The following is a 55,886-nucleotide window of genomic DNA, read 5'->3' as shown; positions in this document are numbered from 1 at the left end:
TCGGCGCTCATGGTGCTGAAAGCGGCGCTGCTGCTGATCGCCACCGTTTGGCTTGCAGTGGTCGTCGGCAAATATATCGATGAGCGCGTCCGGATATCCGAAGAGCTGACGCCCTCGATCCGCGTCCTCGTCGGCAAGGTCGCGAAGATCGGCCTCGTGCTGGTGGCGGGTGCCATCGCTCTGTCTTCCGTCGGCCTCGACCTGACGGCTCTGACGATCTTCTCCGGCGCCGTCGGCGTCGGCCTGGCTTTCGGGCTGCAAAAGGTCGTTTCGAATTTCGTCTCCGGCATGATCATCCTTCTCGACAAGTCGATCAAGCCGGGCGACACCATTTCGCTCGAAGGCACCTTCGGCTGGGTACGCGAATTGCGGGCGCGGTTCGTCTCGGTGGTGACGCGCGACGGCCGCGAATTCCTGATCCCGAACGAAGACTTCATCACCCAAAGGGTCATCAACTGGTCGTTCAGCGACAACCTCGTGCGGCTCGATGTGAATTTCGGGGTCTCTTACGACGCCGATCCGCACAAGGTCAGCGAACTGGCGATAGCGGCCGCCATGAGCGTCGGCCGGGTCGAGGCGGACCGGCGGCCGGTCTGCTGGCTCACGGAGTTCGGCGACTCCTCGCTCGACTTCGTCCTGCGCTTCTGGATCCACGACCCGCAGCAAGGCCTGACCAACGTGCGCGGCAAGGTGCTGCTGGCGCTGTGGGACACCTTTAGGGAAAACGGCATAAGCATCCCCTATCCGCATCGCGAGATCATCATGAAGCCGGATGGGCGGGTTGGGAGATCACGCGGGCGCTGAGGGGCGGCAGCTTCGGCGCGGCGCGCCCTTTCGTCCGTGCATCCAACACCGCTTATTGCCTTCAAGACTTGGCTCCAATGCTGTATCCAGCCCCGAATTCAAGGAGCCCTTCGATGACCTCACATCTCGACATCCCAGACGCCAGTATGGCTGTCGACGACGCCAGCATGGCTGCCGATGACGAGCGCGCCCACGAGGACGCCGCGTGGCAGGACGATGTTCGCGCGGGCGTGCGGCATGTGCGCGATCTCGCCTCCCTGCCGCTCTCGCCGGCCGAGCGCGCTGCGGCGCAGGCCGCGGCCACGCGCCACAAGGTGCGCATCCCCAAAGCCTATCTCGACCTGATCGACTGGAGCGACCCCGCCGATCCCATACGGGCGCAGGTCATCCCGTCGCCGGAGGAATTGGCCGAGCAGGAAGGCGAGTTCGACGATCCGATCGCCGACCACGCCTTCAGTCCGGTGCCGCGATTGACGCATCGCCATGCCGACCGGGTTCTGCTGTTCCCGACCTATCAATGCGCCGTCTATTGCCGGTTCTGCTTTCGCAAGGAATCGCTGACCTCGATCGGCCGCGGCTATACGCGCGAGGCGCTGGAACCGGCCTTCGCCTATATCGAGGCGCATCCGGAAATCCGCGAGGTGATCCTGACTGGCGGCGACCCGCTGTCGCTGCCGGACAAGGCACTGGCGGAAATCCGCGCCCGCATAGAGGCCATCCCGCACGTGCGGCTCTTGCGCATCCACACGCGCGTGCCCGTCGCTCTACCGTCGCGCATTACGGCAGGGCTGGTTCAGGCCTTGCAGGGCCGGCTGATGGTCACGGTCGTCACCCATTTCAACCACGCGCGGGAGATCACGCCGGCGGCCGAAGCGGCCTGCCGTACGTTGCGGCAAGGCGGCTTCGTGCTGCTCAACCAGAGCGTTCTCCTGAAAGGCGTGAACGATACGGTCGAGGTGCTGGAGGAACTGTGCCGGGAGCTGATGTACCGCCTCGGCGTCAAACCCTATTACCTGCACCACGGCGACCTCGCGCGCGGCATGGCGCATCGGCGCACCACTATTCACCAGGGTCAGGCGCTAGCCAGCGCCCTGCGCGCCCGCCTGTCGGGCATCTGCAATCCCGTCTATGTCCTGGACCTGCCGGACGGCGGCGGCAAGGTGCCGCTGGGGCCGTGCCATGTCGAGGCGCGGGACGGGGAGACCTGGCGGATACGGGGGCAGGATGGCGAGGTGAGGGCGTATACGGAGGTTGTTGGGCATCCCTGAAAGCCTGGGACCGTGCGAAGCGGGTCGCGCAGCGACCGGGAGATGTCAACATAAATATTGACATTCTAGATCGCTCTGTATACATATACATTGACGATTTGATGAGTAACGTCAATATATGAGTTTACAATGAGCGTCAAACAGGCTGTTCGTGAGCAGTACCAGGCGACGGTGAACCTCGCCCGGGGCGGCAATATTCATATCCCTCCGGAAGGTTGGATTCGCACGGTGCGCAAGGCGCTCGGCATGTCTGGCGCGCAGCTTGCGCGGCGGATGGGGGTTACGCGCGCCCGCATCGCGCAGGCGGAACGGGCCGAGCTCGATGGCGGCGTCACGCTGAAGTCCATGCAGGCCGCCGCCGAAGCCATGGGCTGCCGTTTCGTCTACGCCTTCGTGCCACCCGACGACATCGAGACTATCATCCTCGCGCAGGCTCGAAAAAAGGCGAGGGCGACCGTCGGCGCGGCAAGCAGACACATGGCGCTGGAGGACCAGGCCGTATCGGACAGCCGGACGGAGCAGGAAATATTGCGCCTCATGCGCGAGCTTATGTACGAAATGCCGCCCGATTTCTGGCAGGACAAGTGACGTCAGGCATGGCGGTCAGGCTCGACTATCCGGAAGGCGCGACGCCTCTCGATCCGAACGAGCTTGGCGGGCTGAAGCACAGGCACGTCACCACCCAAGGCGAATTGGACGAGCTGGAGCAGGCGAACATCGCATCCGGACTGCGCTGGCTGGCCAGGATGCGGCGCAGAGATATCCTCACCGACGACTTTGCGATTGAGCTGCACCGCCGCCTCTTCGGTGAGGTCTGGAGTTGGGCCGGCAGCTTCAGGAAGACAGGCAAGAACATCGGCGTCGATCCAGCCCACATCGGCATCGAATTGCGCGCCGTGATGGACGACGCGCGCTACTGGGCGGACCATGGAACCTATCGGCCTGTCGAGATGGCGGTACGCCTTCACCACCGCCTCGTATTGGTCCATCCCTTTGCCAACGGCAATGGCCGCCACGCCCGCATCATGGCCGACATCGTGCTGGACGGGATCTACGGGGCCGGCCCCATAAACTGGACAGCCGGCGCGGACCTTCAGAGAATGAACCAGCGCCGCGCGGCCTATATCGCGGCCCTCAAGGCCGCTGACAATCACGACATTGGCCCGTTGCTGGCCTTTGCCGAGGCGCCAGAATAGGCGGCTTCGTGCTGCTCCACCAGGGCGTTCTCCTGAAAGGCGTCAACGACACGCCGAGCCACCTTGTATGGAGCTTTCGTTGTCAAGGGTGTATTCAACATCGCATCCCTTTGTTCGACGGTTGAGCGACCATCCCTCCGTCTCGACCTGCTCTCTGGCGGAGCGCCGCGCGCAGAGCCTGTCCAGGATGCCACTTGCGGCACCGGCACAACCGGCGCGGAGCGTCCTGGACAGGGTCGAGCACGGCGCTATCGTTGCCCGTGAAGGGGACGTCATGACTGGCCTCGCGGTTGGATCATCGATGGTATCGGTCAAGCGGCACCGGGCCGATCGGCGGATTGTACAGCGCAAGGGCGATCTGAGGGGGACCTGCCAGCGTGACGCCAGGGCGCCACAACCTTGTATTCGGGCGGATCGCAGGGATCCGGACCATGATGCAGTCATTCGCATCGGCGGCAAGGCTCCTCGGAGGCGGTTCCCAATCTCTCCCGCGTGCATGGATGTCATGCCATAGGGGGCTACGGGTCACCGCCGCCTCGGATCATCCTGGCATTGCTCCGTCTCAATGGACGGATGGATGCCGGACCTTTTTGTGTCGTGTGCTCCTTAACTGGTTTTCATCCGATCGTTCATGCCGCAGGGCGCAGGATGGCGCCGTCCGGCACTTCGCCGGCGCTCACATAGCGCCACAGCGCGATCAGCAGCTTGCGTGCCAGGGCCACGATCATGGTCTTGCGCACGTTGCGCTGGGCGCCGGCGGTGCGCTCCTGGAACCACTGCGCCAGCGCACTGCCCTTCTGGAACATCAGCCAGCGCCAGGCCAGCTGGATCATGCCGCGCCGCACCCGCGCATTGCCGGCCCGCGCCAGCCCTTTCTCGCGCCGCTTGCCGCCGCTCTCGTCCGGTGCTCCGGTCAGCCCGGCATAACGCGCCACCGCGCGGCGATCGCGCAGATGGCGCGACAGGATCTCATGCACCAGCATGTCGGCCGTCTCGATGCCGAGGCCCATCATCCTGGCCAGCATCAGCACCATGGGATGCGGGCCATCCTGCGGCGTCTGCTTCAGCCGCTCCAGGCGCATCTTCTCGATCTCCTTAAGCTGCTCCTTGATGAGCCGCAGCCGCGCCATGTCGCGGTGCAGCTCGGCCAGCGTGTTGGGCGGCAGCGGCACCCCTTCCGCGCCGCGCAGCTCTTCCAGCCGCTCCGCCGCCTTCTTCAGCTTCACATTGAAGCCGCGGATGCCAAAGCGCACCAGCGTCGCCTTCATCCGGCTGATCAGGCTGGTGCGCTCGCCCACCAGCGTCTCGTGCTCGCGGTTGGCGCGCCGCGCGTCCTCCTCCTCGATCGTCGGGATCGCCACCATGCCGCAGTGCTTCGCCTCACCGCGCAACCAGCCCACAAACGACCGCTTCAGCAACTGCGTGTCGAGCCGGTCCGACTTCGCCCGCCGGTGCTCGCGCGACACCGGGATGCTGGTCGGATGGATCACATAGGTTTCGATCCCTTGCGCCAGAAGCAACCGCGCCAGCCAGAAGCCGTCGCGGCCAGCCTCGAACGCCACCGCGATCCGCGCGATCGCCTTGCCGGCCTTGGCCGCTTCGTCCCGCCAGCGATACAGCAGTTTCAACAGTGCCACAGGATCGGCACCCTGCTTCTTCAACGGCTCGCGCGTAAGGCCGGGAACCAGCCCGGCCACCAGCCAGCTCGACGCGCTCAGTTCAATCACCGCGACCAGCGTGCTATCCTGATCGAAGGCGACGAGGGACTTGCTCAGATCATTCTGTTGCATGGGGCACTCCATTCGAGTTTCACAGCAACGATGGTGCCACAACCCTCGCCGCCGCCCCATAGCTTCTCTCCCCCACGTTCGTGGGGGCGAGGAACCCAGGTTCTGCGAGAGAAGCCTGCCCTCGGCGACATCCGCAACGTTTCACCCTTGTCCGCCTGGGTCGACTACGCCCAAGCCCCGCGCCTGTCCGAGTGCCTAGCACGCCGGGCTCACGTTGGAACCGGATCCAATGCCTCGCATTTTAGAGATGACGGGGCAAAGGAGCGCAAGGTGAAAGCTTTAGTGGCGGTACTTGGCGGCTTCGGGCTGACACTCGCCGTATTTGCCAGCGGACTGGCCTTCGCCACCTGGCTTCTTACCGCCAAGCCGGTACGCCAGGTCGCCCCGGCCTCCAGCGTCGCCGAGCTGTGGACAAGGGAACCGCGGCAGGTGAACCCTGCATCGCAGCGCCTTGAGCGCCTTCCCGCCCGCCCGGTTGATCGCAGCTCGAAACCTGCCGATACCGCAGCTTGGGCGCCCGACACCACCGTTACCGGCTCTATCCAGCCGCCGGCGGACGAGCAGCAGGCGGTGCCTGCCGCCCATGTGGAATGGTGCGCAAGCCATTACCGCTCCTACAGGCCAGACGACGACCACTACACATCCTACAGCGGACAACAGCGCCCCTGCGTCTCGCCCTACTTCCAGGCCGGTGCGACCGGGCGCACCTCGCCGCTCCCCGCCGACGACGCCAGCTATGTCGAGGCGAACGACGCGTGGCCAATGGATGGCGACGTCGCGTCGGATGAAACCGGCGGCGCCTGGGGTTCGCCCGACCACGTGCAATATTGCTTCAGCCGCTACCGCTCGTATCGGCCGGAAGACAACAGCTACCAGCCTTACTCCGGCGGCCCGCGCAGGCAGTGTGAATAGGGAAGCGCTGGTCAGCGCGTGCTGGACCTGCCGGACGGCGCCGACTTCGTGACGTTGGAGCGACCCACCAAGGCGGTGGTCGCCATGCCGAAGCCCTAGACTGTTGTCGCGAGGGTAGGGTGATAGCGTGGCAGTGGAAGATGGGTGGAGATGTGAGTAGCTGTATTCGCCCTGATTAGCGACTGTCTTTGTTCAAGCCACGACATGCAGAGAAATGGGATATCCGTGAACGGCCACCCATTCCGGTCATCGCCTCATTCCACCTGAAGGTCGCGAAAAGGGTGCGAACCCGGCTTCACACAAACGCCCATCGTCTCAGCGTTTAAAGGTTTGGCGATCTCCTCGAGACGTTCGCAGGGCGCGTTTCCCGATGCGGCCGGCTTTGCAATGCGCTACACTCCCAGACCGCCGCGTCCGCGACGACGGCACCGCCTGCTGGGGTGATGATTGGTCGCCCCCTGAAGGAGTTTCGCCCATGAAGCGCAGAATGGCCGCCCTGATGGTAGGCGATATCGTCGGCTATTCCGGAATGATGGAGCGAGCCGAGGAGCAAACCGCCGAACGCTTGGCCAGCTGTCAGGCCCTCATTTCGGAAAAGGTCGATCTGCTCGACGGCCGGGTTTTCAAGACGACGGGCGACGGGGCCCTCGCCGAATTTCCGAGCGCCGTAAACGCCGTGCGCAGTGCATTCGAGATCCGCGGCGCGCTTGCAGGCGCACGAGAGCCCGACACCGAACCTTTCAGGATGCGGTTCGGTCTCCATATCGCGGATGTCATGGTGCAGGGCGATGATCTGGTCGGAGACGGCGTCAACCTCGCGGCGCGCATACAGGCGGCAGCCGAACCAGACTCGATCTATGTGAGCGGTGCGCTCTTCGATCATGTCCGCCGCAATTCTGCGTTCATATTCGACGATATGGGCGAGCGGGCGTTCAAGAACATTACGGAATCGGTGCACCTCTATCGGGTCCGCGGCGAGATCGGAGCGCATCGGCTGCAGTCGGCGCCGACGCAACTGGTCATCACGACGGAACGGCGGCCGGCATCGGTCGCGGTGCTCCCTTTCCGGGTATCGGGCGACGACGAGAACCAGCGCTATCTCGCCGAGGGCCTCACCGAGGAGCTTATTGTCGAACTGGGGCGGTTTCGGCGTCTTTCGGTCAGTTCGCGCAGTGCGAGCTTCGCGGTTGCGGACGCCCACCCGGATCCGGTGAGGGTCGGCGAGGCTCTGGGCGTTCGATATGTGCTTGAGGGACAGGTGCGCAAGATCGGAGAGCGGGTTTCGATCAGCCTCACGCTGTCGGAAACCGACCAGGGGACGGTGGTCTGGAGCGACAAGATCCAGCGTCCATTCGAGGAAATCCTCGCTTTGGTTGATGGAACCGTCGCGAGGATCGCCGCGACGGTATCCGGACGGATGGAGGACGCAGCCATGGTGGCGGCGCGCCGAAAGCCGCCAGAAAACATGACCGCCTTCGACTGCCTCTTGCGCGGGCTCGATCATCACCGCCTGGGCGGCGTCACCGACGACAATGCCCGCCAGGCCGTCGGCTGGCTTTCAAAGGCGATCGAGGCCGATCCGCACTACGCGGCCGCCTATGCGTGGAGGGTCTGCGCAGCGTCAGGGTTGCCGGGTTTCGACCCCGAGCAAGGTCGACGGGACATTTGCCGCGCGCTCGAGCTTGACCCCTGCGATGCCGAGGCAAACCGGATCATGGGCGCGTTTGAACTTATGGATGGCAACTTCGACGAGGCCCTGGCGCACAGCCGCAGAGCAATGGAATTGAACCCGACGGATGCCTACATCAAGGCAAGATGCGCCGCGGTCTTTACCTCTGTGGGCGAAGCAGAGCGTTCATTGTCCTTGCTCGACGAAGCCGAGATGCTCGACCCGTTCCTTCCTGTGTGGTGCGTCGAGGAACGGGGCGTGGCTCTTTATGCGCTGGGCCGCTATGCCGAGGCTATTGAATCCCTCTGCAAACTCACGTTTCAGACCACTCGATCGCGCCTCTATCGGGCGGCCGCGCTCTTGGCGCTCGATCGATCCGACGAAGCCGGCCGGATGGTCAGGGAAGCTGTCGGCGGCGAGGCAGCTCTAACGGCCTCCAACTTCACCAGCCGCGAGTGTTACCGCGATCCTGAGAAGGCTCGGGAGCTTGGCCGCTTGCTAAGGGAAGCAGGTTTGCCGCCATAAGATCGGTGGCGACGGTCTGCCGCTAACGACAACCCGTTCAGCACACACACTGTCGAAGTCTGCAACGGGTCGACTCCGGTCGTTTGCGATCGAAAAGGGAATGGCCGCTCATGACGCAAAGCCGATCTTCGAACGGCACGATTCACAATTAAACACGCGTCCCGCTACCGTCATCTCTGAGCGTTTAGCGTCGCCCGGCGCCGGCCCTCCATCGCATCCAGCCGCTCCTGCAGATGCCCATTCAGCACGATCATCTCCTTCAGCGCCTTCACCGCATCGCCCTTGTGCTGGGCAATGAATTTGTCGGCGATCGCCTGCAGGGTGGCCTCCTGGCGGCTGTCCAGCGTCACAATGTGATCCATGGTGGTGACCTCCAAATGGTTCATTAGGCTATAGTGAACAAATAGGGAACAAAAATGTCAAGGGCGAATTGACTCGGCGAGGAATGCCTTCCTATTTGTCAGCAGGTGGGCGGTTGCTCGCAAACTGAGGAGAGCCGCGATGGGCAGACGAAACAGCCGCTATGATCGCTTGTTCGCGCGCGACGCGGAGGCGATCATCAGCGATGCGCTGCGCCTGCGCGGAACAGTGCTTTCGGCGCAGCTGCACCTGAAAGCAAATGGCGAACTGTTCTGGCAGCTGAGCGGGCTGGTCGACAAGCTGCATGCCGTGATGGCCAGCGTGGCGGAGAAGGAGCCCGATTTCCGCGCGGCCGGGCTTGGCCTGTTGCCGCTGCCCGAGGATTATTCCAGCCGGAAATGAGCCATGGCCGGGCCGATGGACAGCGTTGGACGTGCCGCGAAGTCCAATATGCTGCTGATCGTCGAGTGCGGCCACTGCTACCATGTCGGCCGCTTCAGGGCGAATGATGTCGCTCAGGTGGTGGGCTGGAATAAGCCGCTGGAAGCCATCAGGTTCAGGTGCAAACGATGCAGCCGAAAGGACACTACCGTCCGCACCCAATTCATCGACCAGGACCGGCCACTGAAGGGCTACATCTGGACGCTTCAGAAATTCAAAGTCTAGAACAGCGAGCCTTGCGCCGGCGCCTGCGGCGGAAACTTGATCTGCGTCGCCGGCTTCTCGACGATCACCAGCGCGTCGTCCGGTGCCGTTCGTTGCAGGTGCCTCGCCTCCGACCACGGCGCGGTCAGCCAGGTCTCGGTTTCCTCCGGCGTGGTCAGGATGACGGGCATGGCCTTCTCGTGGATCGGCGCGATCAGGGCGTTCGGCTTGGTGGTCAGAAAACCGTAGAGCTCGAAGTCGCCGGGGCCGTCCTTGACCTTGCGAACGCCTTGCCAACGCGTCCACAGGCCGGCGAAGAAGAAAAGCGGCCGCTCCTCGTTCAGCGCGAACCAGTAGTTCCTCTGGATACCGGTATCCGGATCCTTGTCGCCGGGCGTCGGGCTGGGCTCGGCGAAGCTGGTGAGCGGCACGACGCAGCGGTTCTCGACGCCGAGATATTGCTGCCAATGGCCGTATTGCGGGTTGCGGATGTTGGTGGTGCCGTAGTCGGCCTTGCCCTTCACCCGCTCAATCGGCGTCGGCATGCCCCACAGCAGATTGGCCAGTTCGCGCGTCCCGTCCGGCGCGTTGCGCACCACCGGGCCGGGCTGGTTGGGGTAGATGTCGATGGAGGGCTCGAGATTGCCAAGGATGTCGCGCAAGGCGCGGGTCCACTGGCGGATGGCCTCCTGCGACGTCGTGATGTTGTAGAGGTTGCACATGTCGAGCCCCAGCGATGTTCAGGCATCTTGTGGGAAAAGGCAGGCAATTTCCAGCGCTGTCCGGCTGGCTGCTGACACGGCCGGGCCTGTCAGTAATGACGTTTCCGAATGTTGCGAACACCCCTCCATTAACCTTTCGTTAACCATGCCTGGCCTAGCGTTTAACCACTCAGTAAGGATTCGCCGCCAGTGACCTTTGCCGCCCCCCTCGAGGCCAAATCCATTCGCTTTCGTGCCCGCTCGTTCGTCGCCTTCACGCTGACGCCGGAGGCGCCGCTTTCGGAGTGGCTGGAGAGCCTCGATCGCTGGATCGGCAATTCGCCGGGCTATTTTGCCGGCCGGCCGGTGGTGCTCAATCTCAACATATTGAAGCCCGATATCGGCGGGATCGAAACGCTGGTCGCCGAGCTTGGCCTGCGCGGCATCCGCATCTATGCCATCGAGCTCGATGGAACCACGGCGCTTGCGCCCAATCTGCCGCCGGTGCTGATCGGCGCCAAGGAGGCTACCGCCGGGCTGCTCATGCAGGCCGACGGCAAGGGCAGGCCGGAAGAGGCAAGCAGGCCAGAAGAGACGGGCAAGCCCGAAGAGGCGGGCAGGGCGGAACCGGGCAAGCAGCCAGAAGACAGGCCGCCGGAAGCGCCGGCCACGCTTATGGTCAAGACGCCGATCCGCTCGGGCCAGTCGGTCTTCCACGCGCATGGCGATGTCATCGTGCTGGGCTCCGTCGCCTCCGGGTCCGAGATCGTCGCCGCCGGCTCCATCCACGTCTACGGCACGCTGCGCGGGCGCGCTTCGGCCGGCGTGCTCGGCCATTCGGCGGCGCGCATCTTCTGCCGCAAAAACGAGGCCGAGCTTTTGTCGGTCGACGGCTGGTATTGCACCGCCGAGGAGATGGAGCCGTCCTTGCGTGGAAAAGCGGTCCAGGCCTTTCTCGAAAAAGACACGCTGCGCATCGCGCCGTTCAACTGACAACAGCCGCTCAACAACAATAATGGAGGCATATTCATGGGCAAGGTAGTGGTGGTCACCTCGGGCAAGGGGGGCGTCGGCAAGACGACCTCGACGGCCGCCCTTGGCGCCGCGGTAGCGAGAACCGGCAAGAAGGTGGCCCTGGTCGACTTCGACGTCGGCTTGAGGAACCTCGACCTGATCATGGGCGCCGAGCGGCGGGTGGTGTTCGACCTGGTCAACGTCATCCAGGGAACGGCCAAGCTGTCGCAGGCGCTGATCCGCGACAAGCGGGTCGAGACGCTGTTCCTGCTGCCGGCCTCGCAGACGCGCGACAAGGATGCGCTGACCGAGGAGGGCGTCGGCGAGGTGATCGATAAGCTGCGTTCGGTGTTCGACTATGTCTTCTGCGACAGCCCGGCCGGCATCGAGCGCGGCGCGCAGCTCGCGATGCGCTTTGCCGACGAGGCGGTCATCGTCACCAACCCGGAAGTCAGCTCGGTGCGCGATTCCGATCGCATCATCGGCCTGCTCGACGCCAGGACCGTAAAGGCCGAGCAGGGCGAGCAGATCGCCAAGCATGTGCTGGTGACCCGCTACGACGCGGCGCGCGCGGCGCGCGGCGAAATGCTCTCGATCGACGACGTGCTGGAGATCCTGTCGACGCCGCTGCTCGGCATCATTCCCGAGAGCCAGGACGTGCTCAAGGCCTCCAACCTCGGCTCGCCGGTGACGCTCAGCGATCCCACCAATTCCGCCGCCCGCGCCTATATCGAGGCGGCCAAACGGCTCGAGGGCGAAGAGCTGCCGGTGGTCGTGCCGTTCGAGCGCAAGGGCTTTCTCGACCGGCTTTTTGGAAGGAGGGCAGCATGAACCTGTTCGACCTCTTCAAGCGGCGCGGCAGCGCGCCGGTGGCGCGCGAGCGGCTGCAGGTGCTGCTCGCCTATGAGCGCCGCAACCGCAGCCAGCCCGATCTCGTCTCGGTGCTGCGCGAGGAGATCATGGCCGTCATCGCCAAACATGTGCAGATCGACCAGGATTATCTGCAGGTCTCGATGGATCGCGGCGAGACGATGTCGACGCTGGAGATCGACATCCAGATCCCCAACAAGAGCGCAAGGCCATTGGCCATGTCGGCCTGAACTCGCAAGGCTCGGGTTTCTCGCCCCCGCTGCGATCCTTCGCGCCCCCCTCTGTCCTGCCGGACATCTCCCCCACGAGGGGGGAGATCGGCAGCTTCGGCGCCTCGCGCCCTCTTGCACCGTTGCAGATTGGCGAAAGCCGGCGAGACATCCGATCTCCCCCCTCGTGGGGGAGATGCCGTGTTTTTTGGTAAAGAGGGCAGGCCAGAGGGGGGCGCTGTCCCGCCGGCATCTCCAAGGCTGTCGCCTGAGCTGCAACCGCTGTCAGAGGGCCGGTCTTTGCTTGCCGCCACCACTACCGCAGCCACCACCAAAGCCCACCCAGCACCGCCACCACCCCCGCGATCGACAGCCCGAGCATGATGTACGATCCCTTGATGACGTCGCGGATCACCTTCTTGACGCTTTCCCGGTCATTGAGATTCGGGAACGGCTCCTGCGGTTCCGCCACGCCGAGAAAACGGCACAGCGGCCCCCAGCCTTCGGTCACCGTGAACACCAGAAGCTTTTCCGGCGGCACGGCTGCCTTCACCTCCTCGGTGTAAGCGTTGTAGCGCGCGATCGCCCGCTCGCGGTCGTCCATCACGCCGGCCAGCACACGGCCCCAGATCAGCTTGCGCGACATGTCGCCGAATTTTCGGCCGAACGGCGTCAGCCACTCCAGGATCTTGAACTGCCAGACATTCTCGGTGAAGTAGATCGTGTCGATCGTGCTGTCGTACCAGCCTTCGGCGCCGCGCGGGTGAAGCGTCAGCAGCACCTTGGCATCAGGGTATTCGGCCAGCAGTTCCCTCCACACGCAGCAGCCGGGATTGTCGACCGTCGCGGTGTAGTTGGCAAACACCCGTTTCCAGTCGTGCCGTGTTCCCGGCGGGCTGTTCGCCACCTTGCGCCAGAAGTCGAGATGGCCCTTGTTGGCCTTGTTGAGGATCACTTCCTGCATGTGATAGCAGGGAAAGCCGAGCCTGTTCAGCGCGGCAAAGGTCGACCACGTGCCCGTCCGCCCGAATCCCGCGCCGATTACCTTGAGCGCCATGCCATCCCCCCATTTCTCCCGTGGACTGATATTCTTATTTTATGTCAGCCCGCGACGCCTACGTTGCGCCCGGCGCGCCCGGCGCGCAACAAATTTCCATCGCGTCTTTCTGGCCGCGGGCTTTCGATGTGATGGCCGATGCTGGCGCGCGTGCGCTGGGCTGTGACAAGCCTCGACCGACGATTTCGGGCATCAAGTCAATAGGTGACCGTGACCACCACGGTGTCAGTGTAGGTGCCTGGGGACGGCGTCGATTGCGCCGGCACGCGGCCATAGACCGGCAGGTTCTGCGTCGCGCCCGCGCCGGTGCCTGCAACGGTGTCGGCGCCGATGGTTCCACCCCAGGGCTGACTGCGCGCGGCATCCTTGTAGAGGCCGTAGGTCACGGCCTGGCCGCCGAGCGTCATGCGCCGTGCCGTCGGACTGGTGCCGCTTAGCCCGTTGTTCAAGCCGACATTGTAGGTGGTGCCCGGGGTGCAGGTAACGTCGATGCCGCCGGCCGCATCGGCTGCCGCGTCGAGCACCCCGTGGCTGCCGAAATCGATGTTCTGCGCTGTCACGTTGCAGTTGTTGACGACGTTGGCCTGCGCCGTGAAGCTGGGCTGGGTCGGGTTCTGCGTGACTGAGCCGCAGGCGGGAGCAGTCAGCAGGTAAGTGGTCCAGTTGAAGTTCACCTGGCTCCCGGAGAAGGTCGATGTGTAGAGGTCAGCCGTCGCGCTTTGCTGGCTGCCGAAGACGCGCGCATAGATCGTCCGCGTCGCCATCGCGGTGGTGAGCGGCAAGGCGGTCAGGTTCACGGCCACCGGACTGCCAAGGTCAGGCTGCTCTCGCGAGCCCCACGGCGTGGTGCGCGCCGCCTCCTGGTAGAAATTGTAGTTCAGGGCCGCATTGGTGGCATTGCGCATGTGGCGGATGCCGGACGTGGCGCCGCCCGTTCCGGCGTTGAGGTTCAGGCAGACGCGGAAATTCAGGCCGGTCAGCCCTGCGTTGCAGCTGATATTGACGGTCGCCGTTGTATCGGCCGCAGCGCCGGACAAGGTGTCGACACTGCCGAAGTTGGCATTGGAGACGCTGAAGGAACAGCTCTGGGCTTGCGCCTGCGCGGACACAAGCAGGAAGCAGGCCAGCAGGATCAGACGTGGCATGACTTCCTCATTCAACTGGCTCATTCAACTGGCTCATTCGATTGGACGGCAGACCGCATTGGGGATCGCCACCTGCTCGCCCTCGCGCGGTTCGAAATCAAACTCGGCTGCGCAGCGGCCGCGGGTCGGCTGATCCACCACGATGCGGTTTTGCGGACCGAGTCCCGTAATGTAGGCCTGCCCCTCATAGCCCACGACAAAGCCTTCCGAGTCTCCTTCTTCCACCTGTCCGGCCGCACCTGTCTCCAGGAATTCGCCGCTCTCGTCGCGGAGCGTGACAAGCGCGTTCTGGGCACCGGCCTCGACATCGAACTTGACCACGGTGCCGCTGCGGTCAGCCGGAACGGTGACCTCGCGGGTGCCGGCGACCGTTGCATCGACCGGCAGGTTCGTTGGGTCGATGGTGATCTGGTTCGGCTCGTAGGAGCGCAGATCCGGCACCAGGAGCTTGCCCCTGCGGTTGGTGCGGCCGGCCGGCCGGTTCTCATATTGAACGTCAATATCGGGAACACCGGCGTCGACAACGGTGAAGGCGTCATCGATGCGGTTGGAAAAGAAAACGTCGCGGCCGGCGAAGACGACGGAACCATCTGCCTGGGCCGTTGCGCGAAATTGATCTTCGTATTGCTGGACACCGGCCTCGAAGCGGGCAAAAGGCGCGCGATAGCTGACGGATGCCGCACGGTCCCTGTAAGCGCCTTCCGTGTCGCGGAGCCGCCAGCCGACGCTGCCGATCTCGGCGTTTTCCGACTTGACCAGGTCCGCCGTCACCGCCGTCCCATCGGAATCGGAGGAAACGCCCGCCGAAGCATAGATATCGTTGCCGAGCGGGATCGAAATCCCGGCGAACGCGCCGAACGAATCCTCGTCCTCGAGGTCCGTGAAGGCGGTTGCAAAAAATGATGCGCCGTTGCCGAAGGGGCGGTTGAGGGAGAGCCCGAGGATCCGGGATTTTTCACCTTCGGCCGTCTTGAGCTGCGTGTAGCTGAAATTGAGCGACGATGGGTCGAACTTCAGGGGCACCGAGACGGAAACCTGGTCGAGCACGCGCGGCGGCGCGGCGCTGTGGAAGTCATCGTCGGGCAACAGCGGCGGCAGAGGATCGACGGTTACCGCGGCAATGTCGTTGTAGTCTCCGAACGTGCGCTGCGTTCGCGCAAAAAAATGAATGTCCCAAAGCTGAAGCTCGATACCGCCCGCCACCTGAAACCCCGTCTGCCCGCCGTAGCTGCTCGCGGCAGCGGCGAATGATCCCACTCCGTATTGGCCGAGCCCGAACACCGCTCCCGCACCGCCGTTCACAAGGCCGCCGCCGCCTTCGGCATGGCCCTCGAAGGTCAGCCAGTCGGTCAATCCGTAGCGAAGCGTGCCCGAGGCCATGAAGCGCCCGTCATAGTCGCCGGATTCGACGCCGTAGAACCGGCGGGCAAAGCCTGCTTCGGCCGAATAGTCCCAAAACCCCGACGCCAATAGGTCGGATGACGCGAAAAAGGGCGTTTCGGAAACCGTCTCGCGTCCGAGAGCGTCGCGCACCACGACACGCGCCGTTCCGCTTCCCGTCACCACCGGCAGATTGGTGATCTGGAACGGGCCGGTCGGAACCTGCTGCGACAGGCGCCGGGCATTGTTGACATAGATATCGACCGTCGACGGAACGGCCGCGGAGCCGGAGAGCTCGGGCAGAGGCATTGTCACAAGGTCCGGCCTCAGGCCGAAGTTGCGCTGGATCTGCACCCCGCCCAGGCGTGTTGGCCGGGTCCAGCTCAACCCGCCCGTAATGACGTCGCCGGCGCGGAACGTGGTCAGCCATTTGGGGCTCGAATAGGACCACGTCGTGTCGAGTCGGGTCGAGCCATAGGGTTCGTCCGGCGAACTGCTGGCAATGTAGGAGCTTGCCAGGACGCCGAACGGACTGAATACACGGCCTTCGAACCATCCCGATGCGCCTTCGAAGGCCCACATGTCATCGACGCCGTCACCTCCGGTGCTGGCGAACAGCGTGTAGTTCATGAGCGCGCCGAGGCTGCTTTGAGGGTCCGCGGTGGGTGTTTCGTCCCGATCTCGCTCATGGGCATCGATGACGCGCGCGGAACGCGCGTCATATTCGACGGTGAAATGGATGGTCTGGGCGGTCTCGTCGAATTCGGCGGAAACGCGGGGAAGCTTGGCTATATCGACCAACCCATCCGGTCGGATGGCTTCTTCGTCGGGTTTGATGCCGACATTGCGCAACTGGTCCGGTTCGATTGCCAGGGTTCCATCGGCATCCTGCCGAAACGCCGCAATCAGGTCGGTCGACGTGCCGTTGATGAACACCTCCAGTTGAAGGTCGCGAGAGGCGCTGACGGGTGTTGCCGCTGCACCGACGCCTGCTGCCGACGGGATCGATTCAGCGAAGACTTTTGAGCCGTGCAGCGCGACGAGCCCAATCGACATCAAAAATGAAGCACTAGCCGCCCGTAAGGCGTGCGGTAGCATCAAAACGTCCTGCTTCGCTGTCCGCTGAGATCGCCACCGAACCACCGGACAGCCGGCCGCGGCCGGTGGCCGGCACAAACCACTTCGCAGTAGAGTTCCCGAGTGCATAGCCGACCAGCCCCTCGCGGCGCGCAACGGCCTTACCGCCGCTGCTCAAGGCGAGGTTCGATATCTTGAGCCGCATCGATCCCCGGTTGCGGACGGTCACGAGATAACCACCGCGCCTTTGCTGGACGCTCCACGACGGAGACGCCCCGGAGGCGTCGGTCGTGGCGAAGAAAACGGGTATGGAATGGCGCACCACCAGAACGACCGTTCCAGCGACGCGGCGGGACGGGTCCGGCAGTTCGTCGACGACCAGCCGGTAGCTCTCTTCCCCGTTGACGGGCCGTTTCGAGGTTCGGACAATCCGGACCAGATTTTCGCCCCCGGGTCGAAGCGTCGTGATCGGCGGACTGGCGACCACATCGTTTGTCGCCTCATAGGTGTCCTCCCCGTTTTGCTGGGTCCAGCGTAAGACACGGACCTGCACATTGATCGGTCGGCGCGCGTCGTTCCAAATTCGGATCGTGGACGCCGCCGTCGGCGCCCTGAGGTCGAGCACGACGGGTGCGACGCGCAGCGACGCGGCTTGCGAAGAGCCGGCAAATTCAAGGATGGCTGCAAGACATGCGACTATGAGGGCGAGTGACCGCATTTCCCCTCTCTCCCTGGTGTGGCGTGACCTTAATAGGTCAAGGTCACCGTGATGACGTCGGCATAGGTGCCGGCGGTAGGGGTGTCCTGCGTTGGCACCTGACCATAGACGCTATAGGTTTGCTCGGCGCCGGTGCCTGTGCCCGCTACGGTGTCGGTTCCGATCGTGTCGCCCCAAACATCGGTATGACCTGTATCGGTATAGAGGGAATAGGTCACCGTTTCCGAATTCGGCCCGGTCATCAACCGATCAGCAACGGTGGCGCCAGTACCTTGTCCGGTATCGAGCCCAATGTCGTAATCCGTTCCATTGGTGCACTGAACGGCGATGGCGCTCGATGCCGCGACCGCGGTGTCGATCACGCCCGACGAGCCGAAATTCAGATCGGTCGCCGAATTGATCTGACATTCGGCGCTGATCGTGATCTGGACGTTGAACTGGGTGGTGTCTGTCTGAGCAAGAGCCGGGGGTACGAGCAGCGCTGAAGCGGCTAAAGAACCGGCAAGGCAGAGAAGGTGATGTCGCATGCATCCTCCATTCAAAATGCCGGAGAAGACGCGCGGGCGGACCGCCTAAACCGGCGAATCACCCACCCACATTTCATCTGTACCACACACGCGCGCGTTGCGAAGCCCTTATTCGGCCATTGTTTCGCCTTTTTTGGCGCTGTCGCGAAGAGGTACCACGTCTTCTGGCGGTGATCCCAGCAGGGTGTCTCTCGGTGAATTTTTCTTCGATCGCTGTATGAGGGCTCGCCCGAAGGTGCGGTTGACCATGCTCCATACGCCGCTACCTCAGCCACCACCACAATCCGCCAAGCACCACAGCCCTTGAGCACCGCGTCATTCCCTCGGGCCTCATTCCTTCCTGGAGTGATATTCTTTTTCAGCACGCAGGGCTTGCGTTGCGCCCGGGCCTCTCGGCGCGCAACAAATTTCCATCGCGCCTTTCCGCAGTAGCCCCTCTTTTTGAGCGGGCCAGCGCAGCCGGGAGTCGCTCAATCAGAAGGTGCATTAAGCACGCGTATACCTCTAATCCATTTGGCACTTGCGCAACCATCAAAAGGGTGAAACCGTTGGTGTGGGGTAAATGGGTAGGGAAGTCGTCTCGGCTGTCATCAGTTCCGGGACGGCCGAGAAGAAGATGAATTTTCCACAGTTCCTGGTGGGAATGACCACCGCGTCATCCATCGTGGCGCTCTCGACTTTTTTGACAACGGGTTCGATCTGGACGGCGCTGGCCTGGACGATCCTTAGCTTGATCGTCCTGCAGATCGGATATTTCGTGCTCGTCATCCGGCTGATCTATGGAGCCGGGGTGGAAGACGCAGAGACAAGTCCGCGGTCCGTGAGTGCTGTTCGGCCAGGGCGTCGAGGCGGTGTCCGGCCCAGATCATGATCATCGGTCAAGCCGGACATGTTCGGTTCTGGGAATGTGCATTGGACGTTCCGTTATTTTAGCCAACTAATATATACCCCCGCTGCATAAGCTTGGAATTAGGCAGCGCGGAAGCCTGCCTGCGGCTTGTGCAATCCCGACGCCGGACGATGGAAAGCCCCTCTGCCTCGATCGGGCTCCAAGGCGCCGGCTTGCGTTCCGATCTCGCGGCAATCGTGGCGCTCGTGCACCAGGCTTGACGGGCCCGCGGGGCGGGAAGGGCGGGCACGAGGTCGGCCCGAAATCGCCGATTGTGCGACCTGGCCGGAGCGAGACGAGTGCTCGTCACTCCGACCAAATGAAGAGGGGGGTCCATCGAATGAAGAGGGGCCGATCGGATGAACAGGCCGATCAAATGAAGGCCATGGCGATCGACGATTCCGGATCGCCGCGCCGCCGGCTGGTCTTCGCGAGGCTGACATTCGATGGACCGAGCGGTCTTTCGCTTCGAGAATTGCCGGCCATGCCACAGGTGTGTTTCTTCCTACCGCTCCGGCTTGGTGCTAACCCTATAGCGCTTAGCACTGGACCTGCCGGACAATGCCGGGGATCAACTTAGACCATCGGGTGGCGACACGTGCCGATATGCCGGCGCTGGCTGTACTGATGAATGCAGCCATCGGCGAACTTCAGAAGTCTTTCCTCAGGCAGGAACAGATTGCCTCGAGCAGAGCAATCATGGGGCTGGATACGCAGCTCATCGACGATGGAACCTATTTTGTCGTGGAGCAGAATGGCGTCTTGGCAGGCTGCGGTGGATGGAGTCGGCGGGCAACCCTCTATGGAGGCGACCGTTCACCTGGGCGCGATGCGGCGCTGCTCGACCCCGCGCACGACGCCGCCCGCGTGCGTGCCATGTATACGAATCCAAGCTTCACCCGCCGAGGGGTAGGACGCCTGATTCTCACGCTCTGCGAGGATGCCGCCCGCGCCGAGGGCTTCACCCATGTCGAGCTCATGGCTACGATGGCCGGCGAACTCCTCTATCGAGCCTGCGGCTATCAAGTGGTCGAGGACGTCGTCGACGCCAGAGGCGGAGCGGAGGTGCCGCTATTGCGGATGAGGAAGGCGTTGTGAACGATCGTCAGGTGCGGATGGCGATGCGGCGCAAATCCTCGAGCCGTCTGAACATGCGCTCCCCGGAAGCGTAGGCGCCGGAACCCCTCCGGCGCCACGCGTCATCCGCTCAGCTCACTCCGCCGCCAGCTTGTCCTGCGTCTTGGTGTCGAAGTCGCTGGCGTCGTGGCGCTCGTGCAGCTGCATCGCGGGTTCGCCGAAGGCGCGGTTGACCATGCGCCCGCGCTGCACCGCTGGCCGTGCGTCGATCGCGTCGGCCCAGCGCTGCACGTGTCTGTATTCCTGCACCGACAGGAACTCGCCGGCGTCGTTATACATGCGGCCCTTGGCCAGCCCGCCATACCAGGGCCACACGGCCATGTCGGCAATGGTGTAGGCGTCGCCGCCGAGATATTCGCTTGTCGCCAGGCGCCGGTCGAGCACGTCCATCTGGCGCTTGGTTTCCATGGCGAAGCGGTCGATGGCATATTCGATCTTTTCCGGCGCGTAGGCGTAAAAATGGCCGAAGCCGCCGCCGAGGTAGGGCGCCGAGCCCACCTGCCAGAACAGCCATGACAGGGTTTCCGCGCGCGCCGGCTGCTCAGTCGGCAGGAATTCACCGAATTTTTCGGCCAGATGCACCAGGATCGAGCCGGATTCGAAGATCCGGATCGGCTTTGGTCCGCTGCGGTCCATCAGCGCCGGGATCTTGGAGTTGGGATTGACCTCGACGAAGCCGCTGCCGAACTGGTCGCCGTCGTTGATCCTGATCAGCCAGGCGTCGTATTCGGCGCCTTTATGGCCGAGCGCCAGCAGCTCCTCCAGCATGATCGTCACCTTGACGCCGTTCGGCGTCGCCAGCGAATAGAGCTGCAGCGGATGCTTGCCGACCGGCAGTTCCTTGTCATGCGTCGGGCCCGATACCGGGCGGTTGATGCTGGCGAAGGTGCCGCCATTTGCCTTGTTCCAGGTCCAGACTTTCGGCGGTGTGTATTGGTTCATTTCGGGAGGCCTCTTGATGTGAGCGGGAGGGTCTTGGGGAGGATCAGCTTGCGCGATAGCGGCGAGGGTTTGCATGGGACAGGATCATTTATAGCTACGGGTCGTGCGGGGTACAGGTAGTGCGGGCCGCAGAAAGTTCAACTTGTGTTGAACTATCGTCGATGTCGGCGCTGCCTCGGCCCTTGCGCCTCGTCAGGTGCGCCATACCTATAGAAGACATCGGGCCTTTGGCGCCGCTCATGAATTTGCAGGATTGAAAGCATGACCATCGATACGATTTTGCGGTCCATCGTGGCGGTGCGCGCCTCGATCCCCGACGACGCCTTCACCGCGAACGCGCTGGGTACGAGCCGGGAAGGCAGCGGCGTGGTCATTCGCGACGACGGGCTGGTGCTCACCATCGGCTATCTCATCACCGAGGCGGAGGAAGTCTGGCTGACCGATCACAACGGGCACGTCGTTCCCGCGCACGCGCTCGCCTACGACCAGGAATCGGGCTTCGGCCTGGTGCAGGCGCTGGCTCCGCTCGGCCTGCCCGCGATGGCTTTCGGCGACGCGGCCAAGGCAATGGCCGGCGACCCCGTGGTGCTCGCCGACGGCATCGGCCAATCGGTCAGGGCGCACATCGTCACCAAGCAGGAATTCGCCGGCTATTGGGAGTATCTGCTGGACGAGGCGATCTTCACCGCGCCGGCCCATCCGTCATGGGGCGGCGCGGCCCTCATCGGACAGGACGGCAGGCTGCTCGGCATCGGCTCGCTGCGCCTGCAGATGAGCCGCGCCGGCGAGGTCGCCGACATCAACATGGTGGTGCCGATCGACCTTCTGCCGCCTATCCTCGACGACCTCCTGACGCGCGGCCAGGTCGCCAGGCGGCCGCGCCCGTGGCTCGGCGCCTTCTCCGCCGAGAGCAATGGCGAGGTCGTGGTGATGAGCGTCGCCGAAGGCAGCCCAGCCGCCGAAGCCGGCCTGCGCCAGGGCGACATCATCTCGGATGTGCGCGACGGCGAAGTCGACGGACTGGCCGATTTCTACCGCAAGCTGTGGCAGAATCCGGCGGGCGCCGAGATCCCGTTGCGGGTGGTGCGCGACGGCCGCGAGACCTGGCTGCGGGTGAAGTCGGCCGACCGCAACAGCTTTCTCAAGAAACCGCAGCTGCAGTGAGGCTCCTCCTTCCCCTTGTGGGAGAAGGGGGGTGCCTCACTCCCCGCAGGCGCTGAAGCCGGTTCCGGGGTTCCACTCCGCGAACGGGATGATCTTGCCTTCGACCGAGACGATCTTCTGCTCGGTGGTGCCGTCCGGCCGCTTCCTGCTGCTTTCGCCCTTGCCGGTCAAAACATTGTAGTTGCAGTCGCTTGCGACATTGTGCTCAAGATAATCGTGATAGTCATAGGCAAAGCCGGCGACGATGAAGGCGTCGTTGCGGTATGCGAGCGTCAGAGTCTGGTTGGTCCGTTTGCTGCCGACCGGCATTGCCGGCAAGTATAGCTTGATCGAGCCGTTCGGCAGCGCGGTCAGCTCCGGCTCGGTGTCGGAGGCCTCGTAGCCCGGCCGGTCGTAGCCGTTCCACTCGCCGGTGATCTGCTCTCGCACGATGCCCGCAGGCCGCAGAAAGTTATGCTCGCGGTCCCTGAGAAAGAAATGGATGTCCATGGGTTCGCTGGGCTCGGTCTCGACGATCATCGCCAGATCGGTGGCGCCGTCGCCGTTCCAGTCGCCGGTGGCCGCCGTGATGATCTTCTGGGTTTCGATCGGTTCCGCCAGGGCAGCGGTTGGCGCCAGCATCAAGCCGAACAGCATCGCTCGCATGGCAACATCCCCCAGTTTGAAGCCCGCCGTTCGCGATGGCCGGGTCTGCCGGATTCCTACAGTACGACGGGAAGAACCGCCATGGGCGCCGCGGGACAGCACCCTCCTCTGTCCTGCCGGACAGAGGGGGCGGACTGGCAGCTACAGCCATCTGTTGACGCTTCCCCGCCGTTGCTTCATCCAGGCGGATGGCGGGGGCGCAGAGGGAGGAACGATGACTGAGACATCCGATCGGCGGGCGCTCGGCGTTATCCGCGCAAAAAGGCAGGCCCGCTGATGGCGCCGGTCGAGGTCGACCCCGCCAAGGTGCGCGAGTTCTGCGATGCCGAAAGCTTCTACACATGGCTCGGCAAGCACCACGACCGGGAAAACGAGGTCTGGATCAAGATTCACAAGGTCGGTTCGGGGCTGCCGTCGATCACGCCCAAGGAGGCCATCGACGTCGTGCTGTGCTGGGGCTGGATCGATGCCGTGCGCAAGGGGCTCGACGACACGAGCTACCTGCAGCGCTACACGCCGCGCGGCAGGAAGAGCATCTGGAGCCAGATCAATGTAGACAACGTCGCCCGGCTGATCGAGGAGGGCCGGATGACCGGGCACGGACTTAAACAGGTCGATGCGGCGAAGGCCGACGGCCGCTGGGCGCGCGCCTATGGAAGCGGCAAGGATATGAAGATCCCAGGGGATTTGCAGGCGGCAATAGACGCCGAGCCCAGGGCCAAGGCGATGCTGGCAACGCTCAGCGCGCAGAGCCGTTTCGCGCTCGCCTTCCGCACCCACAACATGAAGACCGAGGCCGGCCGCAGGAAGAAGATCGCGGCGTTCGTCGAGATGCTGAAGCGCGGCGAAACGATCTACCCGCAGGGCAAGAAGTGAGGCTTTGCGGGTGACGCCGTCGCGGCCATCGCTGCTATGGCGGATCCGACGTCGTTCGTACGCTCAAGATCCGACGATGAACGCGGCGCCGTTGCCTGCCGCTGGCCTTGAAACCACGTTCGGCTCCTCCATCTAGTTCGCCATAGCGCGCAACTTTCGAAACGAGGAAGCGCCAGGAGTTGCTGGCCTCCGACAAACCAGAATAGCCGCCGTCCGTTTTTTTGGGCGGCGCCGACAATCGAGCGTCTTCCTCATCGTTGTCAGACGAAGGGAGATCGAAATGGCAAAGGTCGTTTGCGTCCTCTATGACGATCCGGTCGACGGTTACCCGTCAAATTATGCCCGGGACGGGCTGCCGAAGCTCGACCGCTATCCCGGCGGCCAGACACTTCCCAAGCCGAAGGCCATCGACTTCGAACCGGGGGTCCTGCTCGGCAGCGTGTCGGGCGAGCTCGGCCTGAGGCCATTTCTCGAAAGCGCCGGGCACAGCCTAGTCGTGACCGCGGACAAGGACGGTCCCGACAGCACTTTCGAACGCGAACTCGGTGACGCCGAAATCGTCATCTCGCAGCCGTTCTGGCCAGCATATCTGACCAGGGAACGAATAGCCAAGGCAAACAAATTGAAGCTTGCGATCACCGCCGGCATCGGCTCCGACCATGTCGATCTGCAGGCCGCGATGGACCGCGGCATCACCGTCGCCGAGGTGACCTACTGCAACTCGATCAGCGTGTCCGAGCATGTGGTGATGATGATCCTGGCGCTGGTGCGAAACTATATCCCCTCCTACCAATGGGTCATCAAGGGCGGCTGGAACATCGCCGACTGTGTCGCGCGCTCCTACGATGTCGAGGGGATGCAGATCGGAACCGTCGGCGCCGGCCGGATTGGCAGCGCGGTGCTGCGCCGGCTGCGGCCGTTCGACGTCAAGCTGCACTACACCGACCGCCACCGCCTGCCCGAGACGGTCGAGAAGGACCTTGGCGTAACCTTCCACTCAGACGCGGCATCGATGGTCGGCATCTGCGACGTGGTGACGATTAACGCACCTCTGCATCCGGAGACGGAGAACCTGTTCGACGAGGCGATGATCGCCAGGATGAAACGCGGCGCCTACCTGGTGAATACGGCGCGCGGCAAGATCTGCAATCGCGACGCCGTCGCCCGCGCGCTGGAGAGTGGCCAGCTCGCGGGCTATGCCGGCGACGTCTGGTTCCCGCAGCCGGCCCCCAAGGACCATCCGTGGCGATCGATGCCGCATCACGGCATGACGCCGCATATTTCGGGATCGTCGCTTTCCGCCCAAGCGCGCTACGCGGCAGGCACGCGCGAAATCCTGGAATGCTGGTTCGAAGGCCGGCCGATCCGCGAGGACTATCTGATCGTCGATGGCGGCAAGCTGGCCGGCGCCGGCGCTCATTCCTATAGCGCGGGCGACGCCACAAGCGGTTCGGAAGAAGCGGCGCGCTTCAGGGCCAAGGCGTGATCCAGCAAGGCCTGATCCAGGCGGGATCAGGCCTGTCACAGGGTCGAACGCGGCAGTTCGCGGGGTATCGTGTCGGCGATGGGTCAGATGGCCTCCGCATCCCTCGTTGCAGTGACCGGCCGGGGCCAAAGGGACTGTCATCGGTGAAGCAATTGCCCGTCGTGATGCTCTTATGGGGCCCTTCGCTCGCTCATTGGTGCAGTAACGATTTCTTCTTTGCTTTGCCGCACATTTGCCGCGGCAAAGCAGGCAAGGCCAGGGCATGGCTGAGAAGAAGAATCGCGACGGAGAGTTCTGGGAGCTTGCGCTCGAACGCGCGCATCTTGGCGTGTGGGACTGGGATCTGCGTAGCGGAGACTGTTTTTACTCGGCAATGTGGTCGCAAATGCTCGGCTATGGCGAGGGCGAGCTTGTCAAGACAAGCGATCTCTGGCTGCAGCTGACGCATCCCGACGATCGCGAACGGGCGATGGCCAGCGGCGAACGCCACATTGCCGGCCTGACCAATTCGATCGAGACCGAGCTCAGGCTGAAGCACAAATCCGGCCATTGGGTATGGGTTCTCGATCGCGGCGGGGTGGTCGAGCGCGACGCGGAAGGCAAGGCCGTCCGGCTGATGGGCGTCCAGACCGACATCACCAAGCAGAAGCAAGCCGAACACGAGCTCGAACAGGTGAATGTGCGCTTTCGCCTGGCGTTGGCGGCCAGCGGCACCGGTATCTGGCATCACGATCTGGCGACACGCAAAAGCTACTGGGACGAGCGCACCAGGGAGATCTTCGGGCTTGTCGCCGATACCGACGAGGTGCCGCACGACCTCTGGCACAGTTATCTGCATCCGGACGACAAGGACGACGCCGAGCGGGTCCACATGGCGCCGTTGCAAACGCAAAAGGTCGTCGCCGTGCAATACCGGATCGTCAAGCGGGACGGCGAGGTCCGGCACGTCGAATCGCTGCTGCGCTTCATCGCCGACGCTCAATCGTCAGGCCAGATCCTGGGCACGGTGCGCGACGTCACCGAGGCGAAGCAACGCGAGCAGGAGCTTGCCCACGCGGCCCATTACGACGCGCTGACCGGTCTTTTGAACCGCGCCGCATTCGACCGGTTGCTGGCCAAGCATATCGCAACGGCACGCCCGCTTGCGGTCTTCTACGTCGATCTCGACTACTTCAAGGCCTTGAACGATTTCGCCGGCCACGCCGCCGGCGACCTCGCGCTGAAAAGCGTCGCCGAGGGCATTTCGAGCTGTCTGCCGCCGTCGGCGCATGCCGCGCGGCTCGGCGGCGACGAGTTCGCGCTGCTGGCGCCCGATTGCGACGCACGCCAAGCCGAGGAGCTGGCCGGCGCCGTTCTCGCGGCGGTTCGCGACGCCGAACCCGGCTCGGCGGCTACGTCGCGCAAGCTCGCGGCCAGTATCGGCATCGCCCATGTCGCCGACCGGAACATCACGGTGGCCGACGCACTCGCCTGCGCCGACGACGCCTGCTATGCGGCCAAGGCCGCCGGGCGCAACCGCTTCGCGGTGTTTTCCCCCGAGACGGCATCCGGTTCCGGCGGCCTCAATGCGGCGCGGCTGGCGGCCGACACCGTCGATGCCATGGAAGACGGAAGGCTGAAACTGTTCGGCCAGGAAATCCATCGGCTCGGAAAACCCTGGGAGGAGAGCCGCCATGTGGAGGTTCTGGCGCGGCTGGTCGGACGCAACGGCCGGCTGATCCCGCCGGGCGAGTTCATCCCGGCGGCGGAACGGTTTGGCATTGCCTCGCGGCTCGATCGCTGGATCATCAGGACGGCGCTTTCGTTTCATGGTCCGGCGCTGAAGTCAGGGGCGCTCACGCTCGGCTTCAACCTGTCGGCGCAGACGCTGAGCGACCCGCAGCTCTGGGATTTCGTCGACGCCGTCATCGATGGGACCGGGGCGCCGCATTCCGGCATCGGCTTCGAGATCACGGAAACCGCCGCGGTCACCAATTTCACTGCTGCCGAACAGTTCGTCCGCAAGGCGCGCGAGCGGCGCTGCCGCGTTAGCCTTGACGATTTCGGGGCGGGAATGAGCTCGTTCGAATATCTCCGGCGCTTTCCCGTCGATGCGATCAAGATCGACGGTTCCTTCATCGAGCATATCGCGCAAAGCCGCTTCGATCGCGAGATCGTCTCGGCCATATCCGGCATCGCCAGAAGCCTCGGCTGCTCCGTGGTGGCGGAGAAGATCGAAGAGCAGGATGCGCTCGACGTCCTGAGGGATATGGGCGTTGCCTTCGGCCAGGGGTTTCTGCTGCACCAGCCGGAGCCGCTGGAAGCGATCGTGACGCGGGCGAGCGCGCAAGCCGCTTCGCCGGTGGGATGGCAAGCGTAGCATTCGCCGGCCGGATGCGCTGCAAAGACGGCCAGCGATCAGTCACGCGCACGATCGGATTGCGTCAGTTCCAGCGCTCGCGCGAGCTGGTCAGGGCTTTCCCGGCGGGCGATACCGAATTGACTGCGCCTTACCAAGGGCTTGCATCGTCTCTTCGACGCTTAGGAGAACGGTGGTCTCGTACGAGCTGAGTGCTCCTCCCGCACCGATGGCAAGCGCGACAGATGCCATCGAAACGTTGTCTGGCGCCTCCCACAGATTCCAGCCATCGTGCTCTCCGAAGGCGTACCAGAACCCGTGCAGCTTCCCCCCCACCGACTCGATGTAGGTGCGAGCCGCCTCGCGTCTATCCTCGGGGTTTTCGATCAGGCGCGCCCAAGTCTCGGGCGTATAGCTGAAACGTGAGAGATACATGGGCATGGTTCGCCTCCAGGGCTGCCGATCCCAGCGGCTCGGCGTCAAGGGATCGAGAGGGAACTGGCGCCGAGCCTGACCGGCTTGGGTAGTTCACTGGCTGACGAAATATGCGCTTAAGCTAAAGTGATCGCAACAGCTATAAATCCGGGCTCCGAGATCGAGCCGGCGGGCCGTTGCCTTGACGCCCCTTGCGCAACTAGCTCTTCCGCTCACCGCCGGATGACGTCGTCGTGCTCGCCCAACCCTGGGCCTCGCGCATGATCTTCAACGCTTCGTCCCGCGTCAGCCCGCATTTCCGGGCAAAGTAGGTCGCCTCATAGGCTTCCGCCGCGGAGACCGCGGAAATGCCGGACGGTTCCGGTTTTGATTTCTTCTTGGCCATGCCGGCTCGTCGACTGTGAATCGATTAGTCAGCTAATGTAGCATCTTTGTTTGGCAAGGCAAATTCCCGGTCCCGCGGGCAAACGGCGAGTGGGCAGGGTGAGCGACATCTGCCTGTGATCCGAAGCTCCTCGGCGGTTCGGAGCGCCAGCCACCTCGGGCTCGCGCTGGCGGCATCAGGAGGCCCGGCTCTGTCGGCTATCGGTCAAGCCTGTCTCGGAGCCTGTCTCGTTCAGAAGGTTGCAGAGCGAAACCGCCTCGTCGCGACACAGGCCGATCAGCGCAAGCGCCGAAAACTGGGCCGGCTGATCGATCCTGGTGTCCCAGACCATCCACCGGCCGCTTGGCTCCATGACACATTCAAAGCGCAATGCACGGTCCGACATCCGGCCTCCCCAACGAATCTTCGCCGGACTGGTAGCGTCTCGGAGTAAACGAGGTGTTGCGTTGTTGAAACCTGACGTTGAATCCGGTCGATGGCAATAGCAGGCCGAAAACAGGCGGCATGGTCATGCCGGCCGGACGGTCCGGATCAGGCCGCATGGCAGCGTTCACAGGTTCACTGTGAGGCGGGCCACGGCACCGATCGGCCCCTTGGAATGCGAGGTTCCTTTGGTCCGCGACGCCGCCGGATGCGGATCAGGCGTTGCGGCTCGCCATATGCGCGTCGAGCTTCTTCCTCGAAGGCCCGTACCGCTTGATGATGGTCGCGGCCTCGCTCGGCGGTATGCCGTATTTTTTCGCAAAAGCCGCAACTTCGTAAGGCTCCTCGCTGGAAACCAGCTTGCGATCTTGCTTGGTCTTGGATTTGTCGTCGGCCATGTCGTCCTCCGTCACTTCTGGTCGTTATAGGGTTCTCTAGTCCGCCCGACCATCCTTGCCGATCGCCCGGCGCGGGCGATGCTGGTTCCCGCTCATGGGCTCGAACCACGATTCACGCCTTCAAAGGGCTTATAGTCAATCCAGCTACGTCCAGCCTTATCCAACGAAAGCCCGGAAACCCTTGGCTTTTGTGCATCTGCGTTCGCGCTTGTATATCCATGTTCACGTACGTATATTGGACAAACAGTTGGACAAGGGAGCACGGCAATGGCCAAGCGAGTACGTGATACGCATCTGGAAAGCAGGACAGCACGCGACAAATTGAAGGCGCGCGGCAAGCCCTACTTCAAGGCCATCGGCGCCGGGCTGCATGTCGGCTATCGGAAGGGTAAGAACGCCGGCGTCTGGGTCGCACGGATGTACACCGGCGACCAGAACTACCTCGTGCAGAAGATTGGCATCGCCGACGACGCTCGCGACGCAGACGGCGTGGCGATCCTCGATTTCTGGCAGGCACAGAACGCGGCGCGGGCGTTCGCTGCCGCCGTCGAGACGCCGCCGGCCGAGGCGCCGCTCACCGTCGCCGACGTCGTGACCGCATACGTTGCAGAGCGTGACGACCGCGACACCCGCCGCAGAGGGCGTGCGGTTCGCTCCGACGCAAGCCGGCGGTTGCATCGATACGTCCTGGGGCAGGGCAAGCGGGGTCGCTCGGAAGCCGTCCCGGCCGCGCCGCTGGCGGGCATAGCCATGGCCAAGCTGACTGACGACGACCTCAAGGCATGGCGCGCTGGCCTGCCTGCTACGCTCAAGGAGACGACCAAGCAACGGCTGGTGAACGATCTGAAGGCCGCGCTGCACAGCGAACGCAAACACTTGCCGGCTGCGCTGATCGTTAATGCGCCGTTGCGCTCCAAAGTCGATGCCGATGAAAGCACCGATGTCGCGCGGGAAAACCAGATTTTGACCGACAGCCAGGTCGTGCGGCTGCTCGTGGCGGCGCGGGAGGTCGACGACGAGTTCGGCTGGGACGGCGACCTCTATCGGTTGGTGCTGGTGGTGAACGCCACGGGCGCACGTTTCAGCCAAGTTAGCAGAATGCGGGTACGCGACGCCCAGCTGAAGGAAGGGCGGTTGATGGTGCCGTCCAGTCGCAAGGGGAAAGGCAAAAGCGGCAGCATCGCCGTGCCCGTCGAAGCTGCCGTGATCGACGCTTTGCGCCCGATCGTGACAGGCCGAGCCCCCGACACACCGCTGCTGGAGCGCTGGCAGTATCGGCAGCCTTCCGGCGGCATCAAATGGGAGCGGGCCGGGCGTGGCCCGTGGCAGACGTCGTCAGATGTTGCGCAGGCGTGGAATGCGATCAGGGAGCGGGCCGGCATGCCCGCTGTGATCATGTACAGCCTGCGCCACAGTTCGATCGTGCGCGGCATCAGGGCCAACCTGCCCATCAGGCTGGTCGCGGCGCTGCACGACACTTCGGTCGCCATGATCGAGCGCCATTATGGCCGGTGGATCGTGGACGGGCTGGAAGACATGGCGCGCAAAGCTGTCGTGTCGCTGGTGCCGGCGCAGGACGACGCGAATGTCGTGCAGATCAGATCGACCAAGAGGGTAAGCCCATGAACGACCAGAACAGATCATCTCCCTTCAGGCCAGGCGAGCGCGCCGAAGTTGAACCCGAGACACCGAGGTCATCAAGCGGTCTGGGGCCAGTTAGTTGCGTGGTTTTATGCCGCGTGCTCCATCTATCTCATCAGGCCCGTGGTCTACCCCTATTACCGGTACTACCATCACTGGCATTCCCACCGGTTGGACGGCTGGACAGGGGTCTTTGCGCTGGTGCTCATCACGGTGCGCGCGCTATGGGCACTGCGCCGGCTACTACTCGAGGGCGCTCTTAACGCGGCTGCGGCGTGCTTGCGCGCGGCGCGGAGCATCGGTCGCGAAGTGCGGCGCCGGGCCCGGCAATACCGAACCATAGTATATAGACCGAGGGCCGCTTGTCGCGGCCCTTCTTTTTACCTCCGTGTAGCTGATTGGTCCACAGTTTGGCGTGTATTAGGCCAGAGAGGGACCCGCAAATTCTCCAGACACGTTGATACATGACCAGCCACATGGCTGGACAGTCGCCTAAACGAAACCGTCCATTGCCACAGAAGGAAGACCAACATGAAAACGACAGCGAACGACAAGCCGACCGCATTCGAGACCGCCGCTCCGCAGGCTAAGCGCCCTTTGCTGGACTCGGAAGTCCGGCAGCGCATAAAGGACCAGGTGAGGGAGCATATGGACCAGGTGGAGGAGCAGTGGGACCAGCAGATGGCCGCGTTCAGAGCCAGAATTAGAGCTGCGGTCAGGCGCGAAATCCAGGTAGAGCTAAACGATAAGTGGCTTGACGCCCTGGCAGATGGCGGCGAGTGCCCCGGCCTCGACGTTTTACGCGATTTCATCGATCGGTTGAACTGGCCCGACGATATGCGCGTCGCCGTGGCGCGCTCCCTCGACCGGCTCGGGGAAGTCTAAAATCTCGCTTATGGTACTTGGCATGGTACCTGCCAAGTACCCTTAAGTGATTGATATAAAACAACCTCTTGATACTACAACGCGGTTAGCTATCTCTACCACAGTCCAACTAATTCGGAGGAAATAAACCAGCACAAAAGGAAGCAGTAAAAAATGGACACCGTTCTCAAAGAAGCGCTCGAACATGCCATGAAGACGACGCCCAGCGACATCGACAGCTTTTGCCGGCGCTACGGTTTCAGCCGCAGCAGCTATTACGTCATGAGGGATAAAGGATACGGCCCGCGCGAACTTGTCATCGGCAGGCTCGTGCGCATTACCGCCGAGGCCGAAGCCGAATGGCTCCACGAGCGCGAAGCCGCAGCGGAGAGGCGTCGCGCCCTACGCGAAGCCACACCGTCGGCGCGTCGCGCATCACGAACAGCCGCTTAGCCGAAAAAGAAACGCCGTCACGGGAGACCGCAACGGCGTGGAGAGAGAGAAGGTGCGCTAGTTCGGTAGGAAATAAATCCTAAAGCCGATATAAGCCTAACTCTCTGCCACGGCAAGCTCCTCTTTCGTGACGGCCCGACAAAGGCCTGTCCAATGAGCATCATCATCTCCCATACCACTTTGATCGCCGGCGCCGAATGGCTGTTGGCCTTCCTGCTCGGCTACCTGATCACGTCATGGGTGCGGTCATGACCGACCCACGCGACATCATAGCGGCATGGGAACGGCGCTACCCGCTGGCGTTCAGCCATAAGGATCGCAAGCCGCTCAAGATCGGCATCCGCGAAGATCTGCTCGCCGCCGGCCACGACGCCGTCGAGGTGGCCGTCGGGATCGGCTGGTATATCCGGTCGTCGAACTACCGGCGTAGGCAGGTGGCCGGCGCGGCTCGGCTCGACCTCGACGGCAAGCCGGCCGGTGTCGTCACTGAGAAAGAGGCCGCGCACGCCGCAGCAGCGCTCGAGGCTGTCAAGAAGGCAGCTCAGAAGCGATCGGCGCCTCCGGCTGCTGCTCCGGCACTTCTAGACGGCTTCGCCGCGCTCAGAGCCGCCGCCAGGACACGCCGTGAACGGCAACATGAGGTGACGGCATGATCGATCACGCAATCACCACCGCGCACCTGTACGAGACTGCCTCGCGCCTGGTCGGCATGGGCTACACGCCGCTCTACGCGATCGACAAGCGTTGCGCTGCCTGGGGCTGGGCCACCTCCAGCCCAGTCCCTGAATGGCTAGCGACGGCGTACCGCAAGAAGCAGTTCATCGTCGACAAGGACGGGCTGGGCAGACGCAAACGGAAGCACCCGAAGAACCCGGGCGAGTTCATCATAGAGCACGGCTGGTGGTGTCGTCCGCAGGCGATCGCCTTGCGTCTGGAGGATGGCCTGGCGGCCATTGATTTCGACATCAACGATCCGATCATCGAAACCGTGATCCGTCGCGTCCTGGATGCGGTGCCGGCGCTGTATGACGCGATGGTGAGAATGGGCGGCGGGGTAAAGGAAGCCCATTTCTGCCTCGCCGGCCCCGACGCCGATTTCTACCGGATGCAGAGCAGCCACTTCTGTCGGCCGGGTGCCGATCCGCATGGTGAGACCGTCGAGACGCATATGGTCGAGATTTTCGGCGGCGGCGGGCAGTTGGCCTGGCGGAATGGTGTTTTCAGGAAACCGGCGAAGTACTTCGGTGCCTTCTTTGCCCATACGGTCGAGATGCGCACCCAAAACATACTGCGCGACTATTCGTGGATCGAGGGCTATTCGCCGCTGACCGTGCCACGGAGCAGCCTGCCGGTGCTGTCGATGGCGGACTTCAAAAAGGTGCTTGAGATCGTTGAGGCCACGCTCATCGAGCACGGTTGGCAGGTGGTGCCCAGATCAGGCATCGGAGACCCATCAGGGCGGACGACGTATGTCTACGACCTGACGGACGGCATGGATATCGACGGCTACACGCTCGCTGACCTGTACCGGATGGCGGAAAACGGCGAGATCGGTGGCATCCGCATCGATATCAGCCCGGTGCCATGGCTGCGCAAGAGCAGCAATAGCGGCAAATCGTGCTGCCTCACCGTGACGTCCAGAGGCGTGCCGGGGGTCATGGACTGGTCAGAGATGGTGATCCACCTGCCGGCGAGCTTGCAGCCGGGCGATGTCAGCGCCCTCGCCGATAAACTGCAGAAGCTGACCGGAGCCCGGCAGGGGGTCGATGCCGTCGATCTCTTGGCCGGCACCCTGGTCGAGCTGGTCGCGGAAATAGCCAGAAAGAAAGTTGGCCGTCATGACAATCGTTAATGGAGCGGCGCAGCCAGACCAAGAGGTCAAGGCCGCCACGATGGACCTGCTCAGGCAGATGATGGCCAACGCGCAGGGTGGTGGCCATAAACAGCCGCGCGCGGAGCCTGTGGCGCCGCAGGCAGTGCGGCGCATCGAGACATGGAGCGCGGCGAGCATCGAAACCGCGAAGCTGCCGCCACGAGAGTTTCTACTCGGTGATGCCTATTGCAAGAGGTTCCTCAGCTCATACCTCGCCACCGGCGGCACTGGCAAGACATCGCTCGTGATCAGTCAGGCGCTGGCGATGGCTTCAGGACGCCCGCTGACCGGCGAACATGTATACGGCCGGTACAACGTGGTGCTTGTGTGCTTCGAAGACGATGCAGACGAGCTGGATCGGCGCGTCGGCGCGGCGATGCAGCACCACAAGGTTAAACCTGAAGACATACAGGAGCGGTTCCAACTGGCCGTGCTGAAGCGTGAAGACGGCAAACTGATGGTCATCGATCCGGAGACCAGGCAGCCGACGCTAGGACCGCTGGCGGCGTCATTAGAGATGCTGATCACCGAACAGAAGATAGACGTGCTCATTCTCGACCCGCTCAAGAAGATACACGGCGTCGAGGAGAACAGTAACGACCACATGGACGCCGTCGCACAGGTTCTGACTGATATGGCGTCGAAATTCAACATCGCGATCAACACACCGCACCACACAAACAAAGGTGCGGGAGACCCTGGTAACGCGGATCGTGGCCGTGGCGCGTCGGCGTTCAAGGACGCCGCCCGTCTAGGCTATACGATGACCGGCATGAGCGTTCAGGACGCTGCCCAGTTCCGCGTCCCGGAAGACGAACGCAAGTGGTACTCGCGCGTCGACAGCGCCAAGGTAAACATCGTGCCTCCCGCGCGCGGGGCGCTGTGGTTCAGGCTGGTTAATGTAAGGCTCGACAACGGTGACCAGGTGCAGGCCATCGAGCCGTGGTCACCGCCAGACCTGATGGCCGGCATGGGTAAAGACACCGCCACCCGTATCCTCATGGAGATACGCGACGGTCCAGGCGACGGCGAGCGCTACAGCAACGCGACAGGCGCCAAGGAGCGGTGCGTGTCACGTGCGTTCGAGCTGCACGAACCAGGCAAGACTGCTTCCGACGCGCGGCAGATCGTCAAGCAGTGGATAAAAGATGGTGTCGTGCGTGTCGGCGATTACTACAGCCCTGCAAAACGAAAGCAGCAGCAAGGGCTGTTCGTAAGCATCGCGCTGACGTCGTCTGACGAAGGTGAAGCATGAATGCAATTGCAACCCTAGGTATTGCGCATTTTGAGCTTTTTCAAATGCGCATCAAATGCGCAAAACACGTGCGCATTTGACGAGCATGGCCCCCTAGGGGGAGAATGCGCAAGAGCGCGCATTTGCCCCCGCCCGAGGGCGCAGCCATGCGAGCGCCACAAAAGCACACCCAACGAAAATACAACCTGGGATGGGCCAATGACGCAGGCTGACATCCCGCCAACAACCGTGAAGGAGCGTAAACCATGGCTGAGAAAATCATCGACCTCGAAGCGCACCGGGCGCCGCAAGCACAAGCGAGCACGCCACACGGAAGCGACACGACGTTCAGGATAGCCCCACGCCGCCGCATACCAAAGCCGATCTGACGGTGATGCTACGAGCCGCCTGACAAAGCTATGAAAACCCCGCTCGAACGCTGAGTTCTATGCAAAGGCGGCAGAGGCCGAAGCCGAGGCGAAGGCGAAGGCGAAGGCGAAGGCGGCGGCAAAGCAGCCACGCCCGAACTACGAGAAGTTACGATTGTGGGTCGAAGAGGCCGAATGGTTGCTGCGTGAAGGCAAGGACGATGAAGAGGCGTAAAGCGGGCCGAGCAACCAGCGGCAGAGCAGCCAGCGGCAGAGCAGCCAGCGCGGCGAAAAACCCAACGTGTTCAGTCATATAATGTTATAACATGCAGTCCCTAAAAAATGAGCCCCAAATGGCACCCTACGCACTGCCTCACCGCAAAGGTTTCCTCCCCGCAAACCCTGGCCGCCCGTTCGTCTACGACGCCGAAAAAGCCATCCGATTGGCCGAGACGGGAATACCGCGAGAGGAGATCGCGAGGCAGATGCGCGTCACGTTCAGGACCGTTCAACGATGGCAGGTCGAGCACCCTGAATTCGCCGCTGCACTAGACCGTGGCCTTCACAACGCGAAGGCGAAGGCGGCACACGCCGCAGAAGCGGCAGCGGAGCTGAAGAAGCTGCTCGACATCGCCGCCCTGCTCGACGGCCCTGCCGAGCCCGCCAGACGCGTTGAAGCATTTCCCGGCACACAAGAGCCCGCCGACCGCGCCAACGAGCCTGACGGCCTTACCAGGCCCTCGATTGCCTCCATGCGTCGTGGCCAGCCCCCTCAAGAGCCCGAAGAGCCGCAAGGCTGGCAGGACGAGACCGACGTCGAGCCAGTGCCGTTCGACGACCCGCGTTCCGAATGGTGATGCGGAGAATACCCCTCAAAGAGAAAGAGCGCCTACTGCAGACCTCGCTATCGTAGCCGATCCCCTTTCGGCTGAACCGATCGACAGCACGCCTTCGAGCGCGTCAAGGGCCTGGTCCCATACACCAGCCGAGCCCGCCCGGTGCGCCTGGAAGGCTGCGCTCGCCGCAGCCTCGGGGCATGTCGTCCAGGGCGTGATCGAATTTCCCTTCAGGAAGCCATCTTGGCGTCCTGCGAACCACATGGCGGCGCCAGCTGCGCGCGCAGCATGGTGGACCGCGAGCGCTGCCGGTGTGGGCGTATCATCCGTTTCCTTGTTGGCGACCCCACGCCGCACGGTGTCCGCAATGGCCCGCGCACTCCGCAACGTCTCTGCGTTCTGCAGTACCCGTGCAAATCGTCGATAGCCCTGGGCACGTAGTGCGGCCGGAGCGAAAACGCGGATTGTCTGCCAGGCGAAGTAATCATGCCGCTCCTGCTCCTGCTCGTGGTTATCGGCAACGGTGCCGATCAGACGCGGCAGAAAGGGCAGCAGCTTGTGGCGGACATCGTCCGGCATGTTGTCGTTGATGCTGCGCACGAAAGCACTGACGAGTTCGCAGGTACACCGCGGTTGATCAGTGTGAGGGCCACCATCGAGGAAGGCCACCAATTCCATGGCACACATGCCCTCGTCGGGAGAGGAGTGTTTGCCAGGAGACAGGCGGAATTCACTCGCCAGGCTGGTCAGCGTCTTTTCGGTCAGGGTCGCCACGTGGTGCCTCCTCGTTTCCGCCGTGCTGCCTCATGGCATAGGCCGTGCTTGTTACCGCTGCAGTCCGACCGATGAGACCAGCCAAAGGCAAGAGTGAAAGTTCGAACAACTGCCGATTCAGCGGAAAAACAATTCCGGGGCTTTTACCACCTCAACCCTCGAAGCCGCACAAGTGCGCCCCTATAAGGCGCAAATTGGACTTTGCTGGGCGTAGAACGGCCACACAAACAGTGCACTTGCGGGCGGCTTCTTGGTACTCTGTCCAATTATTGTACCATTAGAGGCTCCAGCATGCCCGCCTCAAGCACCTACCAACCGGCACTAGACGGAGCAACCCTCCGCCATTCTGCGGAAATCTTCACGTACGTACAAATAGGCGCACAGTTGGGTGCGGTAAATACACCATCATTACTCGTAAGGCTGGCGGATCCGACTAAGTGCGGAAACCGGTGCCTGCAGGTGCACCTCACAGGACCAGCGCGCGTCACGGTGCTCGTCAGTACACCAAGTGCCCGATGTCAACTTCTGTGCGTATTTCGACGAAGCCGGCCATCGTTCCGATTTGAAGCCGGCCATTTTTCGGATGTGAACCAATGCTGCGAGATCGTTCCCCTCCGATCAGGTCGCGTCCTACTTTCCTCCTGGGCCGCGAACTTCACCTGTTTGGCCGATGCGCTGGCCGCGGAACGTCTCCACATCGAATAGTGCGTAAAATTGTAAGTACCGGCGCCTGCCGGCTCGAGTTCATTCCGCCGATAGCCCGCGTTGATGATCAAGGCTGAGTTGCGAAGCGGGTAGCAGACGGGTGGGCTAGGAACATATTATGCCGTTGCCAATGGGACTATTCTAAGCCTTAGTGATCGCGATGGAGCTTCTTAACATCCGAGAAAGCCGCGTGGCGATCTCAGGCGTGTTGCAGGACGTCCGATGACCACCAGGGAACGAGTTCAGACCGGGTCGCTTGCAGGGGAGCGCAGGCATGTGACCGCGCTGTACTATGACATTGTTGGTTCGACCACTTTGTTAAATCAGCTGGACCCCGAAGAATTCGGCACTATGCAACGTTCGCTCCACAATGGAGCGGCTGCATTGATCAGCGACTACAATGGCTACCTCGAGCGGGTTCAAGGCGACGGCGGCTGCGCCTATTTCGGCTTTCCCGAGTCCAGGGAAGATGCCGCCGAATGTGCGGTCGCGGCGGCAATCGAGATTGTCGAGTGGTGCGAGAAATTGGCGAGACAGTCCGAATCCAGCCTCAAGGTAAGGGTCGGCATCACCACAGGTGTGGTCGTCATCGCTGACGCTTCGAAAACGAACCTTCCGGGCGCCACCGAGATTATTGGCGTCGCGCCGGCACTGGCTGCTCGCATCCAGTCCGAAGCAGCGCCTAACAGTGTTGCTGTCGCAGAAGCCACCTATCGGCTTACCATGGGCGCGTTCGAATTCGAGGAGATCGGTCCAAGGCACCTGAAAGGATTTGGCGAACCGGTGCTTTTGTGGCGGCCAATAACTCGCCGGCAGCAGTTCGACCGCTTCACAGCGTATCGGCGCGTTTCTGCGCCGCTAATCGGTCGCGAAGACGAGCTTGAATTGTTTGGCCGGCGTTGGGTTAGAGCTGCAAGCGGCAATGGCCAGTTCATTCTTCTCCATGGCGACCCCGGGATCGGAAAATCCCGGCTGATCGCCGAGTTTCGCCGTGATCTTGCCGCTAAGGGTGTGCGCACCCTGGTGTTTCAATGCCAGCCGCGCGGTAATTCGGAACCGCTGCACCCGTTTCTGGAGCCTCTCAGAAAGGCAATCGCAGAAACGACCGGCAACGCCGACCCGGATCGTGATGCAGTCACGCGCTACCTGCGGTCACATGGCTCGGAATTTAGCCCGTTGAATGCCGAGATAATCACATTCCTTGTCGCGGGCGAGACGGAGGGGGGCGCTGGCGAAGCCTGGCAGGTCGATCTCTCGGACGAGGAGATCAGGGCGCGTGTTGTCGAGGCCATGCTGTCACTTCTGACGTCGCCGTCCGCTCTTGGACCGCTCCTCTTGATAATCGAGGACGTTCACTGGGCAGACACGCTCACCAAAGCACTCGTCGCCAAGCTGAGTGGGTGGATCGAAACACGGCCGATCCTTGCCGCAGTAACGTCGCGCGAGGCTATCGAGCTGGATGGTTTCGGCGATCCAAATGTGCTTGCCGTCGCCTTGTCTGGCCTGACTGCTCAAGCTACCGCGGAGCTGATCAGCACGATCTGGGAGGATTCGCCACCAGATGGACTGGTCGCCTTTATCTACGAGAAGAGCGATGGCGTGCCCCTGTTTGCCGAACAGCTGGCGCTTTGGATCCGCGAACGAGCGAAGGCTGGCTTGCCCGATCGGGCCGGGTTGGAGGCGTTGCTTCGTGCGGATAGCATTCTGGATCTCCGGGATCTTATCGCAGCCCGCCTCGCCAGCCTGGGGCCATTGAGACGTGTCGCCCAAATCGCAAGCGTCCTGGGGCGACAGTTCCGACGGAAACTGCTGGCTTGTGTGCTTGAACTTGGGCCTCTTGCCATACCCCTGGACGAAGCAATCGAAGCTCTTGTCCAAGCCGGGATTGTCCGTCGGAAGTCTGGCGGTATGGAAATTCGCTTCCGCCACGTGCTGATCCAGGAAGCGGCCTACGATAGCCTCCTGAAATCCGAGCGGCAGGAAATCCACACAAGCGTTGTAAATCTCATTCAATCTGGCGTTGTTCCGCCGCTCTCCGACGAGACAATGGCGTGGCATTTCGGGCAGGCCGGACAGCCTGTGCAGGCGGCGCGCCACGCTATTCAGGCGGCAGAGGCTTGCGATGTTCGGTCAGCAATGCAGGAGGCAGAAAACCTGCTGGATTTCGCTGAGAAACAACTCGCTCAGGCCGGCAGGAATGCCGAGTCCAATGAGCAACTGCTTCGCCTCCTCACAGTTCGCGGGCCGGTCGTTGCGGCGCTTTTCGGTAGAGGCAGCAAGCAAGCGCGTGCGATCTATGAGCGCGGCGTATCGCTTTGCGCCACGGTTAAGGATCGGGATCGTGCAGAATGGTTCCCGCTGTACTGGGGTTGGTGGTTCACTGCGCCCGACTACGAGACACAGCGCGCAAGATCCGACATCCTCGTGCAGGACCTTGAAGGCTCTGCCGATCCTGAGGTCCGGCTTCAATCGCTGCATTGCGCATGGGCGACCAACATTGATGCCGGGCTGCATTCGCGCTGCCTAAAATGCGTCGAGCAGGGTCTCGTTCTTTACGACGAGGATCGCGCACGTTTCAACCGCGGCCGTTACGGAGGTCATGACGCCAAGGTCTGCGGCCTGGGCGAACGTGCGTTCTCCATGTGGTTCGTAGGCGACGACAACGGGGCTTCGGAAAGTATAATCGCTGCCAAACGATGGGCCGAGCACATCAATCATCCGAACAGCATGTTGCATGCACTGGAGTTCGAAATCGAGCTGAAACGATATCGAAACGACCATCCCGGTGTGATTGCGGTCTCCGAAACGATCGGAGAACTCGGGCGGGCGACGCCGGGTGTACTCATCAAGGCGGCGCTGTTCCGTGCCTGGGCGCAGGGTATGAGCGGGGACGCGGCGGCTGGCGTGATGGCATTCGAAACCGGGCTGACGCGCTGGCGCGAGATCGCGACCTACGAGGGTGCCCCCGTTTTTGAGGGCATGCGTTCGGAGTTGTTCGAACGCGCCGGACGCAACGACGAGGCTTTGTCGATACTGGATAGCATCATCGCGGCTTCGACCAGCAGTGGACAAGTGTTCTGGCTTGCTGAGTTGCTACGGCAGCGCGCCGTGCTCCGTCATGCCCTCGGCGAATCGCAGGAGGCGGTGGTGGCCGACCTTCGTCGAGCGCTCGAAGTCAGCACCGAACAGCGGGCCGCAGCCCTGGCGTCACGCGTTCGGCTGGACCTCGATCGGCTCCGGCTGTGAAGTCCGACACCGGCTTTGTGCAGGCGGTTGCCATTCCTGCGAATGAGATCGGTGTTAGGCTCGACCGCGAACTCTCCGCCCTTGGCGATGTCCAGTGCACAGACTCCGCAGCCACCGAGAAGCTCGCCCGCGGGCTTTTCTCCGTCCGGAGACGTTTTGGCATAACGCGGATCGGATCGTTGACCCGCCTTGATCGCGCCGGCGTGGCGGTTGCTCAAGCCGTGCGGCCATTGTCGCTCTCCAACGCTGTCTCCCAGGGCAAGGGTGAGAGCCTCATAGAGGCAGCGGCCGGGGCGCTGATGGAAGCGCTCGAAGGATGGGCGGCGGAGCAGGTCTCGCATGAGCGCATCAGGATCGCAAGCGCGCGCGTTCTGGGGGAAGAGATTCGGGCCCTCTATGCCGGCTGCCGAGTCCATGACTTCGACGCCGGCTGGGATCGACTGCAACTCCAGTGGACCGACGGTTATGATATTTTCACTGGCCGGGTGTTGCCAGTTCCTCTCCCCCTGGTCGATACCATCTACACGCTTCCGTCCCCGCACCCCGTGGCGTTTCCCCGATCCACGCGCGGACTCGCCGCCGGGCAAACGCTAATTTCCGCGATCACCCATGCAGCGCTAGAAATCATCGAGCGCGCCAGCATCGCAGGCGCCAAGCGGTATCCACGTTCCTTTCCGGAAATTCGTATCGACCCCGCCCGTGTTGGCGGTCCGCATTCGTCGCGAATTCTGGCAAGCCTCGCTGCCGCGGATCTCGTTACCGGAATATGGCTGGTCCCAGGCGATCATGATTTGCCGGTCTTTCGCTGCGCCGTCATGGAATCGGAAGCGCATCAGGAGATTGCGCCGCTGCCGGGCGAGGGGTTTGCGTGCGACTTTACCCATGATGGCGCCATGGCCAAGGCACTAATGGAGGCGGCACAGGCCCGGGTAACCGCGCTCGCCGGTGCCCGTGAAGACATTACACGTGCCGCCTATCCCGAGTGGTACGACCGAGTGGACCTGGACACGCGTCGACGCTCGTTCCGGGTGCCAGGGAACGCCGCCACGCTTCCCGCCGATAGCGTCGGACCGACCTCGGGCGCCAGCAAGCTCGATACCGTTCTCCGATCGCTCAGGCGCGCCGGAGCGCAGGCGGCCCTAGTCGTGCCGCTCCATAGCAGCACGGATCCCGATATCGAGATTGTCCGTCTCATCGCCCCTCCGCTCAAAGACCTCATCGGAGGATAGGGATGGCGGACAAGCCGGTCATTTTTCTCGGACCGACATTGCCGCGTGCCCAAGCGGCAGCCATCCTCGACGCCGTTTATCTACCGCCCGCCGAACAGGGTTCGATCGTCCGTGCAATGAGAGCCTATCAACCGACAGCGATAATCCTCATCGACGGTTCGTTCGGGAAGGTACCGGCAGTTCGTCACAAGGAAATCCTGTGGGCGTTGGGAAACGGCGTTCCGGTGTTCGGGGCGGCAAGCATGGGCGCGCTCCGCGCCGCTGAACTGGCGGCGTTCGGTATGCAGGGCCATGGCTTCATCTACCGATGGTACGCGTTGACGCCGCTCGCTGACGACGATGAAGTCGCGGTAGCGATGTGTCCGTCTGAGCTCGGCGCGGCGGCGCTGAGCGAAGCGCTTATCAATATACGCCTTACGCTAAAGCGGGCATTGCGAGCAGGCATCATCAACGCCGTGGAAAGGCGATCTCTGGAAGTGCTGGCGCGCGACACGCACTTCGTCGATCGCAGCTATCCGAGGCTGCTCGCGGAGGCGCGATCTTCTCTGCCCAGCAAATCCGCAACGGCCCTGGATCGGCTTGCCGACTGGCTTCCCCGATCGGCGATCGACCGCAAACGCGAAGACGCAACCGGCTTGCTGGCGAAACTTGCATGCTGCCCTGAACTTCTGGCGCATGCACCGACGACCCCGCCTTTCACTCTGACCGAAGCTTGGGCCTATGACCTCGGCGCGGCCGGGCTGTGGGACGACGACATCGGGTCTGTCCTTGCGGAACGGGATCGATTTTGATCTAATACAGACTGTCCTTTCAGGAGAGGGGTGGGACTGCCTGCATGGACGCCAGTGCAAGATGGCAGTCGGGTGTCGGATCCGCGGCTTCGCGCCTTGGAACACGCTTTCTTGTTTTTCCTCAACCTCCTTTCATTCAGGGTTACGAACGGCCCGAGATGATTTGGGTCTCCACGCCGCCTGACGCGATCGGCCCCGGGCCAGCCGACCGACGGATGTATGTGATCGACCCGTTGCTTGAAAAGCAGCCATACCAGTTTCCTTACCTGCCTCCTTACGCCGGTGCCCTCAGGCCGCCTGCGGTAGCCGGCCCAGACGGGCACTTCGACAACATTCCGCTGGGCACACCTGAGTTCGAGGCGGCGCATGCCTACGCTTGCGTGCGGCGGGTGCTCGACATCTGCGAGAGCTATGTGGGGCGCGAGATTCCCTGGTTCTTCGAACCGACCTATCCGCGTCTCGAGATTGTGCCGCGGCTGAACTGGGACAACGCCCAGTCGGGTTACGGCTTTCTGGAGATGGGAATCGATGAGGCCCGCGGAACTACACAGCCCTTCGCGCTCAACTTCGATGCTGTTGCACACGAGATTGGGCATCTGGTGATTTTCGGCGTCATGGGAGTTCCCCGTTTCGATCCGCCGCATGAATACTTCGCCTACCACGAGGCAGTGGCCGATTTCATCGCGCTGATCTCGCTCCTGCACTTCGATACTGCGTTGGATTTGCTTTTGCGGCGCACGCGCGGCAACCTCCTGATCAACAACGAACTGGACCGCTTCGGCGAGCTCTCCGACGAAAAGCAGGTCCGACGGTTCAGCCACTCGCTGCGGATGAGCGACGTCAGCACGGAAGTGCATGACCTTTCCAAGCCCTTCGCGGGCGCACTCTTCGACATCCTTATCGAGATCTACCAGGTGCTGCTGTTCGAACGCGGGCTGTCCGACCTGGATCCGCGTGACTTTCGTGATCTCAGGAGTGAGCTTTCCGAAGAAGAGATCGAAGACCTGCTTTCGGCCTCACTCGCCGCCAACGACGGCCGCCTCTTCGCACTGAAATCGGCGTTGGAAGAGGCCCGCGATCTCGTTGGCGAAATTATGGTGCGGTCGTGGGAACTGCTTGATCCCCATACGCTGGACTATCGTGAAGCGGCCGAGGCGATGGTTGTGGCTGCCGAAAGCGGGCGCGCGAGTCGCTTCGTCGAGAGTGTTGTCGACAACTTCGCCTGGCGCGAGATTTTTTGAGGAGAATGGGATGGCAAGGTCACCAACCCCTACAGGCAACCCGCTTAAACCGTCTGGCCCCCCTGGTGGGCCGGGTCGATCGCCAAACAATACTGGAGGGAGAAGCATTATGTCGTCCGATATTCCTGCGCCACCCAGCGCGCAAAACTATTTGCCGGATCAGATTATGCTCTATGGCGTCAGGTTGAATTTCGATAATCTGGGCAAAGTTAGTCACAGAACAGCGACTTTGCCGTTGAATGAAAACTTACTTCGCATGTCCATTGTCAAGAAACGCGATGACGTCGAGCCTATAATTCCAACCAAGGAGGTGATTGCTATCGTCTATGGATATGCTTTTGAAGGTCAATGCTACCGCAATGACAAACCAAAACTACTCATTTTTCATCCAACGACAGGAGAAACCGCCGCGACAGGATGCGGATTTGATGACCTGGGATACGTCATGTGGGGAGTTACAAAGAAAACCCCGATCATGGAACTTGCCACAAGTACTGACTTCGCCGAAGAAATCATCTTGAATGCAAACCTTCCCGGCAACCGCAGCCCCAACACTTACGGGAACAGCTTCATGCTGGCACATCGCGGCGGCCGGCTAAGCCGCGGAGGGGGAAGCCAAAGTTAGTTCTTGGTATCTTCCTTGGCGGCTTCTTGCTTCGACTTCGAGGGTGGCGGTGGCGGTGGCGGGAAAGCTTTGTCATTAATATTGTATGTGGAGCCAGCCTCGACCTCCATATTCTCTTCGTGTGCAAACCAATCTTTCTCGTCCTTGCTCACATGGACATCGACACTGCCGACGTTATTGCCTAGGGTCGTAACGGCCACCTCACGTTTGGCATCACCGACTTTCAGGGAAAACTCCGTCGGCGGCGGCTCGGGAAATGGTAGTTTGTCTGTTATTCTCAAAGATTTATCACTAACCGTCACGGTGAAATATATCGATTCCACGCCGCCTGCCATTGATCCCTCCTTCAGAAGGTCGTGCTCATGCGAAGCAGATACAGTGCAACCAGTTTGACTCGTTGTAAAGGCAGTGACCTCGGCCTTACCTTTCGGGCACAGAACCCACACGGACAAACTCGACCCCTAAGAATTGCCGTCCCTCGTCTTGGTGAAGCGGTCAAGTTATGCCCCCTCTATGTCAGCATGCAGGCCATTCAGGACCAACTCAGGCTGACGTACCGATCTGGCACCTTGGATTTGGACTACGCCGTCGGAGTTGAAAGGATACCCTGCCACTTTGGTGGATCTCGACCTATCTTCGTCCGTGCGCGAGTCGTCGATGGCCGGCGATGTGACCGCAGGGTCGGTAAGCTTTACAAGAAGGGAACCGCAAATACCCACGCGGCCGGAGCGGTCGATGTATGGCCAAGGCGCTGTCACTCCTCGAGCAGCTCCTAGACCGTCACGCCACAACCATGACCCGCTAAAGGATGGCCGCCTGTCGCGATCGTGCAGCGGGGAAGTAGGCATAGAAAGTCGTACGAGCTACGCCAAGCCTCTTTGCAATCTCTGCGACCGATATAGTCTCGGCTTTCAGCATCGCGGTGCCTGCCTCGACATCTGCATCGCTGAGCTTCCTGCGTCGCCCGCCCTTTCTGCCACGAGCAAGCGCTGCCTTGAGCCCTTCCATCGTCCGCTCGCGGTTCAGATCGAGAAAGTACTCTGCCATCGCGCCGTGCATCTGGAGTGCAAAGCGACCCTGCGCGGTTTCGCTATCGAAATTCTCGGTCAAACTTTGGAATTTGATGGCCTGCCGCCGGAGGGCGTCGATCGTGCGCATCATCTCCACGAGCGATCGACCGAGACGGTCGAGTTTCCAGACAACAAGAACATCGTCAGGCCTAAGGAAGGCGAGGGCGGCATCGAACTCTGGACGCTTCGTGCCTGCTCGTCCGGACTTCTTCTCTTCGAAGATCTTTGTGCACCCGGCCTTGGTCAGCGCATCGCGCTGGAGATCCAAATTCTGGTCGAAGGTCGAAACGCGCGCATAACCTATCAGCATGTTCGGAATTCTAGGCGAACAGCGTTATTCGCACAATAGATATCCGAACATATTTTCCGTACAAGAAAGCCGCGCGATTGGCTTCAACGCCTTGCTAGGCCGTGAACTCATAAACGCGTCTCGCGGTGGGCTGACGAGGGGCCGCTTTAGGCTTGAAGACTTCCGGAATGCGCAAAGGGCCGCCCTGAGTTTGCCCCATCGAGTCATGGGAGGTTCGAGCAGCGGCATCGATCGATGCCGAACTGGCCTTCGCGGTCGACCGATGAGCGCCAGCCACGCGCACTGCGTAGACTAAGCCATCGGGGGGAACAAGTCGCAGGCCACCTCCGAACATACCTGTCGGTTCCTTGCGGGACTAATACTTTCGGCTATAATTCTGATCTTCCGCTGTTGCTTAAGCGCAGTGGATTGTCGCGAGATGAGGAGGCCGCTTATGTGGTGGTCGATTTCAAGAAGGTGCCTGCTGCTCAGCGCTGTGATCGTGTGCGCGGCATCGATCGGTCCGGAACGGGCCGCCGCCGCCGCGGTATCGACGGAAGAAGCGCGCGCGATCGCGAAGGAAGCCTATGTCTGGGGCTTCCCGCTTGTTGACAGCTACCGCATCCAGCACTCGTATTTCGTAGACACTGGCAACCCCGAGTACAAGGGCGCATGGAACGAGATCCACAACACGGCGCGGGTCTACACGCCGGACGACAAGGCGATCCAGACCCCCAATTCGGACACTCCCTACTCCTTCGTCGGCACGGATCTGAGGTCCGAGCCATTAGTGCTGACGGTGCCTAAGGTCGACAAGGAGCGGTACTACTCGCTGCAGTTCATCGACATGTACACGTTCAACTTCGCCTATGTTGGCAGCCGCGCAACTGGTAACGACGCAGGAAACTTCCTCCTTGCGGGACCGAGCTGGAAAGGCCAAAAGCCGCCTGGAATCAAGGAGGTGATCCAATCGGAAACAGACTTCGCGTTTGTACTCTACCGCACCCAGTTGCTCGGTCCGGGCGACATCGACAACGTCAAGAATATCCAGGCCGGCTACAAGGTTCAGTCGCTCTCAGCCTTCCTCGGCCAGCCGGCTCCGCCGCCACTACCGGACATCGAATTCATCGATCCGTTGAGCCCGGCGGATCAGAAAACATCGTCCGCGTTTTTCAACCAGCTTAACTTCATCTTGCAGTTCTGCCCGACCCATCCCTCGGAGACCGAGCTCAGGGCGCGCTTCGCCCGGATCGGCATCGAGCCCGGCAAGGCGTTCGATGCGGCGGCGCTCTCGCCCGAGATGCGGAATGCGATTGAGGAAGGGATGGCGGACGCATGGGCGGAGTTCGAGAACTACAAGAAGAGCGATATCGACACCGGAAAGATTTCGAGCGCCGACGGTTTCGGCGCACGTGCGTTCCTCGGCGACCGCTACCTCGACCGCATGGCGAGCGCCGTGCTCGGGATTTACGGAAACTCGAAGGATGAGGCTATCTATCCCGCCTACTTCACCGACGCTGAAGGCCAGCCGACGGCCGGCGGAAACCGCTATACGTTGCGTTTCGGACCGGATCAGCTGCCGCCGGTCAACTCCTTCTGGTCGCTGACCCTCTACGCACTTCCGGAGAGCCTGCTTTCGGCCAACAAACTCAACCGCTACCTGATCAACTCGCCAATGCTGCCGCAGCTGAAGAAGGACGCGGACGGCGGTCTGACGCTTCACATCCAGCACGAGTCGCCCGGTGCGGAAAACGAGGCCAACTGGCTGCCGACGCCCAGCGGTCCGTTCTTCATGATTATGCGTCTCTATTGGCCGAAGCCGGAAGCGCTGGATGGCAAGTGGAAGGCGCCGGCGCTTGTGCGGGCGCAGTGAACATCAGGAGGCAAACATGACGAACAGGGTGAGGTCAATTGTGCTTGTCGCAGCCATTTCGGCGCTGGCTTTGCAAACCGCGAGAGCGGCCGACGTTGAGGCGGTGACGGTCGACAATTTTGTTCGCGCGGAGTCAGACCTCTATCTGGGCGGAATTCTCAAGGAAAGCGGGACCATAGGGAAATTCCACCACAGTCGCGAGCCGGCGCCGATTGACGGCCAGACGGTCATTCGGCTGAACCGCGACACACTGTACTCGTCTGCCGTGTTCGATCTCGACGCTGGCCCGGTGACGATCACGCTGCCCGACGCGGGTGACCGCTTCATGTCCATGCAAGTGATCAGCGAAGACCACTATGTGCCGGAAGTGAACTATGGCGCAGGAAAATACACGCTCGACAAAGAGAAGGTAGGCACCCGCTATGTTGCCGTGGCTATCCGCACGCTTGTCGATCCCACCAAGCCCCAAGACCTTAAGGAGGTCCAGGCGCTGCAAGATCAGGTGATCGCAGAGCAGGCGAGTGTCGGAAGCTTCGAGGTGCCTAATTGGGATCCGGCGAGCCAAAAGAAGGTGCGCGATGCGCTCTTGATCCTCGGCTCCACCATACCCGACTTCAAGAAGGCGTTCGGCGCGAAGGAGGAGGTCGATCCGATACGGCACCTCATCGGAACCGCGGCGGGTTGGGGCGGCAATCCCGACAAGGACGCCATCTATCTCAATGTCTCGCCGCCCAACAATGACGGCACGACCGTTTACAAACTGCGCGTCAAAGACGTGCCGGTCGACGAATTTTGGTCGATCAGCCTCTACAATGCCGAGGGCTACTACGAGAAAAACCCGAATGACGCGTACTCGCTCAACAACATCACCGCGAAGAAAAGCGAGGACGGGTCGATCGATGTCCAATTCGGCGGCTGCGACGGCAAGATCGCCAATTGCCTGCCGATTATGAAGGGCTGGAATTACACGGTGCGACTTTATCGTCCGCGGGCCGAGATCCTGGACAATAGCTGGACTTTTCCCGAACCGCAGCCTGCGCAATGATTGCGAGGGACATGAAGCGCCGGCGCGATTACCCGTTGATGGCATCTTAGTCGACCATCGGCAGCGTACGCTTGTGGGCAGGAATGCCCTTCGCAACCAATGTTGCCTAAGGGTCAATTTGCGACGTGAGCGGGCGCCGCGGTAAGGTGCCTTTGACCCCCAATCCGAAATTGTGATTCCAACTCCCGAAAAATCGGAGCACGAATCATGCGGTATGAACTGAGCACCAACGAATGGAGTGTCATTGCACCGATGCTCCCGAACAAGCCACGCGGCGTTCCCCGCGTCGATGACCGTCGTGTGCTCAACGGTATATTCTGGGTCTTGCGATCAGGTGCGCCGTGGCGCGATCTTCCGGAGAGCTTTGGTCCGTATCGATCATCTGCACCGCCGCGTCATGAGCCTCGTCGGTAGTGCGCGTGCACCAGCACGGTGCCTGTATCGCGGACAATCGCGAGCAACACATGGGTCGTTCACGAGGCGGACTTACCAGCAAGATTCACGCGGTAGTGGACGCCGATGGTCTGCCAGTGCGCCTTGGCCTCACGCCAGGCGAGGCGCACGACAATCGCCTTTGCTCGGTTCTCCTGGCGGAATTGCAACCCCGAACGACGTTGCTCGCAGATCGCGGATATGATGCGGACTGGATCAGGGAGTTCGCGAGTCAGAAAGGTGCGTGGGCAAACATCCCGCCAAAACGAAATCGCAAGGGGCCTATCTGCTTCAGTCCATACCTCTACCGAGCGCGTAACCTGGTCGAGCGCTTCTTCAACAAGATCAAGCAATGCCGGCGGATCGCCACCCGCTATGACAAGCTCGCTGCCAACTATCTCGCCTTCATCAAGCTAGCATCAATCCGGCTATGGCTGCGCGCTTACGCGCTTATGAGTCCACGCCCTAGCTGACGGTGTGTTCGGAAAACGGTCGTTTGGCGGACAATGAGATGTCTCTCAACGGCTACAGGTGAAAGTCCGCTCTTAAGGCTACGAACGCCAGCAATGCCAATAGAGCTGAAGAGGAAAGTGGATTCACGACCGTTAGCTTCTCCCTTATCCCTATCGAAAACAAACGCAACTTCCTCGATGTGAGTGCTGACATCATGGAGCATGTGGATCCCAACTTCTTTGGCGACCCAAAGACGGCCGCCATGAAGGTGCTGGGCAACGTGTAATATGCGCGAGATCGCAACCTCTCTCGAGCCTCATTGGCTTCCAGCACCAATTCAATTAACCTTTCCGCTTCTTTGCTGTTCTTCGGCGCCCTGTCAGGGGCGCAGACTGAAGGCGGCGGGCATCGATGTGGGCTCTCTTTCCAGCGCGACCCCGGCGGAATGATAGCCCGCAACAAGGCCCACCTCCAGTTGCCACCGATCATTGCGGGCGACTGGCGCGGGGAAATCGTCGGTGTACCGAGCGTCAATTTCGGTCAAGTCGTGCAGCCAGGCCCGCCCCGCCAGTCAGTTGAGTTCACTTACATTATCCTGCCCACCACTCTGATTATGCCGAACGCGGCATTCAGGTGGCCGGGCGTCGTCATGATCTCTGCCCCTACGCCCATGAAGACAGAATTCCCTGATGCTGGTGCACTCTTTCAGAACGATATGATGCCATCACTGAGCTTGTCCTTGGAAGTGACCCGAGCGCAGTTCTCTGACATGCTGCCACGACTCGAAGCCAACAGTCTCAAGGATTTTCATTTCACGTTGGACGAGAAGTCCGAGCGCTTTTGGCCAGTGCGAAGCTGGGGCATGGGCGCACCTTTGGCATAGACAGGTCTAAACAGCTCGAATAGCGGTGTGCGCCATTTTGTGCGTAAGAATCAACAATAGCGGAAAATTCTTTAGACATCAGAGGATTTGTGGCGGAGAGAGCGTCCTCGGCTTCTTTTGGCTATTCGTCAGCCGAATCAGTTGTTTGCAAGCTTACTCCCTGAATCCAGCGCGCGCGTTTGGCCCGGCGTTCGTCTATCGCCAGGAAGAGTGATCGTCCGCTGTTCACCAAGGCGGAGCGCGTCGCTCGCAAAAAAGCGGGGACACCCGAGCCACGCTGTCCAGCGTGGCTCGCCGCGTTCCTTCTCGATGAGTCCCATCCTTGCCGCAGCCGCGATGCTCGCAGGCATGGCCGAGGATCGGGCCTCGATCGCGCGGCTGGATGGGCTCTAACGGCGACCGGTTCGTTGCTCACGGCGAAAGGTTCCACAGCCAGGCTTGACGATCGCCATTCTCCGCGATGAATTCATAGGCCCCCTAAGTAGCTTCATCGGCCAAATATTGGACATTTCGACGAGGAAATCAGGTAAGTATTTGAAATTATTGGTTCCCGCTCATGGGCTCGAACCACGATTCACGCCTTCAAAGGGCGCTGTCCTACCATTAGACGAAGCGGGAGTAGAGGAAGTGGACGCTGTCTAACACCTTCTCTTCCGCGAATGAAGCCGCTTGATGCCGTTACCTGCTTGAGCGCCTTGAGCAGGCGCAGATGGGAATGGTGGTGCCGTCACTCGACACTGCGCTTGAAATGCCCGGCCGATGGCCGTACATTGGACGGCAGGAGAATGATGATGGCTGAAACCGCTGCAACGACATCGCGCGGCCGCGTGCGCGGCGAGCGCCTGGAGGCGCGCGTCACCGCCGACCAGAAGAGCCTGATCGAACATGCCGCCGCGCTTCAGGGCCGGACGGTGACGGACTTCGTATTGACCAGCGTGCAGGAAGCGGCACGCCGGGCGATCGAGGAGCATCAGCGCATCGACCTTTCGGTGCGCGACAGCCGTGCCTTCGTGGAGGCGCTGATCAATCCGCAGCCGGTCAATGACCGTCTGCGCGAGACCGTGCGCCGTTACCGGCGTGCGCCCGGCTCCTGACAGGTGCGAGAGGGCACCAACGAGCAATTGCTGGTCGAGGTGCTCGGCCCGCAGCATGACCGGGCGGGGTTCGAAAGCGGGGTCGAGCTGCTCGACCGATATTTCAGGGTGCAGGCCGGGCAGGATGCCCGCAAGAACATGGCGGCGCCATTCGTGCTGGTTCTGCCGGACGGCGCTGTCGCCGGTTACTACACGCTGTCCGCGACGGCATTGAATATTGGCGACCTGCCGGACCATGTCGCCCGCAAGTTGCCGCGCTACCCGCTTGTGCCGGCGACGCTACTGGGGCGCCTTGCCGTCGATCTGCGCTATCGGGGCAGGGGCTTTGGACGCCATCTTCTCGCCGACGCCCTGTTTCGGGCGGTGCGCAGCGAGATCGCGTCGTTCGCTGTCATCGTCGACGCCAAGACTGCAGACGCGCGCCGATTTTATGAGCGCGAGAGCTTTCTGCCGTTTCCCAATCAACCGATGAAACTGTTCCGGCCGATGGCGGACATCGAACAGCTTTTCAAATGAGCGGGGAGTGCCTGTCTACCGCCCATAGGGGCCGCCAGCCTTGACGCCCGAACGCTCCGCCCCAGTTTACGCGGCGGAGTTTCAGATATGCGATACGATTGGCAGGGGCCGCCCGGATTCCTGGAACGGCATTTCGGCATTGTTATTGCAATCGGCCTGGTTGCAGGGCTGTCGATCCTGGCGGCGCTGGGCTACACGCCTTGAAATCTCGGGTTCAGCGGCCAAATCGCTTATGTAAGCGAAATGTGACAGTGCAGACGCAACCGAATGGCGCCATGTGCATTTCAATGCATGACAATGCTTCGCCCCGATATTCCCGCGAAATGCTGCGCGTATTGCGGCGGGCGCGACCACGGCTACGAGGACTGCCCGAAACGGAAAGCTGACGCCGAACAGCAGAAGGAGCTGGACATCCATCCGGTCCCAAGCCCGGCGTGGCGCATAGACAAGCCTGACAAAACCGCGGCCTGAACCATCCCCCGCTGATCGGCTCCAAATCGAACGAAGCCCAGCCGCTGCCGGCGTCTAAGGCGTCTTCTGCGTATGCCCGACGGCATTGGCGAAAGAAATGTCACCCTTGATCTCGCGCATGGCCATCGACGTAATCGTGCGGCGCACGCCGGGCAGGCGGCTGAGCTCTACGCGCAGCATCCTGTCCAGCGCCATCATGTCGACCGTCACGATCTGCAGGAGATAGTCGGCCTCGCCTGTCGTGGCGTGGCAGCGCCGGATCAGCGGGTGTGCCTGGACCGCGGCCTCGAAGGCCTCGGAAAGCTCGAAATCGATCGACACCTGGATGAAGGCTTCGATGCCGAAGCCGAGTTTTGCCGGGTCGACGCGCGTCGAGTAACCGCGGATGATGCCGGCGTCCTCCAGCGCCTTGACCCGCTTCCAGCACGGCGTCTTGCTCAAGCCGACCTCGTCGGCGAGCGCCGCGAAGGAGATTCGCGCGTCGCGCTCCAGCGCCGAGACGATCTTCCGGTCGAGGGCATCCAGCATCAAACGTTCTCCAAAAATGTTCTATGGTCGGACTTTTGTCCTTCATTACCTGCTATTGGATAATAGAAAGGAACAATGTTCAGGCCAAAAGAGACTACACTGCGGGCTCGGACCGAACAGATGCCCTGGGCCGATGGGCCGGGCAAAGGAGCAGCTGCCATGCACAAGCCGGACTATTACGCCCGCATCGAAACGCCCGAGATGCGCGACTACGGCGTCTACCTCAAGTGCGACGAGCTTCTCGCCTGCCAGAAGCCGCTGGCCGAGATGGTCAATGCCGACGAGCTGCAGTTCCAGATCGTGCACCAGGTCGAGGAGCTGTGGATGAAGCTCATCACCTACACGCTGGTCGATGTCGTCGAGTTCCTCGAACAGCAGAACACGCACCGCGTCGTCACGCGGTTAGGGCGCGTGCATCGGCTGATGCGATTGATGACGGCGCAGCTCGACCTGCTCGAAACCATGTCGCCCAAGGAATACCAGCAGATCCGGCTGCAGCTCGGCAATGGCAGCGGCCAGGAATCGCCGGGCTTCAAGCTGCTCTTGCGCATGCCGCCGGATTTGTGGCGGGCCTTCAAGGCGTCCTATCTCGATGGCCGCGGGCTTTCGGTCGAGGATGTCTACGATGTCAGATATGATCACGGCGACAGCTATGTCGTGGCCGAGGCGCTGATCGAATTCGACGAGCTGTTCCAGAAATTCCGCGCCAATCATCTCTATCTCATCCACCGCTCGATCGGGCTCGGCTCGAAATCCCTGAAAGGCCGCCCGGTCGAGTTGCTTGAGGCCGGCGCCCGCCACCGCTTCTTTCCGGAGCTGTGGGATGTCCGCTGCGACATGACCGACCGCTGGGGCAGCCAGTATGGCACGGTGCGGGATTCGATCAGCCACCACGCGGCGGAGTAGATCTGACCTGGTTCCTCGCCCCCACTTTCGTGGGGGCGAGGAACCCAAGTCCTGCAAGGCCTGCCCGCAGGCCGTTTGTATCAGCCAAGTTTCTTAGGGACGGCGTGTCGGGTTTGCGGCTGGTGTTTCGTCCTTGGGGCGAAACCCGTCGCAACTGGAGGACGTCATGTCGTTGGAAATCGCTCAATCACCCGTTCAATCACCGTGGCAGACCGCGGCAATCCTCATTGGCCGGCTGATCTTCGCGGCCGTCTTCCTCATGGCGGTGACTTTCAAATTCATCGACATGGGTGGGACCGCGGGCTACATCGCCGCCGCCGGGTTTCCGTTGCCGCTGTTCCTGGCCTGGTGCGCGGCGCTGCTCGAAGTCCTCCTCGTCCTGTGCTTCCTGACTGGCGCTTTCTTCACACCGGCCGCGCTTGTCGCCGCAGTCTACGTCATCTTCCTAGGCTTTGCCTTCCACGGGCCGTCGCACTGGGCCGGCAACCAGGCCGAGTTCGGCTTCTTCGTCGATCATTTCACCTTCCTGGCCGGGCTGCTGTTTGCCGCCGTGCATGGGCCGGGCCGCATGCTGACGCTGAAGCTTGGGTCCGCAAGCCGACCCTGAACCTGCGGTCGGCCCGCCATCTCTGGTGCGGGGAGGGGCGTCACATCTGGTCGTTGTAAGGCTCCTTCATCTGGCCGACCATGCGCGCCAGCTTCGAGAACGACGGGATATCCGCCTCCGGCTGACACTGATTGGCCAGTTCCAGCAGCCGGATCGGGAAGTTGACCGCATCGCGGCTCGAGGCCGACATGCCGTTGGACCGTTCCTCGCTGGTCTCGCTGGCTTCGGCCCTGCGCAAGGCGATGTCTATCTCCTCGACCGTGAGCACGCCCTTGCGGACAAGAACCTGATTGATCGATGCGACGGCCATCAGCAGGCCTTCGAGTTGCAGATTGGCGACGTTCATGGCTTCGCTCCCATTGGCTAAACTGCAAACGCGCGAGCGCCGGTTCCGATCCGGACGGGTTGCCTGGATCATGCCGGCAGATCGCCAGATGTCTGCTGCTCCTTCACGGGGTTAGGAATTTTTTCTTGGAATCGGCAGTTTCTCCATTGACTTTGTGACGGCAGCTATGCTATAGATTTGGGCATGGTGCTGATTTGCGCCAACGACCCGCCCGCCGAGGCGGGTTTTTTGTGTGTGCCGAGCATGATCGACAGCTTGGAGGTGTAAGTCCTCTACCCAGCCTGATGGCGGCGAAGGGTTAGCGAAGCGCAAGGGCGTCGTCGCAAGGCGGGGTCTGAAGGAAGCGTGGAGCAAACCCGCGACCCGATGGACAAGAACCGGATACGAGGCCTACCCGGCCGGACGAGCGGGCACATGACCGCGAAGTCCATGGTCATCAAGGACCGGGGTGGTAAATCCGGCGGGTGTGCGGGGAAGGCGGTCGATCTTACCTCGGGAGATCTGTGCC

At 62.1% G+C, this 55,886-nt stretch carries 56 protein-coding genes, 1 tRNA gene and 1 pseudogene (1 of these 58 running past the window's edge); 37 read left to right on the top strand and 21 right to left on the bottom strand.

Annotated elements, in window-relative coordinates; genetic code table 11:
* From IQ26_RS16530 to IQ26_RS16515, 4 genes are all read left to right on the top strand, one after another.
* On the top strand, positions 1-804 hold the 3' portion of the coding sequence (locus IQ26_RS16530; RefSeq protein WP_145719083.1) for a mechanosensitive ion channel family protein. Its footprint begins 501 nt before the window's first position; the window shows 804 of its 1,305 coding nt (coding positions 502-1,305); its start codon lies beyond the left edge, outside the window; its stop codon occupies positions 802-804.
* Between the two features lie 167 nt (positions 805-971).
* On the top strand, positions 972-2,072 hold the full coding sequence (locus IQ26_RS16525; protein ID WP_145719216.1) for a KamA family radical SAM protein: 1,101 nt from the start codon (positions 972-974) through the stop codon (positions 2,070-2,072).
* Between the two features lie 129 nt (positions 2,073-2,201).
* Positions 2,202-2,660 (top strand): mobile mystery protein A, encoded by a 459-nt coding sequence (locus tag IQ26_RS16520; protein WP_145719081.1) that lies wholly within the window; start codon positions 2,202-2,204, stop codon positions 2,658-2,660.
* Between the two features lie 8 nt (positions 2,661-2,668).
* A complete protein-coding gene (locus IQ26_RS16515) occupies positions 2,669-3,268 on the top strand; it encodes a mobile mystery protein B (RefSeq protein WP_145719079.1) in 600 nt (199 codons plus the stop codon).
* Positions 3,269-3,897: 629 nt separating this feature from the next.
* Here IQ26_RS16515 and IQ26_RS16510 read toward each other — a convergent pair.
* A complete protein-coding gene (locus tag IQ26_RS16510; RefSeq protein WP_145719214.1) occupies positions 3,898-5,058 on the bottom strand; it encodes an IS110 family RNA-guided transposase in 1,161 nt (386 codons plus the stop codon).
* Positions 5,059-5,328: 270 nt separating this feature from the next.
* Here IQ26_RS16510 and IQ26_RS16505 point away from each other — a divergent pair, with 270 nt between their 5' ends.
* Together IQ26_RS16505 and IQ26_RS16500 are read left to right on the top strand one after the other, a co-directional pair.
* Positions 5,329-5,970, top strand: a complete 642-nt coding sequence (locus IQ26_RS16505; RefSeq protein WP_145719077.1) for a BA14K family protein — start codon at positions 5,329-5,331, stop codon at positions 5,968-5,970.
* Between the two features lie 475 nt (positions 5,971-6,445).
* A complete protein-coding gene (locus IQ26_RS16500) occupies positions 6,446-8,164 on the top strand; it encodes an adenylate/guanylate cyclase domain-containing protein (protein ID WP_162457974.1) in 1,719 nt (572 codons plus the stop codon).
* A gap of 170 nt (positions 8,165-8,334) precedes the next feature.
* Here the strand turns inward: IQ26_RS16500 and IQ26_RS39460 are convergent, their stop codons facing one another.
* Positions 8,335-8,526 carry a hypothetical protein gene (locus IQ26_RS39460; protein ID WP_162457969.1) on the bottom strand — a complete coding sequence of 64 codons (192 nt, stop codon included), beginning with the start codon at positions 8,524-8,526 and terminating at the stop codon, positions 8,335-8,337.
* A gap of 139 nt (positions 8,527-8,665) precedes the next feature.
* On the opposite strand from IQ26_RS39460, the gene IQ26_RS16490 reads away from it, so the two are divergent.
* Both IQ26_RS16490 and IQ26_RS16485 read left to right on the top strand, forming a co-directional pair.
* Positions 8,666-8,926 (top strand): hypothetical protein, encoded by a 261-nt coding sequence (locus tag IQ26_RS16490; protein WP_145719074.1) that lies wholly within the window; start codon positions 8,666-8,668, stop codon positions 8,924-8,926.
* 3 nt (positions 8,927-8,929) lie between these two features.
* Positions 8,930-9,190, top strand: coding sequence for a hypothetical protein (locus IQ26_RS16485; RefSeq protein WP_145719072.1), 261 nt, complete (start codon positions 8,930-8,932; stop codon positions 9,188-9,190).
* On the opposite strand, the gene IQ26_RS16480 is transcribed toward IQ26_RS16485, so the two are convergent.
* On the bottom strand, positions 9,187-9,891 hold the full coding sequence (locus IQ26_RS16480) for an SOS response-associated peptidase (RefSeq protein WP_145719070.1): 705 nt from the start codon (positions 9,889-9,891) through the stop codon (positions 9,187-9,189). The genes IQ26_RS16485 and IQ26_RS16480 overlap by 4 nt on opposite strands.
* Positions 9,892-10,080: 189 nt before the next feature.
* Here IQ26_RS16480 and minC point away from each other — a divergent pair, with 189 nt between their 5' ends.
* Genes minC through minE form a run of 3 tightly spaced genes read left to right on the top strand, consistent with a single transcriptional unit; the run spans position 10,081 to position 11,984 of the window.
* The gene (minC, locus tag IQ26_RS16475; RefSeq protein ID WP_145719068.1) at positions 10,081-10,863 is read left to right on the top strand and encodes a septum site-determining protein MinC; all 783 of its coding nucleotides are present in this window, start codon (positions 10,081-10,083) and stop codon (positions 10,861-10,863) included.
* Between the two features lie 36 nt (positions 10,864-10,899).
* The gene (gene minD / locus IQ26_RS16470) at positions 10,900-11,715 is read left to right on the top strand and encodes a septum site-determining protein MinD (protein WP_145719066.1); all 816 of its coding nucleotides are present in this window, start codon (positions 10,900-10,902) and stop codon (positions 11,713-11,715) included.
* The gene (gene minE, locus IQ26_RS16465) at positions 11,712-11,984 is read left to right on the top strand and encodes a cell division topological specificity factor MinE (protein WP_145719063.1); all 273 of its coding nucleotides are present in this window, start codon (positions 11,712-11,714) and stop codon (positions 11,982-11,984) included. The genes minD and minE overlap by 4 nt, the downstream gene beginning before the upstream one ends.
* A gap of 295 nt (positions 11,985-12,279) precedes the next feature.
* Here the strand turns inward: minE and IQ26_RS16460 are convergent, their stop codons facing one another.
* The 6 genes from IQ26_RS16460 to IQ26_RS40370 all read right to left on the bottom strand — a co-directional run bounded on the left by IQ26_RS16460 (position 12,280) and on the right by IQ26_RS40370 (position 18,635).
* The gene (locus IQ26_RS16460) at positions 12,280-13,020 is read right to left on the bottom strand and encodes a sulfotransferase family protein (RefSeq protein WP_145719060.1); all 741 of its coding nucleotides are present in this window, start codon (positions 13,018-13,020) and stop codon (positions 12,280-12,282) included.
* A 197-nt stretch (positions 13,021-13,217) separates the two neighbouring features.
* Entirely contained in the window at positions 13,218-14,165 is a 948-nt protein-coding gene (locus IQ26_RS16455; protein ID WP_145719213.1) for a Csu type fimbrial protein, read from the bottom strand.
* Positions 14,166-14,198: 33 nt separating this feature from the next.
* On the bottom strand, positions 14,199-16,601 hold the full coding sequence (locus IQ26_RS16450) for a fimbria/pilus outer membrane usher protein (RefSeq protein ID WP_240547141.1): 2,403 nt from the start codon (positions 16,599-16,601) through the stop codon (positions 14,199-14,201).
* A gap of 13 nt (positions 16,602-16,614) precedes the next feature.
* Positions 16,615-17,340 carry a fimbrial biogenesis chaperone gene (locus IQ26_RS16445; RefSeq protein ID WP_145719056.1) on the bottom strand — a complete coding sequence of 242 codons (726 nt, stop codon included), beginning with the start codon at positions 17,338-17,340 and terminating at the stop codon, positions 16,615-16,617.
* Positions 17,341-17,369: 29 nt separating this feature from the next.
* Positions 17,370-17,867, bottom strand: a complete 498-nt coding sequence (locus IQ26_RS16440; RefSeq protein WP_145719051.1) for a Csu type fimbrial protein — start codon at positions 17,865-17,867, stop codon at positions 17,370-17,372.
* Positions 17,868-18,398: 531 nt separating this feature from the next.
* The gene (locus tag IQ26_RS40370) at positions 18,399-18,635 is read right to left on the bottom strand and encodes a hypothetical protein (RefSeq protein ID WP_240547140.1); all 237 of its coding nucleotides are present in this window, start codon (positions 18,633-18,635) and stop codon (positions 18,399-18,401) included.
* Between the two features lie 682 nt (positions 18,636-19,317).
* Here IQ26_RS40370 and IQ26_RS16430 point away from each other — a divergent pair.
* The gene (locus tag IQ26_RS16430) at positions 19,318-19,854 is read left to right on the top strand and encodes a GNAT family N-acetyltransferase (RefSeq protein ID WP_145719047.1); all 537 of its coding nucleotides are present in this window, start codon (positions 19,318-19,320) and stop codon (positions 19,852-19,854) included.
* Between the two features lie 114 nt (positions 19,855-19,968).
* Here IQ26_RS16430 and yghU read toward each other — a convergent pair whose 3' ends face one another.
* Entirely contained in the window at positions 19,969-20,835 is an 867-nt protein-coding gene (yghU, locus tag IQ26_RS16425; protein ID WP_145719045.1) for a glutathione-dependent disulfide-bond oxidoreductase, read from the bottom strand.
* Positions 20,836-21,096: 261 nt separating this feature from the next.
* Here yghU and IQ26_RS16420 point away from each other — a divergent pair, with 261 nt between their 5' ends.
* Entirely contained in the window at positions 21,097-21,999 is a 903-nt protein-coding gene (locus IQ26_RS16420) for a S1C family serine protease (RefSeq protein WP_145719043.1), read from the top strand.
* Positions 22,000-22,035: 36 nt separating this feature from the next.
* On the opposite strand, the gene IQ26_RS16415 is transcribed toward IQ26_RS16420, so the two are convergent.
* Complete coding sequence (locus IQ26_RS16415) at positions 22,036-22,644, bottom strand: hypothetical protein (protein WP_145719039.1); 609 nt, start codon at positions 22,642-22,644, stop codon at positions 22,036-22,038.
* A gap of 276 nt (positions 22,645-22,920) precedes the next feature.
* Here IQ26_RS16415 and IQ26_RS16410 point away from each other — a divergent pair, with 276 nt between their 5' ends.
* From IQ26_RS16410 to IQ26_RS16400, 3 genes are all read left to right on the top strand, one after another.
* Complete coding sequence (locus IQ26_RS16410; protein WP_145719037.1) at positions 22,921-23,520, top strand: YdeI/OmpD-associated family protein; 600 nt, start codon at positions 22,921-22,923, stop codon at positions 23,518-23,520.
* Positions 23,521-23,800: 280 nt separating this feature from the next.
* Positions 23,801-25,006 carry an NAD-dependent formate dehydrogenase gene (locus IQ26_RS16405; protein WP_162457973.1) on the top strand — a complete coding sequence of 402 codons (1,206 nt, stop codon included), beginning with the start codon at positions 23,801-23,803 and terminating at the stop codon, positions 25,004-25,006.
* 262 nt (positions 25,007-25,268) lie between these two features.
* Positions 25,269-27,365: an EAL domain-containing protein gene (locus IQ26_RS16400; protein WP_145719032.1), complete on the top strand. Its 2,097-nt coding sequence runs from the start codon at positions 25,269-25,271 to the stop codon at positions 27,363-27,365.
* Between the two features lie 90 nt (positions 27,366-27,455).
* On the opposite strand, the gene IQ26_RS16395 is transcribed toward IQ26_RS16400, so the two are convergent.
* From IQ26_RS16395 to IQ26_RS16380, 4 genes are all read right to left on the bottom strand, one after another.
* Positions 27,456-27,785, bottom strand: coding sequence for a GYD domain-containing protein (locus IQ26_RS16395; RefSeq protein WP_145719030.1), 330 nt, complete (start codon positions 27,783-27,785; stop codon positions 27,456-27,458).
* A 193-nt stretch (positions 27,786-27,978) separates the two neighbouring features.
* Positions 27,979-28,164, bottom strand: a complete 186-nt coding sequence (locus tag IQ26_RS16390) for a hypothetical protein (RefSeq protein ID WP_145719028.1) — start codon at positions 28,162-28,164, stop codon at positions 27,979-27,981.
* Positions 28,165-28,339: 175 nt separating this feature from the next.
* Positions 28,340-28,549 (bottom strand): hypothetical protein, encoded by a 210-nt coding sequence (locus tag IQ26_RS16385; protein WP_145719026.1) that lies wholly within the window; start codon positions 28,547-28,549, stop codon positions 28,340-28,342.
* A 253-nt stretch (positions 28,550-28,802) separates the two neighbouring features.
* Complete coding sequence (locus IQ26_RS16380) at positions 28,803-28,985, bottom strand: DUF3606 domain-containing protein (protein ID WP_126043107.1); 183 nt, start codon at positions 28,983-28,985, stop codon at positions 28,803-28,805.
* A 321-nt stretch (positions 28,986-29,306) separates the two neighbouring features.
* Between IQ26_RS16380 and IQ26_RS16375 the strand changes: the two genes are divergently transcribed.
* From IQ26_RS16375 to IQ26_RS16345, 8 genes are all read left to right on the top strand, one after another.
* Positions 29,307-30,611 carry a tyrosine-type recombinase/integrase gene (locus tag IQ26_RS16375; RefSeq protein WP_322791157.1) on the top strand — a complete coding sequence of 435 codons (1,305 nt, stop codon included), beginning with the start codon at positions 29,307-29,309 and terminating at the stop codon, positions 30,609-30,611.
* 546 nt (positions 30,612-31,157) lie between these two features.
* Complete coding sequence (locus IQ26_RS16370) at positions 31,158-31,511, top strand: hypothetical protein (protein WP_145719022.1); 354 nt, start codon at positions 31,158-31,160, stop codon at positions 31,509-31,511.
* A 153-nt stretch (positions 31,512-31,664) separates the two neighbouring features.
* Positions 31,665-31,943 carry a hypothetical protein gene (locus IQ26_RS16365; RefSeq protein WP_145719020.1) on the top strand — a complete coding sequence of 93 codons (279 nt, stop codon included), beginning with the start codon at positions 31,665-31,667 and terminating at the stop codon, positions 31,941-31,943.
* A gap of 248 nt (positions 31,944-32,191) precedes the next feature.
* Entirely contained in the window at positions 32,192-32,596 is a 405-nt protein-coding gene (locus tag IQ26_RS16360; protein WP_162457972.1) for a ProQ/FINO family protein, read from the top strand.
* Entirely contained in the window at positions 32,593-33,795 is a 1,203-nt protein-coding gene (locus IQ26_RS16355) for a hypothetical protein (RefSeq protein ID WP_145719016.1), read from the top strand. The genes IQ26_RS16360 and IQ26_RS16355 overlap by 4 nt, the downstream gene beginning before the upstream one ends.
* Positions 33,782-35,071: an AAA family ATPase gene (locus IQ26_RS16350; protein ID WP_145719014.1), complete on the top strand. Its 1,290-nt coding sequence runs from the start codon at positions 33,782-33,784 to the stop codon at positions 35,069-35,071. Before IQ26_RS16355 ends, IQ26_RS16350 begins: the two co-directional genes overlap by 14 nt.
* A gap of 245 nt (positions 35,072-35,316) precedes the next feature.
* Positions 35,317-35,439 (top strand): hypothetical protein, encoded by a 123-nt coding sequence (locus IQ26_RS41085; protein ID WP_276316429.1) that lies wholly within the window; start codon positions 35,317-35,319, stop codon positions 35,437-35,439.
* Between the two features lie 332 nt (positions 35,440-35,771).
* Positions 35,772-36,275, top strand: a complete 504-nt coding sequence (locus IQ26_RS16345; RefSeq protein WP_162457971.1) for a helix-turn-helix domain-containing protein — start codon at positions 35,772-35,774, stop codon at positions 36,273-36,275.
* A gap of 15 nt (positions 36,276-36,290) precedes the next feature.
* Here the strand turns inward: IQ26_RS16345 and IQ26_RS16340 are convergent, their stop codons facing one another.
* On the bottom strand, positions 36,291-37,028 hold the full coding sequence (locus IQ26_RS16340; protein WP_145719010.1) for a hypothetical protein: 738 nt from the start codon (positions 37,026-37,028) through the stop codon (positions 36,291-36,293).
* A gap of 927 nt (positions 37,029-37,955) precedes the next feature.
* On the opposite strand from IQ26_RS16340, the gene IQ26_RS16335 reads away from it, so the two are divergent.
* The 5 genes from IQ26_RS16335 to IQ26_RS16315 all read left to right on the top strand — a co-directional run bounded on the left by IQ26_RS16335 (position 37,956) and on the right by IQ26_RS16315 (position 44,865).
* The gene (locus IQ26_RS16335; RefSeq protein ID WP_145719008.1) at positions 37,956-40,979 is read left to right on the top strand and encodes an AAA family ATPase; all 3,024 of its coding nucleotides are present in this window, start codon (positions 37,956-37,958) and stop codon (positions 40,977-40,979) included.
* Positions 40,976-42,208 carry a YcaO-like family protein gene (locus IQ26_RS16330; protein WP_322791156.1) on the top strand — a complete coding sequence of 411 codons (1,233 nt, stop codon included), beginning with the start codon at positions 40,976-40,978 and terminating at the stop codon, positions 42,206-42,208. The genes IQ26_RS16335 and IQ26_RS16330 overlap by 4 nt, the downstream gene beginning before the upstream one ends.
* Positions 42,209-42,210: 2 nt before the next feature.
* The gene (locus IQ26_RS16325) at positions 42,211-42,999 is read left to right on the top strand and encodes a TfuA-like protein (RefSeq protein ID WP_145719004.1); all 789 of its coding nucleotides are present in this window, start codon (positions 42,211-42,213) and stop codon (positions 42,997-42,999) included.
* Between the two features lie 44 nt (positions 43,000-43,043).
* On the top strand, positions 43,044-44,240 hold the full coding sequence (locus tag IQ26_RS16320; RefSeq protein ID WP_145719002.1) for a gluzincin family metallopeptidase: 1,197 nt from the start codon (positions 43,044-43,046) through the stop codon (positions 44,238-44,240).
* A gap of 109 nt (positions 44,241-44,349) precedes the next feature.
* Positions 44,350-44,865: a hypothetical protein gene (locus IQ26_RS16315; RefSeq protein ID WP_145719000.1), complete on the top strand. Its 516-nt coding sequence runs from the start codon at positions 44,350-44,352 to the stop codon at positions 44,863-44,865.
* Here the strand turns inward: IQ26_RS16315 and IQ26_RS16310 are convergent.
* Complete coding sequence (locus IQ26_RS16310) at positions 44,862-45,200, bottom strand: hypothetical protein (RefSeq protein WP_145718998.1); 339 nt, start codon at positions 45,198-45,200, stop codon at positions 44,862-44,864. The genes IQ26_RS16315 and IQ26_RS16310 overlap by 4 nt on opposite strands.
* 466 nt (positions 45,201-45,666) lie before the next feature.
* Positions 45,667-46,245: a recombinase family protein gene (locus IQ26_RS16305; RefSeq protein WP_145718996.1), complete on the bottom strand. Its 579-nt coding sequence runs from the start codon at positions 46,243-46,245 to the stop codon at positions 45,667-45,669.
* Between the two features lie 433 nt (positions 46,246-46,678).
* On the opposite strand from IQ26_RS16305, the gene IQ26_RS16300 reads away from it, so the two are divergent.
* The 4 genes and pseudogenes from IQ26_RS16300 to IQ26_RS16285 all read left to right on the top strand — a co-directional run bounded on the left by IQ26_RS16300 (position 46,679) and on the right by IQ26_RS16285 (position 50,910).
* A complete protein-coding gene (locus tag IQ26_RS16300; RefSeq protein ID WP_240547139.1) occupies positions 46,679-48,097 on the top strand; it encodes a DUF1254 domain-containing protein in 1,419 nt (472 codons plus the stop codon).
* A 16-nt stretch (positions 48,098-48,113) separates the two neighbouring features.
* Positions 48,114-49,142, top strand: coding sequence for a DUF1254 domain-containing protein (locus tag IQ26_RS16295; RefSeq protein ID WP_145718992.1), 1,029 nt, complete (start codon positions 48,114-48,116; stop codon positions 49,140-49,142).
* 207 nt (positions 49,143-49,349) lie between these two features.
* A pseudogene (locus IQ26_RS16290) lies at positions 49,350-50,047 on the top strand (IS5 family transposase).
* A 299-nt stretch (positions 50,048-50,346) separates the two neighbouring features.
* A complete protein-coding gene (locus IQ26_RS16285; protein ID WP_240547138.1) occupies positions 50,347-50,910 on the top strand; it encodes a hypothetical protein in 564 nt (187 codons plus the stop codon).
* A gap of 544 nt (positions 50,911-51,454) precedes the next feature.
* Here the strand turns inward: IQ26_RS16285 and IQ26_RS16280 are convergent.
* Positions 51,455-51,528, bottom strand: a tRNA-Gln gene (locus IQ26_RS16280).
* Positions 51,529-51,695: 167 nt separating this feature from the next.
* Between IQ26_RS16280 and IQ26_RS16275 the strand changes: the two genes are divergently transcribed.
* Both IQ26_RS16275 and IQ26_RS16270 read left to right on the top strand, forming a co-directional pair.
* Positions 51,696-52,004: a type II toxin-antitoxin system TacA family antitoxin gene (locus IQ26_RS16275; RefSeq protein WP_407660292.1), complete on the top strand. Its 309-nt coding sequence runs from the start codon at positions 51,696-51,698 to the stop codon at positions 52,002-52,004.
* Positions 52,005-52,007: 3 nt separating this feature from the next.
* Positions 52,008-52,520, top strand: coding sequence for a GNAT family N-acetyltransferase (locus IQ26_RS16270; protein WP_145718988.1), 513 nt, complete (start codon positions 52,008-52,010; stop codon positions 52,518-52,520).
* Between the two features lie 525 nt (positions 52,521-53,045).
* Here the strand turns inward: IQ26_RS16270 and IQ26_RS16265 are convergent.
* Positions 53,046-53,519, bottom strand: a complete 474-nt coding sequence (locus IQ26_RS16265) for an Lrp/AsnC family transcriptional regulator (RefSeq protein WP_145718986.1) — start codon at positions 53,517-53,519, stop codon at positions 53,046-53,048.
* Positions 53,520-53,678: 159 nt separating this feature from the next.
* On the opposite strand from IQ26_RS16265, the gene IQ26_RS16260 reads away from it, so the two are divergent.
* Complete coding sequence (locus tag IQ26_RS16260; RefSeq protein ID WP_145718985.1) at positions 53,679-54,425, top strand: tryptophan 2,3-dioxygenase family protein; 747 nt, start codon at positions 53,679-53,681, stop codon at positions 54,423-54,425.
* Positions 54,426-54,591: 166 nt separating this feature from the next.
* Entirely contained in the window at positions 54,592-55,032 is a 441-nt protein-coding gene (locus IQ26_RS16255) for a DoxX family protein (protein WP_145718983.1), read from the top strand.
* Between the two features lie 40 nt (positions 55,033-55,072).
* Here IQ26_RS16255 and IQ26_RS16250 read toward each other — a convergent pair whose 3' ends face one another.
* The gene (locus IQ26_RS16250; RefSeq protein WP_145718981.1) at positions 55,073-55,378 is read right to left on the bottom strand and encodes a hypothetical protein; all 306 of its coding nucleotides are present in this window, start codon (positions 55,376-55,378) and stop codon (positions 55,073-55,075) included.
* Positions 55,379-55,886: the final 508 nt, after the last annotated feature.

Source organism: Mesorhizobium tianshanense (assembly GCF_007830515.1).
GTDB classification, from domain to species: Bacteria; Pseudomonadota; Alphaproteobacteria; order Rhizobiales; family Rhizobiaceae; genus Mesorhizobium; species Mesorhizobium tianshanense.
Note: the sequence above shows the minus strand (reverse complement) of the source record. Positions and strands in the feature narration are given on the sequence as shown.

Bases quoted from the DNA above. Each gene is read 5' to 3' on its own strand.
- IQ26_RS16525 (WP_145719216.1), top strand. From the start codon at position 972: ATGGCTGCCGATGACGAGCGCGCCCACGAGGACGCCGCGTGGCAGGAC.
- IQ26_RS16520 (WP_145719081.1), top strand. From the start codon at position 2,202: ATGAGCGTCAAACAGGCTGTTCGTGAGCAGTACCAGGCGACGGTGAAC.
- IQ26_RS16515 (WP_145719079.1), top strand. From the start codon at position 2,669: ATGGCGGTCAGGCTCGACTATCCGGAAGGCGCGACGCCTCTCGATCCG.
- IQ26_RS16510 (WP_145719214.1), bottom strand. From the start codon at position 5,058: ATGCAACAGAATGATCTGAGCAAGTCCCTCGTCGCCTTCGATCAGGAT.
- IQ26_RS16500 (WP_162457974.1), top strand. From the start codon at position 6,446: ATGAAGCGCAGAATGGCCGCCCTGATGGTAGGCGATATCGTCGGCTAT.
- IQ26_RS39460 (WP_162457969.1), bottom strand. From the start codon at position 8,526: ATGGATCACATTGTGACGCTGGACAGCCGCCAGGAGGCCACCCTGCAG.
- IQ26_RS16490 (WP_145719074.1), top strand. From the start codon at position 8,666: ATGGGCAGACGAAACAGCCGCTATGATCGCTTGTTCGCGCGCGACGCG.
- IQ26_RS16485 (WP_145719072.1), top strand. From the start codon at position 8,930: ATGGCCGGGCCGATGGACAGCGTTGGACGTGCCGCGAAGTCCAATATG.
- IQ26_RS16480 (WP_145719070.1), bottom strand. From the start codon at position 9,891: ATGTGCAACCTCTACAACATCACGACGTCGCAGGAGGCCATCCGCCAG.
- minD (WP_145719066.1), top strand. From the start codon at position 10,900: ATGGGCAAGGTAGTGGTGGTCACCTCGGGCAAGGGGGGCGTCGGCAAG.
- minE (WP_145719063.1), top strand. From the start codon at position 11,712: ATGAACCTGTTCGACCTCTTCAAGCGGCGCGGCAGCGCGCCGGTGGCG.
- IQ26_RS16460 (WP_145719060.1), bottom strand. From the start codon at position 13,020: ATGGCGCTCAAGGTAATCGGCGCGGGATTCGGGCGGACGGGCACGTGG.
- IQ26_RS16455 (WP_145719213.1), bottom strand. From the start codon at position 14,165: ATGCCACGTCTGATCCTGCTGGCCTGCTTCCTGCTTGTGTCCGCGCAG.
- IQ26_RS16450 (WP_240547141.1), bottom strand. From the start codon at position 16,601: ATGTCGATTGGGCTCGTCGCGCTGCACGGCTCAAAAGTCTTCGCTGAA.
- IQ26_RS16445 (WP_145719056.1), bottom strand. From the start codon at position 17,340: ATGCGGTCACTCGCCCTCATAGTCGCATGTCTTGCAGCCATCCTTGAA.
- IQ26_RS16440 (WP_145719051.1), bottom strand. From the start codon at position 17,867: ATGCGACATCACCTTCTCTGCCTTGCCGGTTCTTTAGCCGCTTCAGCG.
- IQ26_RS40370 (WP_240547140.1), bottom strand. From the start codon at position 18,635: ATGACGAGCACGAAATATCCGATCTGCAGGACGATCAAGCTAAGGATC.
- IQ26_RS16430 (WP_145719047.1), top strand. From the start codon at position 19,318: ATGCCGGGGATCAACTTAGACCATCGGGTGGCGACACGTGCCGATATG.
- yghU (WP_145719045.1), bottom strand. From the start codon at position 20,835: ATGAACCAATACACACCGCCGAAAGTCTGGACCTGGAACAAGGCAAAT.
- IQ26_RS16420 (WP_145719043.1), top strand. From the start codon at position 21,097: ATGACCATCGATACGATTTTGCGGTCCATCGTGGCGGTGCGCGCCTCG.
- IQ26_RS16415 (WP_145719039.1), bottom strand. From the start codon at position 22,644: ATGCGAGCGATGCTGTTCGGCTTGATGCTGGCGCCAACCGCTGCCCTG.
- IQ26_RS16410 (WP_145719037.1), top strand. From the start codon at position 22,921: ATGGCGCCGGTCGAGGTCGACCCCGCCAAGGTGCGCGAGTTCTGCGAT.
- IQ26_RS16405 (WP_162457973.1), top strand. From the start codon at position 23,801: ATGGCAAAGGTCGTTTGCGTCCTCTATGACGATCCGGTCGACGGTTAC.
- IQ26_RS16400 (WP_145719032.1), top strand. From the start codon at position 25,269: ATGGCTGAGAAGAAGAATCGCGACGGAGAGTTCTGGGAGCTTGCGCTC.
- IQ26_RS16395 (WP_145719030.1), bottom strand. From the start codon at position 27,785: ATGCCCATGTATCTCTCACGTTTCAGCTATACGCCCGAGACTTGGGCG.
- IQ26_RS16390 (WP_145719028.1), bottom strand. From the start codon at position 28,164: ATGGCCAAGAAGAAATCAAAACCGGAACCGTCCGGCATTTCCGCGGTC.
- IQ26_RS16385 (WP_145719026.1), bottom strand. From the start codon at position 28,549: ATGTCGGACCGTGCATTGCGCTTTGAATGTGTCATGGAGCCAAGCGGC.
- IQ26_RS16380 (WP_126043107.1), bottom strand. From the start codon at position 28,985: ATGGCCGACGACAAATCCAAGACCAAGCAAGATCGCAAGCTGGTTTCC.
- IQ26_RS16370 (WP_145719022.1), top strand. From the start codon at position 31,158: ATGAAAACGACAGCGAACGACAAGCCGACCGCATTCGAGACCGCCGCT.
- IQ26_RS16365 (WP_145719020.1), top strand. From the start codon at position 31,665: ATGGACACCGTTCTCAAAGAAGCGCTCGAACATGCCATGAAGACGACG.
- IQ26_RS16360 (WP_162457972.1), top strand. From the start codon at position 32,192: ATGACCGACCCACGCGACATCATAGCGGCATGGGAACGGCGCTACCCG.
- IQ26_RS16355 (WP_145719016.1), top strand. From the start codon at position 32,593: ATGATCGATCACGCAATCACCACCGCGCACCTGTACGAGACTGCCTCG.
- IQ26_RS16350 (WP_145719014.1), top strand. From the start codon at position 33,782: ATGACAATCGTTAATGGAGCGGCGCAGCCAGACCAAGAGGTCAAGGCC.
- IQ26_RS41085 (WP_276316429.1), top strand. From the start codon at position 35,317: ATGGCTGAGAAAATCATCGACCTCGAAGCGCACCGGGCGCCGCAAGCA.
- IQ26_RS16345 (WP_162457971.1), top strand. From the start codon at position 35,772: ATGGCACCCTACGCACTGCCTCACCGCAAAGGTTTCCTCCCCGCAAAC.
- IQ26_RS16335 (WP_145719008.1), top strand. From the start codon at position 37,956: ATGACCACCAGGGAACGAGTTCAGACCGGGTCGCTTGCAGGGGAGCGC.
- IQ26_RS16325 (WP_145719004.1), top strand. From the start codon at position 42,211: ATGGCGGACAAGCCGGTCATTTTTCTCGGACCGACATTGCCGCGTGCC.
- IQ26_RS16320 (WP_145719002.1), top strand. From the start codon at position 43,044: ATGGACGCCAGTGCAAGATGGCAGTCGGGTGTCGGATCCGCGGCTTCG.
- IQ26_RS16315 (WP_145719000.1), top strand. From the start codon at position 44,350: ATGTCGTCCGATATTCCTGCGCCACCCAGCGCGCAAAACTATTTGCCG.
- IQ26_RS16310 (WP_145718998.1), bottom strand. From the start codon at position 45,200: ATGGCAGGCGGCGTGGAATCGATATATTTCACCGTGACGGTTAGTGAT.
- IQ26_RS16305 (WP_145718996.1), bottom strand. From the start codon at position 46,245: ATGCTGATAGGTTATGCGCGCGTTTCGACCTTCGACCAGAATTTGGAT.
- IQ26_RS16300 (WP_240547139.1), top strand. From the start codon at position 46,679: ATGTGGTGGTCGATTTCAAGAAGGTGCCTGCTGCTCAGCGCTGTGATC.
- IQ26_RS16295 (WP_145718992.1), top strand. From the start codon at position 48,114: ATGACGAACAGGGTGAGGTCAATTGTGCTTGTCGCAGCCATTTCGGCG.
- IQ26_RS16275 (WP_407660292.1), top strand. From the start codon at position 51,696: ATGATGATGGCTGAAACCGCTGCAACGACATCGCGCGGCCGCGTGCGC.
- IQ26_RS16265 (WP_145718986.1), bottom strand. From the start codon at position 53,519: ATGCTGGATGCCCTCGACCGGAAGATCGTCTCGGCGCTGGAGCGCGAC.
- IQ26_RS16260 (WP_145718985.1), top strand. From the start codon at position 53,679: ATGCACAAGCCGGACTATTACGCCCGCATCGAAACGCCCGAGATGCGC.
- IQ26_RS16255 (WP_145718983.1), top strand. From the start codon at position 54,592: ATGTCGTTGGAAATCGCTCAATCACCCGTTCAATCACCGTGGCAGACC.
- IQ26_RS16250 (WP_145718981.1), bottom strand. From the start codon at position 55,378: ATGAACGTCGCCAATCTGCAACTCGAAGGCCTGCTGATGGCCGTCGCA.